Raw genomic sequence first — 57,304 nt, forward strand, 5'->3', positions numbered from 1 at the left:
GGGCATGGCCCGGCGCTACCGTGCCAATGTGGGTAGCGCAGGGCCATGCCCGGCGAACGCGGCGGCCGCGACGACGCGTATAAAAAAACGCGGCGCCAGGCGCCGCGTTCTTCGTTGACCCATCGGCCGGCCGATCAGGCCTTGGCGACGGCCTTCTTCGCCACGGCCTTCTTCGCCGGAGCCTTGGCCACGGTCTTCTTGGCGACCGGGGCAGCGGCGCCTACGGCGACCTTGCTCGCGGTGTGCGAACGGGCGTTGCCGTAGCTGGCGTTGTAGCGCTTGCCCTTGGCGGTCTTGCGGTCACCCTTACCCATGTCTTCAACTCCTCAAATGTGAAATCTGGTTACCCCGTGCTGACACGGGTTCGGCGGGGCCGCCTTGCTGGACGCCCCCGCGCACGATCGGAAAGCCTATCACGGAGCGCCTAGTGCGCGCAGCTGGCGTCGTGTACGTGGCTGTGGTTGAGCCGCAGATTGACCAGATGGGCAACGCCGACCAGCAGACCGCCAATGGTCATCACCACTGCGTGCGGCACGGCATTGTGATGCAGCGGGTCGTACAGCACCCCAGCCCACAGCGCGACCAGCCCGGGAATCAGGAACGCCAGCGCGCGCAGGGCGCCATGCCGGCGGTAGCCCCAGACAAGGCTGAACAGACCCAGCAGGGTCACAAACACGACCAGCGCCTGTTCAACGCCATCGCTGAGCCAGAACGACAGGCCCAGCGAAGGCGCTGCGGCCAGCAGCACCGGAATCACCGCACAGTGCACTGCGCACAGCATCGATCCGGTGGCACCGAAACGGTCGAGCAGATGGCGCAGGTGGGAGGAGAGGGACATGACTTCCAGCAGGGTCGGCGAATCGTTATGGAATAATATAACATCCCTTCCTGGTCCGCACGATCTCCTCTCCCCCTGTCCCGCGACGGGATATGTGCGCTTCACAATTGATACACAGTAACAAGGACTTCTCGATGCCCGCCCCTTCCACGCGCTTCAAGCCGCACACCCTCGCCCTGGCGCTCGCCGCGCTGCTGCCGTCCGCCGCATTCGCCGCAGGCGACGACGATGCGCACCGTGACCGCCACCTGACCGAGCTGTCGTCGGTGCAGGTCACCGCCTCGCCGCTGCAGGGCGATGCCGAGTCGCTGGCGCGGCCGGTCGAAGTGCTCGCCGGCGAGCGCCTGGACGAACAGAAGGCAGGCACCCTCGGCGATACGGTGGCCAAGCTGCCGGGCGTGCAGAGCACCTTCTTCGGCCCCGGTGTCGGTCGTCCAATCATCCGCGGCCAGGAAGGCCCGCGGGTGGCAGTGCTGTCCAACGGCATGGGCAACATGGATGCCTCCACCGTCAGCGCCGACCATGCCACCAGCATCGAACCGTTCCTGGCTGATCAGATCGAAGTGCTGAAGGGCCCGGCGACACTGCTGTTCGGCAGCGGTGCGATCGGCGGCGCGGTCAACGTCGTCGATGGCCGCATCGCCCGCGAGCTGCCCGACCGTCCGCTCAGCGGCCGCGCTGAACTGCGCGGCAACTCCGTCAATGACGAACGCAGCGGCATGTTCCGCCTCGACGGCGTCAGCGGCAACGTCGTGCTGCATGTCGACGGCCTGGTGCGCAACGGCGACGACTACCGCATTCCCGGCTACGCGGTGATCGACAGCCTGGAAGACCACCACGAAGACCATGACCACGACCACGCGGGCGAGGAAGGCGACGAGCCGCGCCGTGGCCGCCTGGACAACAGCTCCATCCGCACCCGGGCCGGTGGCGTGGGTGCCACCTGGCTGGGCGAGGGCGGCTACTTCGGCGTGTCGGCCAGCACCTATCGCACCAACTATGGCATCCCCAATGGCGCCCACGTCCACGCGGACGGCGACGATCATGACCACGATCATGATCATGATCACGGCGAGGAGGAGGAAGGCGGCGACGAGCATGACGTACGCATCGACATGGTGCAGAACCGCTTCGAGACCAAGGCCGGCATCTACAACCCGGTCTCGTTCCTGAAGAACATCAATGCCCGCGTGGCCTACACCGACTACGAGCATGTCGAGCTGGAGGCCGGCACACCCTCCACACGCTTCACCAACCGCGGCATCGAAACCCGCCTGGAAGCCGTACAGCAGCAGGTCGGTGGCTGGGACGGCGCCTTCGGCGTGCAGTTCGGCAACAGCGATTTCGGCGCCAAGGGCGAAGAAGCATTCGTGCCGGACACCGGAACGAAAAACATCGGCCTGTTCGTGCTGCAGGAGAAGCAGTTCGGCCCGTTCAAGCTCGAACTCGGCGGCCGCCACGACCAGGTCAAGCTGGACCCGACCGGCGATTACCGCCGCCGGCAGTTCGATGCCACCAATCTGTCCGCGGCCGGCATCTGGAAGCTCAACGACGCGGTCGACCTGCGCATCGGCGTGGACAGCTCCGAACGTGCCCCCACCAATGAAGAGCTCTATGCCGCTGGCGCGCACATCGCCACCCGCTCGCTGGAAATCGGCGATGCCAACCTGAAGACCGAGCGCGGCCAGCGTGTCGAGCTGGGCATCCACACCCACAGCGATCGCCTGGACTTCTCCGCCTCGATCTACCAGACGAAGTTCAAGGACTTCATCTACCTGGCCGACACCGGCGTCACCGAAGGCCTGCCGGTGCGTGCATGGACGCAGCAGGATGCGGTGTTCAAGGGTGCCGAGGCGGAGGCCCTGGTGCATCTGTTCGAAGGCGTCGCAGGCGACTGGGATCTGCGCCTGTTCGGCGATTACGTGCAGGCCAAGCTGGACGGCAACGGCAGCCGCAACCTCGACATCGCGGTACCGCACGGTGACCACAACCACAACTACACCGTGGAGCTGGCCAACACCGGCTACCTGCCGCGCATCGCCCCGGCCCGCGTCGGTGCCGACCTGCGCTGGGCGAAGGACGGCTGGCGCGCGTCGGTGGGCGCCGTGCGTTACAGCCGGCAGAAGGACGTGGCGCAGAACGAAGAGCCGAGCGACGGCTACACCCTGGTCGATGCGCACTTGGCCTACCGCTGGGATCGCAACGACAGCAACAGCTATGAGGTGTTCCTGGATGGCAGCAACCTGACCAACCGTGAAGTGCGCCCGCACACCTCGCTGCTGCGCGACTACTCGCCGCTGCCGGGCCGCGGTGTCGCATTCGGCATCCGTGCGTACTTCTGACCCCTCCAGCAGCAGGACGCCGTTCCACTGATCCCTGACGACGCTCGTTGTCGTTCTCTCCCGGGGGGCCTGCTGGCCCCCCGCTTTTTTTGGACCCGGTACGGCTTCGGACATTAGCCGCGCCGTGACGCTATCGATATGGCCTGGTGGCACATCCCACCTGCCATGGATACGAATTCACACACCGATCACAAAGATGTGCGTAGGACAACAACCGGACAATCCCGTCACTCAATGTCTCGCACATCGGACACTTCTGTCCGAAAATGAACCCATGACCGCTCAACGCGCTGATGCCGCTGCCCGCCGTGCCCTCATTCTCGACGCCGCCGACCATGTGTTCGGGCAACACGGCGTCACCGCTCCGCTGGACCTGGTGGTCGAACGCGCCCAGGTGGGCCGGGCCACGCTGTACCGCAATTTTCCCGACCGCACCGCGCTGATCCAGGCCCTGCTGCAGCGTGCGGTCGACCGTATCCGCCGCCAGGTGGAGCAGCTGGGCGACCGTGACGACGCCCTGTTCGAGGTGTTCGAGGGGATGGCCCAGCGCATCATCGATTCACCTGCGCTGGCCGATTACTGGCGCGCCGTTGATTCAGACGTGCCCTCCATGCGCGCCGCGCGCGAGACCGTACGCGACCTGCTGGAAGCACCGATCCAGCGGGCCATCGCCGCAGGCCTGTGCCGTCCCGATCTGGAAAAAACGGATATTTCACTGATCTCCGGCATGCTGGGAGCCGCCCTTCGCGGCAAGACCCGTGACGAGCGCGCCCGTCTGGCCGGGCGTGCCCTGCAACTGCTGCGCGGAGGACTCCAGGGAGCAGCCAGCGGAGCACGCTGATGGTGCAGCCGTATCTGAAGCCGGTGCCGGACTGGGAGGAACATGAGAAGCCGACCATGCCCGGATCGGCTTCGATGCCGTGGCACCCACCCTACCGGCGTGCAGCCTATGCCCTGGTGTCCCTGCTGGTGGCCATCACCGGCGGCCTCGGCAATGCGCTGGTCACCGCCAACCTGCCGTTCCTGCAGGGGCAACTGCAGCTCACCCCGACCCAGGGCAGCTGGCTGGTGGCCGCTTACGCGATGGTCAACGTCACCGCCAACCTGCTGGCCTTCAAGTTCCGCCAGCAGTACGGCATCCGCCTGTTCGCCGAGATCGGCCTGGGGCTGTATGCCGCGCTGGCCGTGCTGCACCTGTTCGTGGGCAGCTTCGAAACCACGATGCTGACGCGCGCGGCCAGCGGTTTCGCCGGTGCGGCGTGTTCGACGCTGGGTACGCTGTACATGCTGCAGGCGTTGCCGCGGCGCTTCACCGGCAACCTGCTGGTGATCGGCGTCGGTCTGTCGCAGCTGGCAGTTCCGCTGGCCTGGATCGTGTCGCCCGGCCTGGTCGATACCGGGCAATGGCACCAGCTGTATTCCTTCGAAGCAGGGCTGGCGCTGTGTGCGTTCGCGGCGGTGGTGGTGCTGAAGCTGCCGCCAGGCGTGCAGATCAAGGCCTTCGAGCCCATGGATTTCCTCACCTTCAGCCTGCTTGCCCCGGCGGTTGCGCTGCTGGTGGTGGTGCTGGCCCAGGGCTACACGCGCTGGTGGCTGGACACACCGTGGCTGGGCTGGGCGCTGGTCGCCTCGATCGCATTGTCGACCACCGCCTTCATCATCGAGCACTACCGGCGCAATCCACTGCTGCAGACGCGCTGGCTGGCCAGCCTGCCGGTACTGCACTTCATCGTGGGTGCGTTCCTCATCCGCTTCCTGACCACCGAGCAGTCCTACGGCGTGGTCAGCCTGATGCGCACGCTGGGCATGGGCCCGGACCAGCTGCGCCCCTTGTTCGTGGTGATTCTGGCAGGGGTTGTCACCGGCATCATCGGTACCGCCGTGACCTTCGGCCCGAAGCGGCTGATCCCGCAGCTGCTGATGGCGATCCTGCTGCTGGGTTCGGCGGCGTTCTTCGACCAGAACCGCACCAGCATGGACCGTCCCCACGATTTCTACCTCAGCCAGTTCCTGGCCTCGGTCGGTGCCGGGATGTTCATGGGCCCGCTGATCATGCTGGGCATCTCCGCCGCCCTGAAACAGGGTGTGGACCACATGATCACCTTCCTGGTAACGCTGTCGATCACCCAGACGCTGGGCGGGCTGGCCGGCTCGGCGCTGCTGGGAACCTTCCAGCTGCATCGCGAACAGCTGTATTCCAGCGCGCTGACCAGCCAGCTTGATCCCGCCGACCCGGTGGTGGCGCAGCGCCTGCGCATCCAGCAGCAGCTGTACGCCGCGCAGATCACCGATCCGGTGCTGCGCAGCGCGCAGGGCACCGCGCAGCTGGCACAGACGACGCGCCGCGAGGCCAATGTCCGTGGGTTCAATGATGTGTTCACCCTGAGCGGCTGGCTGGCGATCGGCTTCCTGTGCTGGTTGCTGCTGCTGTCGCTGCGTACCGCCGTGCTCAAGCAGTGGCGCAAGCGCCATCCGCCCTCCTCCGCTGCGGCCTCCCCCGCAGCGCCCCGCTGAGTCCTTCGCCATGCCTCCCGTCCCGCCCCGTCCCGACGATGCCGACAACGTGACTCCACCGCCGCCAACCGACGCGGCACCTGCGCCCACGCCGGTTGAGCCGGCGGTCGCGCCGAAGTACCTCAGACCCAGTGCGCGCAGCGTGGCAGTGATCGTGGTGGTGGCCCTGCTGGGCATCGCACTGATCCTGCGCGCGTGGCACCTGTGGCCGTTTGCCAGCAGCGTGATGGTCACCGACAACGCCTACGTGCGCGGGCAGATCACGGTGATGGCACCCCAGGTCAATGGCTATGTGACCGAGGTGCTGGTGAAGGACTTCCAGCACGTGAAGAAGGGCGAACCACTGCTGCGCATCGATGACCGCATCTATGCGCAGCGCGTGGCGCAGGCACAGGCCACGCTGGACAGCGCGCGCGCGGCGTTGGCCAACTCCGATCAGTCGCAGGCGCAGAACCGCGCGCAGATCGCTGCGGCCCAGGCCACCCTGTCCGCCGGCAAGGCCGAGCTTGAGCGCTCCCGCAACGAGCTGAAGCGATACGAGCAGCTCGCCGCACAACGCCTGGTATCGATCAATGACCGCGACCGCTTCCGCACGACCCAGGCGTCGGCGCAGGCCAGCGTGCAGCAGTCGCAGGCGCAGATCCGCATCGCCGAGGAAACGCTGATCTCCACCCAGGTGGCACGCAAGAGCCTGGAGGCACAGGTGGAAAGCGCACAGGCGCAACTGGAACTGGCACGCATCGACCTGGCCAATACCGTGATCCATGCGCCGCGCGACGGGCAGATCAGCGAGGCCAGCGTGCGGACCGGCCAGTACGTGGCCGCCGGCTCGCAGCTGCTGTTCCTGGTGCCCGACGCGCTGTGGGTGGTCGCCAACTACAAGGAGGGCCAGACTTGGCAGATGCGCATCGGCCAACCTGCGACGTTCGCCGTGGACGCGTTCCAGGGCCAGGTGCTGCGCGGCCATGTGGAGCAGATCGCCCCCGCCACCGGCTCGGAATTCAGCGTCCTGCGCCCGGACAATGCCAGCGGCAACTTCACCAAGGTGGTGCAGCGGCTGCCGATCCGGATCTCGATCGATCCGGGGCAGGAGCTGGCCGCGCGACTGCGTCCCGGCATGTCGGTGATCGCACGGGTGGATACGGCGGCCGAGCCTGCGCCGGCCCGGTAGGGTCGAGCTCGTGAAACGGGGTCAGATTCCTTTTACCAAGGCAAAAGGGATCTGACCCCAATCCCACCGGCCGCTCAGCCTGCGCAGCGGGCGCAGAGTCCGTGCACTTCCAGCGTCTGCGCCTGCGGCTGGAAGCCGAGCTCCTTGGCCCGCTTCTCCAGTTGGCCGACGATCTCGCGGTCTTCCAGCTCCACCGCGCTGTGGCAGCTGTTGCAGATCAGGAACGGCACCGAATGCGCCGCACTGCTGGGGTGGTGGCAGGCCACGAAGGCATTCACCGATTCCAGCTTGTGCACGAAGCCATTGGCCATCAGGAAGTCCAGCGCGCGGTACACGGTGGGCGGGGCATCGGCACCCACACCCTTGCCGTTGCGCACCCATTCCAGCAGCTCGTAGGCCTTGACCGGCTTGCCGGCTTCGGCGATCAGCTTCAGTACGTTGGCGCGGATGGGGGTCAGGCGCAGCCCGCGTTCGCGCGAGACACGCTCGACCACCGCCACGAAATCCGATGCGTCATGGACGTGGTGGTGGGGGGCGGTACAGGCAGTGGCAGTCTTGGCGGGCATGCGCGTTCTCCGGTTCGGCCTGGCAAGGATGCCTCAGACCGTTGCTACCTTGGTAATGGCCGCGTCGATGCGTTTCAAGGCCTGCTCACGGCCGGCCAGGTACACGGTGTGGGAAATGTCAGGGCTGACCTGGGTACCGGTGATGGCCACGCGCAGCGGCTGGGCGACCTTGCCCATGCCGATCTCCAGCGCGGCGGCCGTGTCGTGCAGGGCCGTGCCGACCGCTTCGGCCGTCCATTCCGGCAGCGCCGCCAGCAGTTCACGGGCCTTGCCCAGGGCGACCTCGGCCCCGGCCTTGAAGTGCTTGGCCACTGCGGCTTCGTCGTAGTCGTTCAGCGGCTGGTACCAGACCACGGCCTTCTCGGCCATTTCCTTCAGGGTCTGCACGCGTTCACGCAGGGCGATCACCACGTCTACCGGTGCCGGGCCCGCCGCCACGTCCAGGCCCAGCTTCTGCAGCTGGTAGACCAGGTGCGGCACGATGTCGGCCGGTTCCACGGTCTTCAGGAAGTGCTGGTTGACCCAGCCCAGCTTGGCCATGTCCAGGCGCGACGCCTTGGAGTTGCAGTCCTTCACATCGAACAGGTCGATCAGTTCCTGGCGGGTAAACAGTTCCTGGTCACCATGCGACCAGCCCAGGCGGGCCAGGTAGCTCAGCAGTGCGTCCGGCAGGTAGCCGGCATCCCGGTACTGCATCACGTCGGCGGCACCGGTGCGCTTGGACAGCTTGGCGCCCTGCTCGTCCAGGATCATCGGCATGTGGCCGAACTTCGGCACCGGTGCACCGATGCCTTCGTACAGGTTGATCTGGCGCGGCGTGTTGTTGATGTGGTCGTCACCGCGGATGACCTCGGTGATGCCCATGTCCCAGTCATCCACCACCACCGCGAAGTTGTAGGTGGGATAGCCGTCCGGACGGAAGATGACCATGTCATCCAGTTCGCTGTTGGCGATCTCGATCCGGCCCTTGATCAGGTCATCGAACACCACCGTACCCTGCAGCGGATTCTTGAAGCGGATGACGCGGTTCGGGTCGTCCCGGTACGGCAGGCCCAGCTCGCGCGCGGCACCGTTGTAGCGCGGCTTTTCCTGCCTGGCCATGGCGGCTTCGCGCATCGCGTCCAGCTCTTCCCGGGTTTCATAGGCGTAGTAGGCCTTGCCGTCGGCAATCAGCTGCTCGGCGACTTCCCGGTAACGGGCCACCCGGTCGGTCTGGTAGATCGGACCTTCGTCGTAGTCCAGGCCCAGCCACTCCATCGCCTCCAGGATGGCGTCGATCGCCCCCTGGGTGCTGCGTTCACGGTCGGTATCCTCGATGCGCAGCACGAACTCGCCGCCGCGGTGGCGGGCCTCCAGCCAGCAGTACAGCGCGGTGCGGGCGCCACCGATATGCAGATAACCGGTAGGACTGGGGGCGAAGCGGGTGCGGCAGGTCATGTGGGGCTCGAGGAACGGGAATTCCCCGATTTTACCACCAGCCCCGCGCCGGCACGGAGGGACGGACGGGGTCCGCCCCTCCGGCTCACGTCACGGCTGCGGCTCGGCCTTGCGCGGGAACGACTGCTCTCGCATCGCCGCGTTGTAGGCAAAGGAGGCCACGATGGCCGCTGCCTGCTTGAGATCTTCCGGCTCGGCGTGGTCCCAGGTGTCCAGATGGCTGTGGTGGACATTGGTGAAGTAATCCAGCCGGTCCTGGATGAACTGGAAGCCGGGCAGGCCGACGCGATCGAAGCTGATGTGGTCGGTGCTGCCGGTGTTGCGGGTCGCCACCGTGGTGGCGCCGACATCATGGAACGGGGCGAGCCAGGCCTCGAAGATCGGCATCGCCGCCAGGTTCTCCTGCGCGTAGATGCCACGGAAGCGGCCGGAGCCGTTGTCCATGTTGAAGTAGACCTGGAACTTGCTGTAGTCGCGGGTCTTGCGCAGCGGTCCGGTGGGGTCGCGCAGCGAGGCCGGCAACGCCTTCTGCGCAGCGTCCACTGGTTCCGGGAACTGGCCGAAGTGCTTGGCGACGTAGGCCTGCGAGCCGATCAGGCCCTGCTCCTCGCCGCTCCACAGCGCCACCCGGATGGTGCGCCGGGGCTTGGCACCGGTGGCCTTGAGGATGCGCATGGCTTCCATCATCACCGCCACGCCGGCCGCGTTGTCGGCCGCGCCGGTGCCGCTGTGCCAGGAATCGAGGTGCGCGCCGATCATCACCACCTCATCCGGCCTGCTGCTGCCCCGGATCTCCGCCAGCGTGTTGTAGCCGGGCTGATCGCTGTCGTCGGTGAAACGCGCGCTCACGTCCACCCGCAGGCGCACGGGCTGCTTGGCCTCCAGTGCACGCACCAGCGGATTGAAGTGCTCGGCGATCATCGCCAGCTCCGGAATGCCGACCGACTCCCCGGCCTTGCGCGAGCCACCACCGGCCACGCGGATGATGCCGTTGTCCCAGCTGCTGATGCTGATCGAGGCCAATGCGCCTTCCTCGACGAAGAAGGCGTTGACCTTGGCCGCCAGCGCCTGCCTCTCCTGGTACTCCTTCACCCGCTTGGCGCGCTCGGCGGTGGCGTCCTTGTCCTTGGGCAGGGTGAATTCCTGCAGTCCCTCCAGCGAGGTGGCGTCGTGACGATGCGAGTCCGGCTCGGTACCCCGCTTGTACTCGCGCGCCTCGCCGAGCAGCAGGATCTTCCCGCGCAGCTTGCCGCGGTACTTCTCGATGTCTTCCGGCTTCTTGATGTCCACCTGTACCAGCTCGCCCTCGACCGGTCCGCGGGTGCCCGGCGTCCAGGCCTTGGGCAGTGCGTGCAGCGGCATCACGCGGTCGCCGAGCATCTCCACGCTGGCCGAGGTGAACTCCCAGCCACGGCCGAAGTCATCGAACGCTTCGTCGTGGACATTGTCCAGCTTCCATTCGGTGAACTTGCTGCGGGTCCACGCGTTTGCGCGCCCCATCGCCGGGGAGTTGGTCAGGCGCGGCCCGATGCGCTCGGTGAGATAGCTGAAGGTGTCCATCACCTGCGAACGGTGGAACGCCTCCTGGCGGATGCGGCTGACCATGTCCAGGTCCACCGGCTCGCGCTGCTGCGCCATCGCATTGCCGCTCATCGCCAGCGCAACCGCCAGCACACCCCACTTCAGCACATCCCACCCCTGCCCTTCGGCTCGATCATCAACCCCTCGAGTCTAGCCAGCGGGGGCGCCCGGCCCCCGTCCCATCGGTCATGGGCGGTGCGGACGCCTCATCCGCTCCAGCCCAGCCACAGCTGGGCGCGCATGGGCAGCAGCAGCAACCAGTGCCGCCGGTCGATGCTGCTGCAGCCGAATACCGCAGCGTGCGTGGGCCAGTCGCCGGGCAGGCCGGCGATGCCGATCTCGGCCAACGCCCCCGGCCCGGCCTTCCAGGGCCGGTAGCGCGGCACCTTTCCACCCAGCACGCCACGTCCCTGCCGTGCACCGTCCAGCCACTCCAGCCCCTGCCCCAGCACTCCTTCGCAGGTGGCCGCCGCCAGCTGGAAGCGGACCAGGCCGGGGGCGATCCGTGCCCCCGGCAGGGCCGCCAGCACGCCATGCGCCTGCAGCAGTGCATCCACTTCGAGCAGAGCCGGAATGCCTTGCTGGGCTCTCAGCCGCAATCCCTGGCGCCATCCCATCGCGTTCTCCTCACTTTGCTTCCGCGCCCAGCGCATACCAGTCCACGCGGCGGGTCACCCACATCGCCAGCGCCAGAATCACGAACAGCAGCAGCGAGCCCATCAGCAGTGCGTTGTTCTCCGAGACCAGCAGCCCGTAAAGCGCGCCATACAGCACGGTCAGCAGCGCGGCGAAGCCCAGGCCGCGCTTCCAGTGACCGAGCACGTTGGCCAGATACACCGCCTGCAGGCCGATGCAGGCCGCCGCCGAGACCAGATAGGCCTTCCAGAAGGCGATGTGCTCGGACAGGCTGATCAGCAGCAGGAAGAAGATCGCCAGCGCCAGGCCCACCATCAGGTACTGCAGCGGGTGGATGCGCAGCGATTTGATCAGCTCGAACAGAATGAAGCCGACGAAGGTGAGCAGCACGAACAGCACGCCATACTTGGAGGCGCGATCCGCCTGCGTGTAGGCGTCGACCGGATCGACCAGCGACACGCTCACCGCCTGCGACGCCACCGCGCCATCGCTGCGCAGCTGGCGCTGGGCATCGGAGGCCAGCGAGGACACTGCCCAGCGTGCGTCGAAGCCCTGCGCATCGACGCGGCGTTCGTTCGGCAGGAAGGCGCCGGCGAAGGATGGATGCGGCCAGCGCGAACGCAGTGCGATGCGGTTGTCATCGCCTACCGGCACGACCGACAGCATGCGGCTGCCGTCCAGCCGCAGTTCCAGCTCCACCGTGCTCGCTGCCAGCAGCCCGCCCTGCACCGCGGCAAAACCCGCCACGGGCGCATGCAGGCCACGCCCCAGTTCCGCAGCGGCGCCGACGCCCGGCAGCAGGCGTACCTGGCGGCCATCCACGCGCAGGTTGGGCGTCCCGACCAGGCCACGCGCGTCAGACACGCCCAACGCCACATAGGGCTGGCCATAGGTCCGGCCTGGCTTGACCGGATAGTCGTCAGCCGCGAAAGAGGCCTTCAACTGGCCGTTCCAGCTGTACACCGGCACCTTGAACAGCCCGACCTCACGCTGGCTGGGCAGCATCTCGCCGCCAACGTCGAGCGAGGCCGGCATCTGCAGCCAGTGCCCTTCGCTGACCTGCACCTCGGTCTTCTTGTTGCCCTTGGCGTCGACGACTTCCACCTGCTGGCGCTCCACCCACGGCACCACCCGCACCGGCCCCACCAGCTGCTGCGCGCCGGCGCGGCTGTCAGCGACCCGCGCGAAGGCTTCGTCGCGGTATTGGCTGCGCTCGTTGATCACGCTGCGGATCATCATCAGCGGAATCAGCAGCAGCAGGATCAGTCCGCCGACAATGGCGAACCGCAGCAGCATCTTCAGGGATTTCATGGTCCATCCTCGTTGGAGAGGGCTGCAGCATGGACCGTCGCGGTGAGCGGGGTTTGTGGCGAATTTGAAGCGGATGTGAAGTCAGCGCCGCGTGCGCGGGCCGGGCATGCCCAGCGGCAACCACAGGCTGGCCACGGTCCCGCCGCCGTCGCGGGCCTGCAGCTGGACACGGCCATCGTGCAGGCGCGCTACTTCCTGCACGAACGGCAGCCCGAGGCCGGAGCTGCGGCGGCCACTGCCGGGACGGGCCAACGAGTAGAAGCGCTCGAACACGCGGTCACGGGCATAGTCGGGAATTCCGGCCCCCCGGTCGGCCACCTGCAGGCGCACGCCGCCGTCCTCAACCTGTGCCTGCAGCACCACCTCCGTCCCCGATGGAGAGAAGGCAACCGCGTTGTCGACCAGGTTGTTCAGCGCCTGCCGCAGCAGATAGGCATCACCCTGAATGCTCAGATCCGCCACGGCATCAGTGCGTACCTCGACGCCGGCCGCCTGCGCGCGCACCTGCGCGGCTGCGACGGTCTGCTGCAGCAGGTCCGGCAGTGCGATCGGAGCACGCGTCTGCAGCCAGCCATGCTGCTCCACTTCGGCCAGCGCCAGCAGCTTGTCGATGGTTTCGGTCAACCGCTCCTGCTGCTCGAGGATGCTGCGCGCGAAGTGCGCACGGTCGGCATCAGCCATCGGTTCCTGCAGCAGCTCGGCGGCACCGCGTATCGCGGCCAGTGGACTCTTCATTTCGTGCGTCAGCGACTGCACATACTGCTCGACGTAGGCCTTGCCTTCGAGTTTGCGCCGCATGGTCTCCAGCGCCTGGCCGAGATCACCGATCTCATCGCGGCGGCGGCGTGGCGGCGGCACCGGCTCACCGGCGGTGACCGCGCGCGCATAGCGACTGAGCTGGCCCAGGCCGGTGGTCAACCACATCGTCACCAGCACCCCGACCAGCGCCGAGAGTCCTATCAGCCATGCGCCGCGTTCGATGATGGCGCGCTGGCTGGCCGCAATGAACGGATCGATGCTGCGGTTGGGCTGGGCCAGGGTGAGCACGCCGATGAGGGTGCGGCCATCACCCGGGTCGTACACCGGCGCGGCCACATGCATCACGGTGTTGCCCTCCTCGCCCGGCGTCTCCGGGCTGGAGCGGGCGCCGTACTCGCCGCGCAGGGTGCGGTAGACATCGTTCCAGCGCGAGTTGTCACGACCGACGTCGCGGCCCAGCGAATCGTAGATCACGATGCCTTTCGCATCGGTGATCGTCACCCGGTAATCGAGGGCGCGCTTGGGAAAGCGCCACACCATCGCTTTCAGGTCACGCTGCCGCGCCTTGGCCAAATTGCGGGTGAAAGTCCCGCTGTTGATGGTGCCTGCCTTGACGTCCGCCGCCGCCATCTCGGCCAGCACGTTGGCTGCATCGACCAGGGTCGATTCCATCGCCTGGCGTACGCCCGGCTTCACTTCGTTGACGAACACGCGCATGACGAAGAACGCGGCGATGCCCACGATCAGGAAGAAGCCCAGGAACAGCTTCATCACCAGACGCATCGCTCACACCTCCAGGGCGTAGCCCAGGCCACGGTGGGTTCGGATCGGGTCGGTGCTGGCGCCGGCCGCGCGCAGCTTGGCACGCAGGGTCTTGACGTGCGTATCGACCGTGCGGTCGGCGCTGTCGGCACTGCTGTCCCAGCCGCGGTCCATCAGCTGGGCGCGGCTGAGGATGGCCCCGGGGCGTTGCAGCAGGGCTTCCAGCAGTGCGTACTCGTAGCGGGTCAGGTCCAGCGCCTGGCCGTGGAAGCGGACACGCCGGCCCTCCCGGTCGATGGCGAAGGCGCCATGCGTCTGCCAGCCCGCATCGGTGTCGCTGGCAGCAGGCGCCGCCCGCCGCAGCCGCGCGCGCACCCGCGCCACCAGCTCGCGCGGCGAGAACGGCTTGGCCATGTAGTCGTCGGCGCCCAGCTCCAGGCCCAGCACCCGGTCCAGTTCGTCGTTGCGGGCGGTCAGGAAGATCACCGGCAGCTGCGCCTGCGGACCGGGCAGCGCACGCAGCCGACGACAGACCTCGAAGCCGCTCAGGTCCGGCAGGCCCACGTCCAGCACCACCACATCGATGCCACCGTCCCGCAGCCGCTGCAGGGCATCGCTGCCGAGCAGGCAGTGACTGGCCAGGTAGCCCTCGCTGCGCAGCGCGTAGAGCACGGTTTCGGCGATGGCGGCTTCGTCCTCGACCACCAGGACATGGGCAACGGGAGCTGTCATGGCGCGCAGCATAGCCGCTGCGGCCGCCGCCCCGTACACTGCCCCCATGAATTACCGCCATGCCTTCCACGCCGGCAACCATGCCGATGTCCTCAAGCACATCGTGCAGCTGGCCCTGATCGACAGCTTCAAGCGCAAGGACAGCCCGTTCTTCGTGCTGGACACCCACGGCGGCGCTGGCCGCTATCTGCTGGCCAGCGAAGAGAGCCGCAAGACGCTGGAGGCCGAATCCGGGGTCATGCGCCTGATGGCGCAGCCGAAGCTGCCGGACGTGGTCGAGCGCTACCTGAAGGCCGTGCAGGCCGACAATCCGGTCGGCGCGCTGACCAACTACCCCGGCTCGCCCCTGCTCACCGCCCAGGCCATGCGTGCGCAGGACCGGATGGCGGTATGCGAGCTGCAGGAAGACGAAGCAGGCACGCTCAAGGCCCTGTTCGCCCATGACAGCCGGGTCGGCGTGCACCCGGGCGACGGCTATGCACTGCTGCGCTCGCTGCTGCCGCCGAAGGTCAACGGCAGCAAGATCGGCCGCGGCCTGGTGCTGATCGACCCGCCCTACGAGGCCCAGGACGCCGAGTACCAGCGCATCCTGGCAGCGCTGGCCGAGACGCTGGCGCGCTGGCCGCAGGCCACCTGCGCGGTGTGGTTCCCGATCAAGCAGCGCCGCACGATCCTGCATTTCCTGCGCAAGGCCACTGCCTTGCCGGTCAAGTCGGCAGTGACCATCGAGTTCCTGGTACGCCCCGACGACTCACCGCTGCGCCTCAACGGCAGCGGCATGCTGGTGCTCAACGCCCCCTGGCAGTTCGACCGGGCGGTCGGTCCTGCCCTGCCGGCGCTGCGCCAGCACCTGGGTGAGCCCGGCGCCAGCACCCGCCTGGATTGGCTCAAGGCACCTGAATAATGGCCTTCACGAGGCTGTACGCCCGTGAGCCTTTTGTTCACGGAAGACAGCCCCGGTGATGCCACAATCGATGGACCACCAAGGAATCACCCGGTATGGCCACTCGCAACCGCATGCCGCCCTGGCATGAGATCTTCAAGGCTCCCAGCGGCCACGAGCTGCTGATCCGCCCCATCCGCCCGGAAGACAGCGCGCCGCTGCAAGCGGCCTTCAGCCTGTTCGGGCCGGAAGAAATCCGCGACCGTTTCCTGCAGGCGGTGACCGAGCTGTCACCGGAAACCACCCAGCGCCTGACCCATCCGAATCCCAAGACCGAGATCACCCTGGTCGCGGCCGAGTCCCTGCCCGCCGGTGAGGCCGTGGTCGGTGCGGTCGCCCGGGCCTCGATCATCCCCGGTACCCGCGAAGCCGAGTACGCGATCCTGATCAGCCGCTTCCTCATCGGCCAGGGCCTGGGCCGGCAGCTGATGCGCAAGCTGGTGAAGTGGGGTCGGGGCAAGTACCTGGATCGCCTGTACGGCGATGTGGCGGCCGAGAACGAGCCGATGAAGCAGCTGGCCGCCTCGCTGGGCTTCAAGCCCGTTCCGCACCCGAACGGCACCGAAGGGCTGGTGCGCATGGTGCTGGAACTGGACAACTGACGGTGACGCCGGGCGCGGCCCGGCGATGCCGTTGCAGCCACTGCGCCCTCCGGGCATGGCCCGGCGCTGCCCGCTCACGCAGCAATCATGGGGCGGGTGGAGGCTTCTGCTAAAATCCGCGGTCCATGTCGCGTACTTCATACCCCGCCCCGCCGCTGCCGCGCGCCGGCCAGCTCCGCGCCTGGTGGCGCGCCCCCGCTTCACCGACCGCCCTGGCCTGGTACCTGGCCCAGGCGGCGCGCGCGCATGACGCGCCGTTGCTGGTGGTTGCCCGTGACAACCACGGCGCCAACCAGCTCGAAGCCGATCTGCAGACCCTGCTGGGCAACGATCCCGCGCTGCCGGTGATCGCCTTCCCGGACTGGGAAACCCTGCCCTACGACCGCTTCAGCCCGCATCCGGACATCATCTCGCAGCGCCTGGCGGCCCTGCACCGCCTGCCTTCGCTCAAGCGCGGCCTGGTGGTGGTGCCGGTCCAGACCCTGCTGCAGCAGCTGGCCCCGCGCAGCTACGTGATCGGCGGCAGCTTCGACCTGAAGGTCGGCCAGCGCCTGGACCTGGAGGCCGAGAAACGCCGCCTGGAAAGCGCGGGCTACCGCAACGTGCCGCAGGTGATGGACCCCGGTGACTTCGCCGTGCGCGGCGGCCTGCTCGATGTGTTCCCGATGGGCGCCGACGAGCCCTTGCGGGTGGAGCTGCTGGACGAGGACATCGACTCGATCCGCGCCTTCGACCCGGAAAGCCAGCGCTCGCTGGACAGGGTCGAGTCGGTGCACATGCTGCCCGGCCGCGAAGTACCGATGGATGAGGCCAGCATCGGCCGCGTGCTGGCCGCCCTGCGTGAACGCTTCGATGTCGACACGCGCCGCAGCGCGCTGTACCAGGACCTCAAGTCCGGGTTGGCCCCGGCCGGCATCGAGTACTACCTGCCGCTGTTCTTCGACCGCACCGCCAGCCTGTTCGACTACCTGCCTGCCGGCAGCCTGCCGGTGGTGTGTGCCGGCGCCGGCGAAGCCGCCGACGCGTTCTGGGCACAGACCGGCGAACGCTACGAGCAGCGCCGCCACGATGTCGAGCGCCCACTGCTGCCGCCCTCGGCGCTGTACCTTTCGCCTGAGCAGCTGCGCGAGCGGCTGAACGACGCGCCACGCATCGAAGTATGGGCCGCCGACCATGCGCGCATCGCCGATGCACATGCGCTGGGCGACCAGCCCCTGCCGGCGCTGCCGGTAGCGGCCCGCGAAGCACCCGCTGGCGACGCGCTGAAATCCTTCCTCGGCCACTACCCCGGCCGGGTACTGATCGCCGCAGATTCACCGGGCCGCCGCGAAGCCCTGCTGGAAGTGCTGCAGGCGGCCGAACTGAAGCCGCCGGTGGTTGCCGACCTGCCCGCCTTCCTCGCCAGCGATGTGCGCTTTGCCATCACCGTGGCGCCGCTGGAAGATGGCTTCGCCCTGGACGATCCGCGCCTGGCGGTCCTGACCGAACGCCAGCTGTTCCCCGAGCGCGCCGGCAGCACCCGCCGCACGCGCCGCGCCGGCCGCGAACCGGAAGCGATCATCCGTGACCTGGGCGAGCTGACCGAAGGCGCGCCGATCGTGCACGAGGATCATGGCGTGGGCCGTTATCGCGGCCTGATCGCGATGGACGTCGGTGGCATGCCGGGCGAGTTCCTGGAAATCGAGTATGCCAAGGGCGACCGCCTGTACGTTCCGGTCGCACAGCTGCATCTCATCAGCCGCTACTCCGGCGCATCCGCCGAGACCGCGCCCCTGCATTCGCTCGGGGGCGAGCAGTGGACCAAGGCCAAGCGCAAGGCCGCCGAGAAGGTGCGCGACGTCGCCGCCGAACTGCTGGAAATCCAGGCGCGCCGGCAGGCACGCGCCGGACTGGCCCTGCAGGTCGACCGCGCGATGTACGAACCATTCGCCGCCGGCTTCCCGTTCGAGGAGACACCCGACCAGCTGGCCGCCATCGACGCGACCCTGCGCGACCTCGCCAGCAGCCAGCCGATGGACCGCGTGGTCTGCGGCGATGTGGGCTTCGGCAAGACCGAGGTCGCCGTGCGCGCCGCGTTCGCCGCTGCCAGTGCCGGCAAGCAGGTGGCGGTGCTGGTGCCGACCACGCTGCTGGCCGAACAGCACTACCGCAACTTCCGCGACCGCTTCGCCGATTACCCGCTCAAGGTGGAAGTGCTGTCGCGCTTCAAGAGCACCAAGGAGATCAAGGCCGAACTGGAGAAGGTCGCTGCCGGCACCATCGATGTCATCGTGGGCACCCACCGCCTGCTGCAGCCGGACGTGAAGTTCAAGGATCTGGGCATGGTCATCGTCGACGAGGAACAACGGTTCGGCGTACGCCAGAAGGAGGCGCTGAAGGCGTTGCGTGCCAACGTGCACCTGCTGACCCTGACCGCCACGCCGATCCCGCGCACGCTGAACATGGCCATGGCCGGTCTTCGCGACCTGTCGATCATCGCCACGCCGCCGCCGAACCGGCTGGCGGTACAGACCTTCATCACGCAATGGGACAACGCGCTGCTGCGCGAGGCCTTCCAGCGCGAACTGGCGCGTGGTGGCCAGCTGTACTTCCTGCACAACGACGTGGAGAGCATCGGCCGCATGCAGCGCGAGCTGTCCGAACTCGTGCCGGAAGCGCGCATCGGCATCGCCCATGGCCAGATGCCGGAGCGCGAACTGGAAAAGGTGATGCTGGATTTCCAGAAGCAGCGCTTCAACGTGCTGCTGTCGACCACGATCATCGAGTCGGGCATCGACATCCCCAACGCCAACACCATCATCATCAACCGCGCTGACCGCTTCGGCCTGGCCCAGCTGCACCAACTGCGCGGCCGCGTGGGGCGTTCGCACCACCGCGCCTACGCCTACCTGATCACGCCTGACCGCCGTGCGATCACCCCGGATGCCGAGAAGCGCCTGGAAGCCATCGCCTCCATGGACGAGCTGGGCGCCGGCTTCACCCTGGCCACGCACGATCTGGAAATCCGCGGTGCCGGTGAACTGCTCGGCGAGGACCAGAGCGGGCAGATGGCCGAAGTCGGCTTCAGCCTGTATACCGAGCTCCTGGAGCGCGCGGTACGCAGCATCAAGCAGGGCAAGCTGCCGGACCTGGATGCCGGCGAGGAAGTGCGCGGTGCCGACGTCGAGCTGCATGTGCCGGCCCTGATTCCGGAAGACTACCTGCCGGACGTGCATACCCGCCTGACGCTGTACAAGCGCATTTCCAGCGCGCGCGACAACGATGCGCTGCGCGAGCTGCAGGTCGAGATGATCGATCGCTTCGGCCTGCTGCCGGACCCGGCCAAGCACCTGTTCGCGGTTGCCGAGCTGAAGCTGCGGGCCAACGCGCTGGGCATCCGCAAGCTGGACCTGGGCGAGAACGGTGGCCGCATCGTGTTCGAATCGAAGCCGGACATCGACCCGATGGCCGTGATCCAGCTGATCCAGAAGCAGCCGAACCTGTATGCGATGGAAGGCCCGGACAAGCTCCGCATCAAGCACCCGCTACCCTTGCCGGAAGACCGCTTCAATGCGGCCCGCGCCCTGCTGACGACCCTCGCCCCGGGTTGATTTCCCACCGCCACCACCCCGCACCGGCCCCACCCGGTGCGGGCGGACGACCATGCTGCCTGACGCCGTACCCGCCCCCGACCTGCTGCACGCACAGGCCTGCCTGATCGATGCCCTGGCCATGTCGCTGCAGATGCGCGATGCCTACACCCGCCATCACTGTGACCGGGTCGGCCGGCTGGCCCAGCGCCTGGCCGTGCACTGCGACCTGGACCAGGAGGCCGGCACGCGGGTCGCGCTGGCCGCGCGATTCCATGACATCGGCAAGATCGGCATTCCCGACGACGTGCTGCTGAGCCCTCGCCGGCACACCGAACAGGAGCGCGCGATCATGCGTGAGCATCCCGTGCGTGGCGAGCACATCTTCCTGACCACCGGCCGCAGCGATGCCGCCGCGGTGGCCAGGCTGATCCGGGCCCATCACGAGGCATTCGACGGCAGCGGCTATCCCGACGGCCTGCACGGCGAGCACATCCCGCTGGGCGCGCGCATTGTCACGCTCGCCGACGCCTACGATGCGATGACCAGTGATCGTCCGTACCGGGCGGCGATGGCGCACGGAACGGCACTGCGCATCCTCGATGACCAGGCCGGCGGCCTGATCGACCCCTACGTGCTGCAGCGCTTCCATCGCCTGCTGGCGCAGGAACCTGCGCTGGCCTGAGATCCGGCGCCACCGGGCGAACAGACAAAAGGCCCGGCTTGCGCCGGGCCTTTCGCATCACGCTTCACGTGTGATCGGTTACCAGATCACCACGCGCTTGTCGTCGGCACGCACCATCGCGTCACCGGCCTTGCACTGGAACGCAGCCGCGAACGACGGCATGTTCGAGGGCGCACCGTTGGCGCGGAAGTTGGCCGGCGCGTGCGGATCGGTGTTCAGGCGCACGCGCAGTTCGCCATCGGTGAAGTTGCGACGCCACACGGTGGCCCAGTTCATGAAGAAGCGCTGGTCCTGGCTGTAGCCATCGACCTCGACGTTCGCCTTCGGATCTTCCTTCAGCGCCATCTGCAGCGCGTCATAGGCAACGGTCAGGCCGCCCAGGTCGCCGATGTTCTCGCCCAGGGTCAGCTTGCCCTTCACATTCACGCCGGGCACCGCTTCGTAGCCATCGAACTGCGCGACCAGCTGGTCGGTACGTTCGGTGAACGCCTTGCGGTCGGCATCGGTCCACCAGTTGTCGAAGTTGCCGTTGGCGGCGAACTGGCTGCCCGAATCGTCGTAGCCGTGCATCATCTCGTGGCCGATCACCGCGCCGATGCCGCCGTAGTTCAGTGCCGGATCGGCCTTGGCGTCGAAGAACGGCGCCTGCAGGATCGCTGCCGGGAACACGATCTCGTTCTTGGTGGCGTTGTAGTAGGCGTTGACGGTCTGCGGCGTCATGCCCCACTCGGTCCTGTCCACCGGCTTGCCGATCTTGTCCAGCATGTAGCGGTAGTTGAACGCACGCGCCGCCTGCATGTTGCCGAGGTAGCTGTCGCCGTTGGTCTGCAGGCCTGCCCAGTCACGCCACTTGTCCGGGTAACCGATCTTCGGGGTGAAGCTGGCCCACTTCTCCAGTGCCTTCTTCTTGGTTTCCTCGCCCATCCACGGCAGCTGCTCCAGGCGCACCTTCAACGCCTGCGACAGGTTTTCCACCAGGTGCTGCATGGCCACCTTCGACTCGGCCGGGAATACGGCGTCGACGTACAGCTGGCCCAGCGCCTCGCCCATGCCGCCGTTGACCGACTCCAGCACGCGCTTCCAGCGCGGCTGCATTTCCTTCTGGCCACGCAGGGTGGTGCCATAGAAATCGAAGTTGGCCTTCTCGAACTGGCTGCTCAGGTACGGCGAGGCGTCGTCGATGGTGTGGAAGCGCAGGTAGGCCTGCCAGGTGCTGGCCGGCACATCGGCCAGCATCTTGTCCATCTCGGAGAAGAAGCCCGGCTGGGCCAGCGAGAACTTCTGCGCGGCCGGCACTTTCAGGGTGTCGAACAGCGCGGTCCAGCTGAAATTCGGGGTCAGCCTGTCGGCGTCGGCAGCACTGAGCGGGTTGTAGCGCTTGGCCGGGTCACGCATTTCGATGCGCGACATGGACGCCTTGGCCAAGCGGGTTTCGAAGGCCATCACGGCCTTGGCCTGCTCGGCGGCCTGCGCGGCGTCCACGCCGGACAGGGTCAGCACCTGCGCGATGTAGGCCACGTAGGCGTCGCGGATCCTGGCCTGCGCATCATCGAAGTAGTAGCCCTTCTCCGGCAGGCCGAGGCCTCCCTGGCCGACGTAGGCGATGACATTGGCCGAATCCTTGTAATCGGCATTGGCGAACAGCGAGAACAGCACGCCCTTGCCCTCGGCCTGGCTGTCGCGCAAGTACTGGGTGAGGGTGGCGGTGTCCTTCAGCGCGGCGATCTTGTCGAGCTGCGGCTGCAGCGGCGCCAGGCCCGCAGCCTCGATCTTCGCTTCGTCGTTGCCGGTCTTCCAGATGTCGCCGATCTTGGCTTCCACCGAACCGGCCTTGGCCTGGCTGGCGGCAGCCTGCTGTACCAGCGCATGCTGCACTTCCAGCGAGCGCTCGCGCAGGATTTCGAAGCTGCCCCAGGTGGTCTGGTCGCCCGGTACCGGATTGGCCTTCAGCCACTTGCTGTTGACGAAGCCATTGAGGTCGGTGCAGGCCGCGATGGCCGGATCGAGATCGGCGCTGTTGAGCGAGATCAGCGGCGTCTTGATCTGTGACAGGTCGAAGGCCGGCGTAGCGTCGGCACTGGTCGCCGGTGCAGTTTCGTTCTTGCCACACGCAGCCAGGGAGGCGGCGATGGCGATGGTCAGGCCCAGCGGGGCCAGGTTGCGGACGTTCATGAGGCTCTCCTGCGGGTAATTCCACAGGGTAGACGGGGACGCCCGCGGCAGGGACCGGCCAAAGGTCACGAGTAGTCCACGAGCGTCCAGTCAGATTTTCACAATGGTGGTTCTAAACGGTGGTTCTATACGCCATCAGACACGCCCTGCCTGACGCAATACAATAGTATCTATTTAATAGAAACGACCAAATCTTCCACCAGACAGAAGCACAAGAATTTTCTCCGATCCGGACAACAGCCCACCCTGAGCCCGCAAGTGGAATGCATGAACTCAAATTTTCCGTCAAATAGACATACTCAGTCTCGCGAAGAACTGGAGCAGCATCTACGTGAGCAAATCGAATTCCTCAGGAACTCCGCCAAATCCTTTGACGACGGCTATGAAGGAGAGTCAAAGAGGATCGCGGCGACGGCCCGAGTTCTATTACATGAGAACAGGCAATCTAAATCACTCCTTCTTCAGCTCGCAATGAAGGACTTGCCCTTCTGGGACACATCTGCCCCTCTGAATCAGGACAGCCTAGTCTCGCATAGCGGGCTGGTGGTAACCGTCATGAATAAGGCGGGCGCCAAGTACCAAGCCTTCCTCGATGGCGGCTTTGCACCACCAAGACAAATCAAATTCGAGGACTGGTGGAATCAAGTAATTTTTGTTGACTCAGACAAGCGAACCTTTACGAGAAGAGAGCTGGTACTAGCGGTAGCCAACAAAGACGGCGGTGCGCACATCGATCCAGCTCTCGACATCGCCTACGCAGAACTTACTCGAAAAAACTCTCTTGGCTGGGTTTTTCAGCAGGATAATGGACCTACCGTAAACATGGTGGGGCCAGAAAAATCAGCCCTAAGGCAAATTTGCCATGAGATCCTGAAAACCCTGATCCCTGGCTACGTGCTTCAGCCAAAATACCCAGAAGATTCAGTGATTGTTGGAGGCATGACGATGGTGGCGGAAGAGAATTCGCCCCCCTCTCTTCGTTGCCCTCATGACAGTGGGGTAAGCACCCTGCATCGCTGCAGCTACTGCAGCTAACAAATCCGTCGAGCATATGGAGATGTCGGCAGAGAAAGACTGTCGGCAGATTGAAATTCCATCAAGTCTTTCCAAATGGTTCACACAAACAGAAGGCCGGCGTGCGCCGGCCTTCCGATGGTTACCTGGCCTTGCCCTGGTTGGCCACGGCCTCAGCGGCCTTGCGCGCCGCTTCCGGGTCGCCCAGGTAGCGGAACGACTGCACGGTCAGGTCATCGTTCAGTTCGAACAGCAGCGGAATGCCGGTCGGAATGTTCAGCTCGAGGATTTCCTCGCGCGAAACATTGTTGAGGTACTTGTACAGCGCGCGCAGCGAGTTGCCGTGGGCGGTCACCAGCACCGTCTTGCCGTCCTTCAGCTGCGGCGCGATGGCGTCGTGCCAGTACGGCAGCACGCGGTCGAGGGTGGTGGCCAGCGATTCGGTACCCGGCAGCGCGTTGCGGTCCAGCCCGGCGTAGCGACGGTCGTGGATCGGATGGCCCGGGTCTTCCAGATCCATCGGCGGCGGCGGGATGTCATAGGAGCGACGCCACACCTTGACCTGCTCCTCGCCGTGCTTTGCAGCGGTCTCGGCCTTGTCCAGGCCCTGCAGGCCGCCGTAATGGCGCTCGTTGAGACGCCAGGATTTGTTCACCGGCAGCCAGTCCTGCTCCAGCTCGGCCAGGGCGCCCTGCAGGGTGTGGATGGCGCGCTTCAACACCGAGGTGTGGGCGACGTCGAACTGCAGGCCTTCCTCGCGCATCAGGCGGCCAGCGGCGGCCGCTTCCCGGCGCCCCTGCTCCGTCAGGTCGACATCGACCCAGCCGGTGAAGCGGTTGTCCAGGTTCCACTGGCTCTGGCCATGGCGCAACAGTACGAGTTTACGGGTCACTGCAGGATCTCCAACGCGAGGAAAGGCAGGACGCCATTGTAGCCCCGGGGCCGCTCACCGTGCCGTGGCGCGGCCCATGCGATGCTGTGATCGATGAATACCGTGATCGATCCCGGGCGCTGGCAGGGCAGCGTCGCCGCCGCACGCGAGCAACAGCTGCGACTTGCGGCGCGGGTGGAGCGCAGCGACCGGCTGCCGGGTACCGTACGCTGGCTGGCCGGGCTGGACGTCGGCTTCGAGGACGACGGCCGCACCGCCCGCGCCGCAGCCGTGCTGCTGGATGCCGCCACCCTGCAACCGGTGGCCCGGGAGATCGCCCGCATTCCCACGGTGATGCCTTACATCCCTGGCCTGCTCAGCTTCCGCGAGCTGCCCGCCCTGCTCGCTGCACTGGCCCTGCTGCCGCGTTCGCCGGACCTGGTCTTCGTCGACGGGCACGGCATCAGCCATCCGCGACGGCTGGGCGTGGCGGCGCACCTGGGCGTCGTCACCGATCTGCCGAGCATCGGCGTGGCCAAGTCGAGACTGGTCGGTCGCTTCGTCGAGCCCGCAGACGAGGCTGGCGCGCATACGCCCCTGCTCGATGGCGATGAACAGCTCGGCTGGGTGCTGCGCAACAAGGTCCGCTGCAGGCCGCTGTTCGTCGCTGGCGGGCACCGCATCAGCGCCGATACCGCACTGCAGTGGGTGCAGCGCACGCTGCGTGGCTATCGCCTGCCGGAGCCGACCCGCCTGGCGGATCGGCTGGCGTCGCGACGGGACGCGTAGCGGCAGATCAGTGGTGCACGTGGCCGCGATGGCCCTGCGCGTCCTCGCCGTGGTCGTGATCGTGCCGCGCATCCGGTGCGGCCGCACTGGGCGGCGCGGGATCTCCGCATGCCTCTCCGCAGTGATCCGCTTCAATCTGCAGGGTCACATGCTCGATGCCGAAGTCATCGTGCAGGCGACCTCCCAGCTCACGGCGCAGCACGTCGGCGTCGGTACCGTCGCGCATCACGACATGCGCGGTCAGCGCCGGCGTGCTCGAGGCCAGTGCCCACACATGCAGGTCATGCACGTCCAGCACCGCGGCATGACCGGACAGGCTGTCGCGGACCTTCGCCACATCCATGCCCTTGGGCACGCCTTCCAGCAGCACGTTGATCGCCTCGCGCATCAGCACATAGGTGCGTGGCAGCACCCACAGGCCGATCAGCACCGCCAGGATCGGGTCGATCGGCTGCCAGCCGGTCCAGCGGATCAGCAGCGCGCCGACGATCACCGCCACCGAGCCGAGCATGTCGGCCCACACTTCCAGGTAGGCACCTTTGACGTTGAGGCTTTCACCGCTGCCGGCCTGCAGCAGGCGCATCGAGATCAGATTGATGACCAGGCCGGCGGCGGCGATCACCAGCATGCCGGTGGAGGCAATCTCCTGCGGTTCGCGGAAGCGGCCGACCGCTTCCCACAGGATGTAGCCGGCCACCACGAACAGCATCGCGCCATTGATCATCGCGCCAAGGGCTTCCAGCCGCGCATAGCCATAGGTGCGGCGCGCGTCCGGCGGACGCCGGCTCAAGCGCACCGCGACCAGCGCGATCATCAGTGCCAGCGCGTCGGTGGCCATGTGGGCCGCATCGGACAGCAGCGCCAGGCTGTTGGTCCAGAACGCGCCGACGACTTCGACGACAAGGAAGGTGGAAGTCAGCCCCAACGCCCACCACAACGGCTTCTCGTGGCGGATCTGGGACGGCAGGTGATCGTGGTCGTGGCCCATGCAACAGCTCCTGTGCGATGCGGTCAGGCTACGGCGTGGCTGCGGGGGAGACTATTACGATGTTTATAACATTGCAGCTGTGCGGCGCCGGTCGCACCGGGCCATGCCTGTCAGGCACCGCGCGCGCTCAGAAGCCGAAACGCAGGCTGGCCCAGTAGGCGCGGCCCGGCTCGTTGTAGGTCGCCGCGCCAGCGTCGCTGCTGTTGGCTTCGCGGAACAGGCGCTTGTCGGCCAGGTTGTTCACGCCGAAACCGAAGCTGACCGTCCCGGTAACCCTGTAGCGCGCGCTCACGCCCCAGATGTTGTATGCCCCCCGATCCTGCAGCACCACCGACGGATCGCAGCTTCCGGTGCAGCGAGGATCGTTGTTGATGTTGGTGGTGGCCGGCTCCTGCCTGCCGTAGAAGGTGCCGGTGAGCAGCAGCGACAGCTTTTCGGTGGCCTGCCAGTCCAGCATCGTGTTGACCGTGTACCGCGGTATCACCGACAGCGGCTGGCCGGTGCTCTTGTTCTCGTTCTCCACCATGTAGGTGAAGTTGCTGCTCCACTTCAGCCGGTCGCCCTGCTCGCCCAGCAGCGGCACCACCAGGTTGCCCTCCAGGCCCTGCACGATGGCCTTCGGTGCATTTTCCCAGCGGAAGATCCGGCCACGGGTATCGGCGGTGAGGCCGACCTGGGTATACCCGGCCTCGATCTTGTCCTTGTAGTCGTTGTGGAAGTAGGTCAACGAGGCCTGCCAGCCACTCTGCGGAGCCCATTCCACGCCCAGTTCCTTGTTCAGGCTGGTCTCGGCGTCCAGCTCCGCGTTGCCCTGCAGGTAGCAGCCCGCGCCCAGGCTCGGCAGTGCGTTGGGACAGCCGTTGCCACGGGTGTAGTACAGGTAGTCCGGATTGGACTGGTAGAGGTTGGGAGCCTTGAACGCGCGTGCGATGCCGCCCTTCACCACCCAGTCGCCATTGATGCGGAACTGCGCATTGAGGCTGGGGCTGGCGTTGTTGCCGAACTGGCTGTGGTGGTCGAAGCGCAGGCCCGGCGTCACGATCCAGCGTTCACCCAGGTAGATGTTGTCTTCGACGAAGACCGCCGTGGTCTGCGCATCGGACTTGCCGCGCGCGCGATCGGCCGACAGGCCCGGCAGTCCGCCGCCACTGCTGCCGGACTGGCTCATCGAATACGGATCGGTCAGGCGGCTGTCGAGATGCTCGAAGCCCAGCGTCCAGACATTCTCCGCCGCGCCGATCGTGGTCGGGAAACTGACCTCGCCGTCGAGCTGGTAATTGCGCAGGCGGGAGGTGGACCAGTCGGTGCCGTTGAAGCTGCCCTCGGGGCCACCGGCCAGGCCTTCGTTGATGCGCGAATTGTTGACCGCTTCCACCGCAGCAGTAACGCGCGAGGTCACATCACCCCAGCGGCCACGATGGGTGATCGCCCCGGTGGTGCGGTACATGCGGTTGGTCTCTGCCTCGCTCTCGGCCAGCGCCGCCAGATCGACCGGCGTGGAGGTACCGGTGTTGCTCACGGCACGGTCGCCCGCATAGATGTTGCCCTGGCGGCTGGTACCGGCTTCGAATTCCACCACCTGGCCGGCGTTGATGTCCCAGCGCAGCAGCGCGTTGACATCGCGGTTCTTGACGCCCTCGCGGCCTGCGGGAGGTACGGTGCCCGGCGCGGTGGCGAACGCGCGATTGAGTTCGAGCGAATCGGCGTCGGTCCTGTTGAGGTTGCCATACAGGCGGAAGGACAACGCATCGGTCATCGGGCCGCTCAGCTGCAGGCCCACGCGCTCACTGCCACCTTCGGCGCTGTGCTCGGGTACCAGTCCGTACAGATCGACCGCTCCGGTCAGATCGCCCGTCGGGCGCTTGGTGATGATGTTGACCACGCCGCCGGAGGCGCCGGATCCATAACGCGCCGCTGCCGGACCGCGCAGCACTTCGATGCGCTCGATCATCTCCGCCGGCACCCAGTTGGTGTCGCCACGGGTATTGCGCTCACCGCTGCGGCCCATGCGCACGGCGTCGCGGGCGCCGACGCGTTTGCCGTCCACCAGGATCAGCGTGTTCTCCGGCCCCATGCCGCGCAGGTCGATCTGGCGGTTGTTGCCATACTGGCCAGACGCACTGTTGCCGGTGAGATTGACACCGGGCATGGTCCGCAGCAGCTCGGCGATGTCGTTGGCAGGAGGACGGCGCGCGATGTCCTCCGCGGTGATGGTCGATGTACCCAGGGCCTGACGCGCGATCTGCGAGGCGGTGACGTGTACCGTATCGATATCGGTCGCGTCGGTCTGCGCATGGGCACCCAGGGCACTGCCCGCAAGCAGGGCAGCAACGGCAAGCGCCAACGGGCGCGGCGGCGGAACAAGGACGGCAGACATCTTCAACACCTTCTGGCAGGGCAACGGGACCTCTGGCAAAGGGCTTGAGGCGACGACGGGGGGAGTGGGAGCGGCGCCGCACATCTTCCGCAGGCCGGTCCATGCGCGCATTCTCCCATCAATGCGATTGATTCTCAAATGCGTCAACTCAGTGCAAGCGCTTCGCAAATGTGCATGGGGCCAAGTACGCTCATTCGCCGTACCCCTGCTGATGGGTACTACGCAGGGGGCCGGTGGCCGCCGGGGTGACGCGCTGCCGGTGCAGCGGCATGCAACGCCCACCATGCCAGCGCCGTCACCGCGATGCCTGCACCGAGTGCACAGACCATGGTCCAGCCGTGGTGCGCCTGCATCCACGTACCGGCCGCAGCACCGGCGCCGCTGCCGACCGCGTAGAACAGCATGTACAGCGCCACCAGGCGACCGTGCTGTTCGGCAGGCGCGCGCAGCAGCAACGCCTGGTTGGACACATGCAGTGCCTGTCCTCCCAGATCGAGCACCACCACGCCCAGCAGCAGCCATGCCAGGGCGTGCGGCAGACCCAGCAGGGGCCACCACGCAAGCAGCATCAGCAGCAGCGCCCCCAGGCTCACCCGCAGGCTGAAACCCCGATCCATCCAGTGCCCCACCCGTGCAGCCAGCAGCGCACCGACCATGCCGGCCAGACCGAGCGCGCCGATGGCCGCGGTCGACCAGTTCATCGGTGATGCCGACAGGGGCAGCGGTACGGCCGCCCAGAACACGTTGAGGCCGGCGAACAGCAGCAGCGCCAGAGGGCCACGCTCGCGCAGCGTGCGATCACTGCGCAGCATCGTCATCATCGAGCCGAGCAGCGCGCGCCAGGCCGGCGGCTGCGAGGGAACAGGCACGGCAGGCAGGCGTCGCCACAGCAGCATCGCCAACGCCGCCATCATCACTGCTGACAGCAGGTACACCGCGCGCCAGCCGGCCAGGGCCGCCACCGCGCCGGATACCACACGCGCAGCCAGCAGGCCGATGAACACCCCGCCCTGCACCATGCCAACCACGCGCCCCCGCTGCCCCGACGGTGCCAGCGTGGCTGCATAGGCGATGAGTCCCTGGGTGAGCGCCGTCCCGAGCAGGCCCGCCAGCAGCATGCCCCCCAGCAGCCAGGCGGTACTGCGTGCTGCCGCCAGTCCCAGCAGCACCATCACCAGTGCCAGCAGCTGCACGCGCAGCAGGCGGCGACGATCGCCGCGGTCGGCCAGCGGCAGCAGGCCGAGCAGGGCCAGCACGCTGCCGGCCTGGGTGGCGGCAACCACAGCGCCGGCCGTCGCGCGCTCCATGGCGAAGGCCTGCGCCAGGCGCTCCAGCAGCGGCTGTGCGTAATAGACATTGGCCACACTGGCACCCGCCGCGATGGCCAGCAGGGCCAGCAGAGCGCGCGGAAGGACGGAAGCGGGCATGAACGTGGTTGCATATTGAAACTGGATGCACCCTATCGACAATGGTTTTAAAATGCAACCACATCGTCACGAGCCTTGCCCATGCATGCCGACAGCCCCTGCCCCGTTGCCCGCAGCGCCGATCTGCTCGGTGATCGCTGGGCCCTGCTGATCATCCGCGATGCCTTTGATGGCGTTACCCGCTTCAGTGACTTCCAGCGCAGCCTCGGCGCAGCGCGCAACATCCTAAGCGACCGCCTACGGCGTCTGGTCGAGGCCGGGCTGCTGCTGCTGCAACCTGCCAGCGATGGCAGCGCCTACCAGCAGTACGTGCTGACCGCGGCAGGGCGCGATCTGTTCCCACTGCTGGTGGCCCTGCGCCAATGGGGCGAACGCCATCGTTTCGCTCCCGACGAGGTGCATTCCACGCTGGTTGAGCGTGGTAGCGGCCGCGTCCTGCCCTACATGCAGCCCCAGGACGCGGCCGGCCACACCATCGCGCCCGCGCAGACGGTGGTCCGCAAGCGCTGAAAAATGGGACGCCCCCCCCGAATGGGGGACTCGACAGCGCTACCGGTGTCAAATAGCATTCGCTCGCAATTGCACTCGATTCCTATTGACATCGGCGATGGCCGCTCCCTCTTCTCCTCCCACCGCCGGCCCTCCGGTCGCCAAGCGCATGCCGCGCGGTAATGGCCATGCCCTGTTGTGGGCACGTGGCCTGCTTGGCCTGCTCGGTGGCTATGCCGTGGCCGCGTGCTGGGCCGCCGCCCTGGCGCGCCTGCTGCCCGGTGCCAAAGCCGACGCCACCCTGGTGGCCACCATGTCCGCCTTCGTGGTGTATGTGCTGGCCACGATCTGGGCGTACGCCGCACGCAGCACCCTGCGCGCCACGCTGGGCCTGCTGATTGCTGGCGGCCTGGGGGCATGGCTGGCCTGGCTGCTGCGCGGGGGCGTCGCATGAGCAACCTCGGGGGCATCCGCCAATCGCAATCGGTGCTGCACACCTGGTCCGGCCTGGTGGTCGGCTGGGTCCTGTTCCTGATCTTCATCGCCGGTACCGCCGCGTACTGGAAGGAAGAACTGACCCGCTGGATGCAGCCGGAAATCGGCCTGCCTGCCGACAGCGCTGCAGCGGTCACCCAGGCACAAGCCTTCCTCGCCCGCACCGCACCCGATGCACAGCGTTGGAGCATCGAACTTCCCGATGCGCGCAGCAGCGCCACGGCCGTCAGCTGGCAGCCACAGGGCGAGAAGGAACGCCGCCGCGGCCAGCGCAATCCGAACCAGGCGACGCTGGATGCAGATGGCAACCCGGTACAGGTGCGTGAGACGCGTGGCGGCAACTTCTTCTACCGCCTGCACTTCGATCTGCACTACGTGCCGGTCCTGTGGGCGCGCTGGTTCATCAGTGCATGTTCGATGCTGATGCTGATCGCGCTCATCAGCGGGGTCATTACCCACAAGAAGATCTTTACCGACTTCTTCACCTTCCGCCGTGGCAAAGGCCAGCGCAGCTGGCTGGACGGTCACAACGCGCTGGCCGTTCTGTCACTGCCGTTCCACCTGATGATCACCTACACCGGGCTGATCACACTGATGACGCTGTACATGCCGTGGGCGGTGGATGCCAACTACCCCGGCGGCCGCGACGCGTTCTTTGCCGAACTGTTCCCGCGCGCGGAGAAGGCCGAGGCCAGCGGTGTGGCCGCAACGACGCCCGTGCTGGCGGGAATACTGCGCCGCGCTGAACTGCAATGGGGCGGCGGCCATGCGGCATCACTGCAGATCGAACACCCTGGTGATGCGGCCATGCGCATCAGCGTGCGCCGCCAACAGGGCGACCAGATTGCTGGTACCGCCGATACGCTCAGCTTCGATGCCCACGGCAATCTTCTGCACGCCGCCGCGCCGCGCTCGGCCGCCGTCATCACCCGCGACGGCATGATCGGCCTGCACGCGGCGCGCTTCGCCCCCATCACGATGCGCTGGCTGTTCTTCCTCTCCGGTGTGGCCGGCACGCTGATGGTAGCCACCGGGCTGGTGCTGTGGACAGTGAAGCGGCGCGCACAGCTGCCCGATCCTGAGCGGCCACACCTGGGCTTCCGCATCGTCGAGCGGCTGAACATCGGCTTCGTCACCGGCCTGCCCGTGGCCATGCTCGCCTTCCTGTGGGGCAACCGACTGCTGCCGCTGGACGTGGCCAACCGCAGCGATGCCGAAGTGAAGGTGTTTTTCTACGCCTGGGCTGCCTGCGTGGCGCACGCGATGCTGCGCGCGCCACGTCGTGGCTGGGTCGAGCAGCTGGCGCTGGCCGGCGTGCTGGCACTGGGGCTGCCGCTCTACAACCTGGTGGCCTGGCACGGTGGCGCGGTATCCGCGCTTGCTGGCGGCGATGGCGCCAAGGCAGGCGTCGATATCGGCCTGCTGCTGATCGGCACTGGCCTGCTGTGGGCCGCGCGCAAGGTGCATCGCTTCGTGCCGGCACAGCGCCGGCCACGCCCCGCGCGCACCGCCGAGGCCGGCGCATGAGCGTGCTCGCACTGCTGCTGGCTGCTGCCGCCTTCGCCTGCCTGGCCATGGCGATGGAACGCCACCACCGCGATGTCGCCGGCCATGCGCCCCCCGCGCCGCGCCGGCGCCTGCTGCAGGTCCTGGGCGTGCTCGGGCTGACAGCCAGCCTGCTGACCAGCATCGCGGCGTGGGGCGTGGCACAAGGTTTCGTTGGTTGGTGCGGCGTGCTCGCCGCCGGTGCCGGTGCGATGGTGCTCTGGCTCAGTTTCCGTAGCCCGGCCAAGCCGGCACCACGCCCGTCTTCCCGTTCCTGATACAGCAGCAGAGGTTTCCACCATGTACATGACGTCCTCTGGCGCGCTGCGCCGGAATGCCTTGGCTTTGTCGATCGCCTGCGCCGCCGCGCCGGCCTTCGCCCAGGACAGCGCGCCGACCACCACCGAACTGGACCGGGTGATGGTCACCCAGCGCACCGAGGGCTACCAGGTCTACGGCACCAATACCGCCACCAAGCTGCCGCTGACCCTGCGCGAAACCCCGCAGTCGCTCACCGTGTTCACTCGCCAGCGCATCGAGGATTTCAACCTCATCACCATTTCCGAGGTGCTGCAGCAGACCCCGGGCGTGACCATCCAGTCCTATGACAGCAACCGCACGCTGTTCAACGCACGCGGCTTTGCCATCAACAACTTCATGTTCGATGGCATCCCCACCAACTACACCACCGGTGCGGGCGGCAACTCGATCCTCAGTGACACCTCCATCTACGAGCGCATCGAAGTGGTGCGCGGCGCCAGTGGCCTGGTCACCGGCTCGGGCAACCCATCGGCCACGGTGAACATGGTGCGCAAGCGCCCGACCGAAACCTTCCAGGCCAGCACCAGCGTCAGCGCCGGTTCGTGGGACTACAAGCGCGCCGAAGTGGATGTATCCGGCCCGCTCAGCAAGGGCGGCCGCGTGCGTGGACGCTTCGTCGGCGCCTACACCGACAAGGAAAGCTGGGTGCGCTTCCAGCACGATACGTCGCCCAGCCTGTATGGCGTGATCGAAGCCGACCTGACCGACAGCACCCGTCTGCGCGCCGGTATCGATTACCTGGAGACCGGCTCCGATGGTGGCGCCTGGAGCGCCTCGCCGCTGTACTTCCGCGATGGCACGCGCGCGCACATGCCGCGTTCCTACAGCGCTGCCGCACGCTGGAACGAATGGAACCGCGAGAGCACCAACTACTTCGCCACCCTGGAACAGCAGTTCGGTGCCGGCTGGAGCGGCCGCCTGGCCTACAACCACCGCGCCACCGACACCGACTCGCTGCTGCTGGCCGGTTCCAACACCGGCAACTGGGCCGACGCGACCACCGGCCTGGGCCTGCGCATTGCCGATACCTATTCGGTGTCCGAAACCCGCGAGGATGCGTTCGACCTGTACGCCTCCGGCCCGTTCCAGCTGTTCGGCCGTTCGCATGAACTGGTGGTGGGCATCAACCACTACGACCGCGACCTGGACACCATCCGCGCCGGCATCACCTCGCGCCCGTACAACGTGGCCGCCTTCCCCAGCATCTTCAGCTGGGATGGCAACATCGGCAAGCCGACCACCTACGACTACGGCATTCCGTCCAGCACGGTGAACACCACCGAGACCGGCTACTACACCGCGGTGCGCCTGAGCCCGATCGATCCGCTGAAGATCATCGCGGGCGCGCGCTACTCCGATTACCGCACCACCACCGACAACTACAACACCGACGGGGGGTTCACCAGCCGCAGCGCGCGCACCACCGCGCACGAGCTGACCCCCTACGTGGGCGTGCTGTATGACCTGAGCAGCAGCATCACCGCCTTCGCCAGCTACTCGGACGTGTTCCAGGCCACCGCGCGCCGCGACATCAACAACCAGCTACTCGACCCGACCACCGGCGGCAACTACGAGTACGGCCTGAAGAGTGAATTTTTCGACGGCCGCCTCTACGCCTCGTTGAACGGCTTCTACATGAAACAGGACAACGTGGCCGAGCTGGACCCCAACGGCGGCGAGATCAAGCTGCCCGATGGCAGCTCGCCCTACATCGCCAGCAAGGGCATCACCACCCAGGGTGGCGAGTTCGAGGTGTCCGGCTCGATCACCGACCACTGGAGCATGACCGGCGGCTACACCTACAGTTACAGCAGCAACCCCGATGGAAGCCGCTTCGCCAGCACCAGCCCGATGCATCTGGCGCGCTTCAACACCACTTACAGCCACGGCCAGTGGACGGTCGGCGGTGGGTTCAGCGTGCAAAGCGATATCTACCAGATGCAGCCGATCCCCACCGGCCGGTTCAATGCCAACGGGACCCCGGTCGCCGCCACCGGCAAGATGAGCCAGGGCGGGTATGTGCTGTTCGACCTGATGGGACGCTTTCGCATCAACGACAACCTGAGCGTGGGCGTGACGGTCACCAACCTGTTCGACAAGGTGTATTACCGCAATGTCGGCTTCTTCAACTCGGGCTACTGGGGCGAGCCGCGCCGCGTGCTGTTCAACCTGCGCGCGAAGTTCTGATGCCACCGCGCGGCGTCGGCCACCCGATCCCGCACAGTGACCCCCACCTTCGGCGCATGTTGCCAGGATAGGCAACGGGATAGCATCACAGGCGGGCCTGCGGGCCCGCCTTATCGTTGCCTGCCGAGGAACCGCCCATGCTGCGCCACCCCTTGCCCCGATCTGCCCTGCTGCTGATGGCGCTGGCCCTGCTGCTGGCTGCATCCTCGCTGCAGGCACGTGAGGTGGCCGCACCGGCCGAGCACGTGGACGCCGATGGTCCCTACGTGTTCCGTGTGGGCGACCGGCTGCGCGCCACGTGGATCTGCGGCGACCAGGTGCAGCGGCGCACCCTGCCCTCCAATGCCAGCGGCACGGAGTTCGTTCCGCAGTGCGGCTACGGCCACAGCGTGCACGTGCTGCCACCGGTCGCGCCTTCGGTGTCGGAGCTGCCTGCGGTACCGCGCATCGTCGCCCTGTCCGACATCCACGGCCAGTACGACCTGCTGGTACGACTGCTGCGCGCCCACCATGTGATCGATGCGCAGGACCGCTGGGCCCTCGGCCAGGACACCCTGGTGGTCGCTGGCGACGTGTTCGATCGCGGCCCGCAGGTCACCGAAGCGTTCTGGCTGTTGTATGGCCTGCAGCAGCAGGCGGTGGCCGCCGGCGGTGCGGTGCACTTCGTGCTCGGCAACCACGAGACCATGGTTCTGTACGACGACCTGCGCTATGTCAATCCGAAGTACCTGCGCAGTGCGCAGTTGCTCGGCCGCAGCTATCCGCAGCTGTACGGCGCCGATTCGGTGATCGGGCAATGGCTGCGGACGCGGCCGGTGCTGCTGAAGATCGGCGACACCCTGTTCCTGCATGGCGGCATCTCGCCCGAAGCGGTGGAACTGGCACTGCACCCGGCACGCACCAATGCCGCCTACCAGGCCTCGCTGGGATTGCCCAAGGCCGAAGTGAAGGCCGACCCCGCAACTGCACCGCTGTACGACGGCAAGACCAGCCCCATCTGGTACCGCGGCTACTTCGATGGCCGTCTCGATGCACGGGGCGTGCAGGACGTGCTCGACACGCTGCAGCTCAAGCGCATCGTGGTCGGCCACACGTCGATGCCGCATGTCAGCACGTTCCATGGTGATCGCGTGATCGCCATCGACAGCAGCATCAAGAACGGCGAGAACGGCGAGCTGCTGTTCATCGAGGATGGCCGGCTCAGCCGCGGTCTGCTGGACGGCTCACGGGTGCCGCTGGTCCAGGGGCAACCCGGCCTGCAGGACTGACCACGAAGGTGGCGGCACCCTGCCGGGGATACACTGCCGGCTCACCCCTGCGAGCCACCATGATGCGCCAGACCGTCATCCCGCAGCTGCGCATGCGCCACGCCGATGCCAGCCTGCCCTTTTACGTGCAGGGCCTGGGCTTCGTCGTCGACTGGGAGCATCGATTCGAGCCGGGGTTTCCGTTGTTCGCCCAGCTCACCCGCGACGGCCAGACGCTGTTCCTCACCGAGCACAGCGGCGACTGCGAAGTGGGCGGCGCGGTCTACTTCATCGTCGAGGATGTCGACGCCCTGCACCGCGCCTTCAGTGCCGCTGGGGTACCGATCGAACAGCCGCCGCATGACACCGAGTGGGGCAGCCGCGAAATGCTGCTGCTCGATCCGGACCACAACCGCCTGCGCTTCGCCACCGAAACGGACTGAGCCCTCGCAGGCTTGAGAGGGATATACGAAACATATACGATACGTATATTCCTCTTACCTGGATCCGCCCATGGGCATCGTCAATATCGATGACACCCTGCACGACCAGCTGCGCCGTGCCTGCACCGTCTCCAGCCGCTCGATCAACGCCCAGGCCAGTTTCTGGATCCGCGTGGGCATGCTGTGCGAAATGAATCCGACGCTGAGCTTCCAGGACATCGTGGCCAGCGAACTGCGCGCCGCCGGCGTGCAGCCACAGCCGCTGACACCCGCACGGGCCTGACGTGAGCATCATCAAGCGGCCCAACGAGATCGCGCTGATGGCCGAATCCGGCCGCCTGCTGGCACAGGTGTTCGCCGCGCTCGACAGATGGCCGCTGCAGGGTCGCAGCACGATGGAGATCAACGACTTCGTCGAACGGATGATCGTCGACGAGCTGCAGGCGCGGCCTGCCAGCAAGGGCCAGTATGGCTTTCCGTACGTGCTCAACACCTCCATCGACAACGTGGTCTGCCACGGGGTGCCCAGTACCGCAGACGTGCTGCGTGAGGGCCAGATCGTGAATCTCGACATCACCCTGGAAAAGAACGGCTACATCGCCGATTCCAGCACCACCTACCCGGTCGGCGCGGTCACCCCTTCCGCACGGCGGCTGGTGCGGACCGCCTACGAAGCGATGTGGAAAGGCATCGCCGTGGTACGGCCCGGCGCGCGCCTGGGCGACATCGGCCACGCCATCGCCCGCTACGCACGCCGCCACGGCTACAGCGTAGTCAAGGAATACTGCGGCCATGGCATCGGCCGGGAGATGCACGAAGAACCGCAGATCCTGCATTACGGCCATCCCAACACCGGCAGGGTGCTGGAAGAAGGCATGGTGTTCACCATCGAACCGATGCTCAACCAGGGCAGGCCGGCGATCCGCCAGCGCGCGGGCGAATGGCCGGTCTATACCCGCGACGGCACGCTGTCGGCACAGTTCGAGCACACCGTGGCCGTGACCCGCAAGGGCGTGCGGGTGCTGACGCTGCGCCCCGACGAGACGCCGTTGTGCGCGGTGGACGCGGCCTAGAGCGGACGCAACAGCAACAGGGTGGCGAGGCAGAACATGAAGATCGCCACGCCGGCATCCAGCACCCTCCACGCGCTCGACCTGCGGAACACCGGCTGCAGCAGGCGCGCGCCATAGCCCAGCGTGCAGAACCAGGCCACGCTGGCCACGCAGGCACCGGTGGCGAACGCCCAGCGCAGATCGCCCGGATAGCGCGTGGACAGGCTGCCCAGCAGCACCACGGTATCCAGGTAGACGTGCGGGTTGAGCAGGGTGAAGGCCAGGCAGGTCAGCAGTACCTCGCGCCCGCTGCCGCCCTGCGCCTCGGCGGCGGCCAGCGCGCTGCCACCACGCCACGCGCGTAGTCCCGCCTGCAGGCCATACCACAGCAGGAACGCCGCACCACCAAAGCGCAGCACCTGCAGCAGCAGCGGCCACCGCAGCACCAGCGCGCCCATGCCACCGACACCGGCCAGTATCAGCACGATGTCCGCACCGGCGCAGGCCAGCACCACCTTTCCCACATGACGCTGCTGCAGGCCCTGCCGCAGTACGAAGGCGTTCTGTGCACCGATGGCGATGATCAGGCCGGCACCTGCGAACAGGCCGGCGGCGGCAGCGGCGATCCACATGGGGACAGGCCTGGCAGCGAGGGGACGCGCAGAGTGCGGCCGCCGTCCCTGTTTAGACAATCTGATTTTTCTTTATCCTGTGCAGAGAAACTGAAGAGGCACCGGCATGGATCTGCTACATCCACAACTGGCTGCGTTTGCTGCGGTGCTGGAGGAGGGCAGCTTCGACGCTGCCGCCCGACGCCTGTCGATCAGCCCGTCGGCGCTGTCGCAACGGATCAAGGCACTGGAGGACCGGCTCGGCCAGGTACTGGTGGTACGCCAGGCACCGTGCCGACCCACCGCCACAGGTGAAGCGCTGCTGCGCAGGGTGCGACCGATGCAGACGCTGGAGGCCGAGGCGCTGGCCGAACTGCTGCCCGAACGCGGCAGCGATGCCCCGCGCACACCAATCCCGTTGGCGGTCAACGACGACTCGCTCGATACCTGGTTCGTGCCGGCCATCGCCGAGCTGCACCAGCGCCATGGCTATCTGTTCGACCTGCGCATGGATGATCAGGACCACACCCTGCAGTTGCTGCGAGATGGCAGCGTGCTCGGCGCGGTCACCGCCGAAAGCCAGCCGGTGAAGGGCTGCAACGTGCATCCGCTCGGCGCCATGCGTTACCACGCCATCGCCTCGCCCGGCTTCGCCCGCCGGCACTTCAGCGAGGGCATGCAGGCTGCGGCGCTGGCACGTGCGCCGATGCTGGTGTTCAACCGCAAAGATGAACTGCAGTGGCGCTTCGTGCGGCGGCTGACCCGTGCGCGGCTGCAGCCACCGCTGCATTATCTGCCCTCCTCGACCGGCTTCGTCGAAGCCGCCGCGTGCGGACTGGGCTGGGGCATGGCCCCGGAAACCCTGGTGGGGCCTGCCGTGCATGCCGGCCGCGTGGTGGTACTGGAACCCCGCCGCTGGCTCGACGTGCCCTTGTACTGGCAGCACGCGGCCGTGCGCTCAAGCACGCTGCAGCACATCACCCAGGCATTGCGCACTGCGGCCAGCGGCGCCCTGCGCTGAGGTCCATACGATGACCGCAGACCCGGGCTTCACGCGCAGACCACTAACGTTTGCTCACTTCTTAACTACAGGAACGGCATGCGTGTGAGCCGCCCACGGACAAGGATGCGCAGCGCGATGGGCGTCGCCGGCATGGCCTTTGCGGCCTGCTTGCCCTTTGCCACGTCAGCGCAGGCCATCACCGATACACCGGCATTGGACTGGGAACAGGCGCGGCAGCGGTTGGAACAGGTTTCCGACGCGCTGGCCGCGGCCGACGCCGCCGTCCGCAACAAGCAGGATCTGCAGGAGGCCACGCGCCTTCTGCGCCTGCCGGAGATCACCGGCGAGGTCCGCCGCCTGCAGTTCCAGAAGACCCTGACCCTGCCACTGGGCTCGCTGGCACCGGTGGCCGAGGCCTTTGGCATCGATTCCCCCCTGTCGTTCACCGAACGCGACTGGCGCACCCGCCCGGTCGTCACCGCTGTGCTGCCGCTGTACACCGGTGGCGTCATTCCTGCCGCACAGCGTGCCGCCAGCGCAGCCCACGAGCAGGCCAGCGCGGAACGCGAAGCACAGCGGCAGTCGTTGACCGTGCAGCTGGCCCAGGCCTACTTCGGCCAGCGCCTGGCCGAGCAGGCGGTGGACGTGCGTCGTGACGTCCGTGATGGCCTGGAACGCCACCTGGCCGATGCGCTGAAGCTGGAGCGCGAAGGCTTCGCCACCCGCGCGCAGCGACTGCAGGCCACCGTCGCGCGCGACAAGGCAGAGCGCGAGTACCAGAAGACCGTCAACGACCTGGCCACGTTGAAGGCCGCGCTGGCCACCCTGCTGCGCAGTGGCGGCGAGGTGCAGCCGGTATCCCCCCTGTTCGTGCAGCGCGTGCCGCTGGAGCCGGCCGCCAGCTTCGAGCGCATCGCGCAGGCACGGCAACCCCAGATCGCACGGCTGCGGGCCATGGTGGCGCAGGCCGAACAGGGCGTGCGCGTACAACAGGCCAAGCTCAAGCCGCAGATATTCGCCTTTGGCCAGTACGACTTCCGTCGCCGCGACGAGATGCTGACCGATCCGGACTGGGCGTTCGGCATCGGCCTGAAGTACACCTTCCTGTCGCCGAACTCGCGACCGGCGCAGATCAGCGCGGCACGTGCGCAGCAGGAGCAGGCGGAAGCCGGACTGCGCGAAGCCGAGAACCAGGTCGCGCTCGGCGTGCGCAAGGCGTGGAACGAGCTGGAAACGGCACGCCAGCAGTTCGTGCTGCTCGACAGCAGCATCGCCCAGGCACAGGAGAACCTGCGCCTGCAGGAGCTGGCATTCCGCGAGGGGCAGTCCACGTCGCTGGACGTCATCGATGCGCGGCTGGGTCTGGGAGGCGCTCGCGTGGAGCGTGCACAGGCCGCCTACCAGTACGATGTCGCGCTGGCACAGCTGCTGGAGATCAGTGGGCAGATGGACCGCTTCGAGGAATTCCGGCGTCGCGCAGATGAGGTGATCGACCATGAGTGACGTATTGCAGGATGAAGCGACACCACCAGGCAAGCGCCGGCTTGGCCGGATCCTGCTCGTGGTGCTGCTGGTAGTGGTGGCGCTGGGCCTGTGGCTCGCCTGGCGCAGCCCGGCCGACCAGATCCAGGGCATGGCCGACGCGGACACGATCAACGTCGCAGCGAAGATCACCGCCCGTGTCGCCGAGCTGAAGGTTCGCGAAGGCGACCGCGTGCAGGCCGGTCAGGTCGTGTTCCTGCTCGACAGCCCCGAAGTGACGGCGAAGGAACAGCAGGCACGCGGCGCTCTGGCCGCTGCGCAGGCGGTGGCCGACAAGGCTGCCGAAGGTGCGCGCAGTGAGGACATCCGTGCTGCCGAAGCCAATTGGAAGCGTGCTGAAGCCGGAGCAACGCTGGCCGAAGCCACCTACCGCCGCGTGCAGAACCTGTTCAACGAAGGGGTGATGACCCGGCAGAAGCGCGACGAAGCACTCGCCCAGTCCACCAGTTCGCGCGAGCTGGCCCGTGCCGCCCGTGCCCAGTACGACATGGCACTGGCCGGTGCGCGGGAACAGGACAAGCGTGCCGCGCAGGGCCAGGTACAGCAGGCGCAGGGCGCCGTGGCCGAAGTGGATGCGGCCCGCGTCGAAGTGGAGGGCCGTGCACCGGTGGCCGGCGAGATCAACAAGCGCATGGCCGATCCCGGCGAGCTGGTACCCGCCGGCTATCCGGTATTCACCCTGGTCGACATCGATCGCATGTGGGTATCGATGAACCTGCGCGAATCACAGATGCAGGGCCTGAAGGTCGGCAGCACGCTGCGTGGCAGCGTGCCGGCCCTCGGTGAGGACAGCGAGTTCAAGGTCTACTTCATCAACCCGGCCGGCGACTATGCCACCTGGCGTACCACCCGGCAGTCGTCCGGCTACGATGTCCGCAGCTTCGAGGTGCGGGTGCGCCCGGTACGCCGCATCGAGGGCTTCCGCCCCGGCATGAGCGTGCTGTTCGCATGGCCCCAGCACTGAGCCCTGGCGGCAACGGCTTTGCTGCTGCCTGGCAGCGCGAGCTGCGGGGCCTTGGTGGCAACCGTGCCGACCTGGCGCTGATCACGGTGCTGCCGCTGCTGATGCTGCTACTGATGGCCTGGATGTTCACGCCATCGGTCATGCGCGATGTCCCCATCGCCGTGGTCGACCTCGATCACAGCAGCGACAGCCGGCAATTGCTGCGCATGCTCGATGCCAGCCCGGGGGTCCGCGTCGCCCGCCAGCCCGCCGACATGGACACCGCGCGCTCGCAGCTGCGCAGCCTGGAGGTGTTCGCAGTGGTGCTGGTGCCGCGCGACGTGACCCGTCAGGCCCTGCGCGGCCGCCAGGGCACGGTGTTCGCCTATTACAACGCCACCTACATGACCACCGGACAATCGGCCGCGCGCGATATCGCCGATGCGGTGTCGGCCTGGAATGCACGCATGCTGCGCGAGCGCATCGGCCTGCAGGTGGGGCCCGCAAAGCTGCGCGCCGCCCCGATCGCCGTGCAGTCCGACATCCTCTACAACCCTGCACGCAGTTATGAGCTGTTCCTGCTGCCGCTGATCTTCCCGGCCGTCCTGTCGCTGGTGCTGGCACTGGCCGTGGCCGGAAGCGTGGGCCGGGAAATCCGCGATGGCACGCTGCCGGCCTGGCTCGGTGACACCCCGTGGGCCTCGATCGCCGGCAAGCTCGCGCCCTACGTACTGTTGTTCGCGTTGTACGGCGCGCTGGGCGTCGGCTACCTCGCATGGCTGCGCGGGGACGGCATCGCCGGCAGTCTGCTCCTGCTGCTGGCTGCGCAGCCGGCGTTCTACCTGGCCACGGCCGCGTATGCGTTGTTCTTCGTCGGCCTTGCCCGTGACATGGGTACCGCGCTGTCGGTGGTCGGCCTGACCATCGGCACCGCGCTGGCCTTCTCCAGTGCCACCTTCCCGGTACTGGATGGCCCGCTGTTCACCCGCATCTGGCACCAGCTGCTGCCACTCAGTGCGTACATCAAGGTGCAGACCGAGCAGCAGTTCGTCGGCGCACCGCTGTCCGTCTCGCTGTGGCCATTGGCCACGCTGGTGTTGATGTCGGTGGTGGCCGGCGGCATCGGCAGCCTGCGGTTGATCGCTTTCGGCCGCACCCCGGAGGCCGCGCGACCGGCCGGAGCCGACGCATGAGCACGGTCTGGCGCAGCCTGCGGCAGACCCTGCTGGCGGTGCTCGGCGACCGCTATGCCATCGTGGTGATGGTCGGTGCGGTCATCCTGTACTCGTTCTTCTATCCCGCCGCGTACCGCCACCAGGTGGCCGGCAATCTGCCGGTGCTGGTGGTCGATCAGGATCACAGTGCCACCAGCCGCGAACTGCTGCGCATCCTCGATGGCCTGCGCGTAGCGCGCGTGGTTGGCCAGCCGGCGGATCTGGACAGCGCGCGCCGGCAGCTGGAAGCGGGGCATGCCGAAGGCATCGTGCTCATCCCCGCAAACCTGGAGCGCGACATCCTGCGTGGCCAGCCAGCCAAGCTGGTCCTGCTGGGCAATGGCGCCTACCTGGGACGCGCCAGCTGGGTGCTGGGCAGCATCGCCGATGCGCTGGGCACATTCGGCCGCGACGCCGCCGTGACCCAGGCCGCATTCATGGGCGCGCCGCAGGCAGCGCCGGTCACTCTCGTGCAGCGGCCCCTGTACAACACGCAGGAAGGCTATGGCAGCGCCATCGTACCCGGCGTGGCCGAACTGATCGTGCACCAGACACTGCTGATGGGCATCGGCGTACTGCTGGGAGGGCGGCGCCTGGTACTGGGCCGCCGGCTGCACTTCGATCTGCCGACCCTGGCAGGCATGGCGATGGGCTTCGGCCTGATCGGGCTGTTCGGCCTGTTCTACTACGCCGGCTTCACCGCCTGGGTACAGGACTACCCGCGCGGCGGAAATCCGCTGGGCCAGCTGCTGGGCGGCACGCTGTTCATTGCCGCCACCGTGGCCTTCGGGCTGTTCATCGGCAGCTTCTTCCGCACCCGCGAACGCGCCTTCCAGTACATCATCGCCACCTCCATTCCTCTGTTCTTCCTCGCCAACCTCTCCTGGCCGGCGGTGATGACGCCCCGCCCGCTGGTGTGGCTGGCGCAGCTGCTGCCGACCACCTCCGGCATCAATCTGATGGTGCGGTTGAACCAGATGGACGCACGCCTGGACGAAGTCAGCCGTGAACTTGCCACGCTCGCGGCGCTGCTGGTGATCTACGGCGGTCTTGCCATCTGGCGGCTGCATGGCAGGCCGTCGGGCGGGGTGCGCCCCTGAGCACAGACAAACGCCGGCACGGAGCCGGCGTTCGTTGCATCACTACGTCGAAGGGGAAAACGGCGATCAGCGGTAGACGCGCTCGCAGCGACGTTCCACCACCCGATCGCCGGTCTTCTGCTGGTGGTTGCCCTGGATCTGTCGTCCGGTGGCGCCGCCGGCGACTGCACCGGCGACGGTGGCGAGCTTCTTGCCATTGCCGCCGCCCACCTGGTTGCCCAGCAGGCCGCCCACCACCGCACCTGTGGCAGTACCGGCAATGCGGTTCGGATCGCGCGAGTTGCGCTGGACTTCAACGTTCCTGCATTCCACACGGCTGCCGTCGTTGAACTTGCGGCCTTCATCGCGGGGCCCGTAGGTCTGCGCACCCGCCATCGACGATGCCGCCATCAGGGTGCCCAGCACGAGCAGTCGGGTCGAGGTCTTCATGGCCAGCTCCTGTCTTCCGGGATGGGTCCAGTCTCCGCCTGCCGCTGGCAACTACGAGTGAAATCGGTGTCATCAGGACTTCATCGGCCATGCGTCGTTCATGAAGAGAACCGCGGCCATGGAACGATCCAGCGCCTGGCAGAGGCTTCCGTTCGGTCGCCGCGAAGGGAATCGGCCCCCTGCATCGGTGCGCCGACCCGCGCGGCCCCTCCCGGGGGCAGCGCGCATGCGGCTATGATCAACCGACAAAGGGCGCAGGCATCTGGACGTGGATGTGCAGGAATCAGAAAGCTTGAGGGTAGCGGTACTGGAGGACGAGCCTGCCCTGCGCGAGCGCATCATCCTGCCAGGCCTGGCGCGCTATGGATTCCTGGCGACCGGCTACGCCAGCGTCGCCGCCTTCCGCGCCGGAATGGAGAGACAGCCCGCCGACCTGCTCGTGCTCGACGTGAGCCTGCCTGACGGCGATGGCTTCAGCCTGGCGCGCGAAATGCGCCAACGACAACCGGGCCTCGGCGTCATCATGCTGACCAGCCTTGCCGATGTGAGTGATCGTATCCGCGGCCTGACCGAAGGTGCCGACGTGTATTTTTCCAAGCCGATCGAGATCGATCTGCTGGCGGCGGCACTGCACAGCCTGGCACGACGGATCGCCACGCCGGCAACAGCGAACCGGTCACTGCCCGGCTGGAGGATGAGTGAGGACCAATGGGGCCTGATCGCGCCCGACGGCACCTCGGCCGCGCTCACCCGCAGCGAGCGCAGCCTGTGCGCGGAACTGTTCCAGCACGCCGGAGCGCTGGTGTCACGCGAGCAGCTGATCCTGGCCATTGCAGATGATTCAGACGATTTCGATGCGCACCGGCTCGACGCCATGGTCTACCGGCTGCGCGTGAAGGCACGCAAGCGCTGTGGCATGGAACTGCCTCTTACGGTGGTTCATGGCCGGGGATACATGCTGAATCCTGCCGGGCGCACGGCAGGCTGATCAGGAACGTCGTTCCTTCGCCACAGATGCTCTCGACGCCGATGCCACCGCCGGCCTCTGTCACCAGCTCGTTCACGACCGCCAGCCCCAGTCCCGTGCCCGAATCCGCCGGCTTGGTGCTGAAGAAAGGTTCGAAGATCCGGGCCGCCACCTCGGCGCGCATGCCGCTGCCATTGTCACGCAGGTGGATGCGGACGCGATCTCCATCGCGGTCGATGTCGATCTCGAACCGCCCGTGATCGCTGAGCGCATCGCGGGCATTGGACGCGATGTTCAACAGCATCAGCTCGAACTGGCTGCGGTCCATCCGCACCGGCGCCGCTTCACCATCGCTGCGCACGGACAGTACGATCCCCGGCCCGAGCAACTGGCGCAGCATCGACTCAAGTTCCCGGACCGCCTGCGCGGCATCAAACACGACGGCCTGCTCGCCATCACGACGGCTGAAACGGAGCAGCCGCCGGCTGATGGCCATGCCACGCCGCGCGGTCTCCTCCACGTCTGACAGGTGGCCTTCAAGCTGCACCAGACGCTGCCGGCTGCCTTCGCCGTCGTCTTCATGCCGCTGGTTGGCGAAGCCGACGATCACCGCAAAGATGTTGTTGAAATCATGCGCCATGCCGCTGGCCATGCGTTCGGTGATCTCCTTCTTCTGCGCATGGATCAGCTGGGCATGGGTGCGCTCGCGTTCGCGCATCTCTTCGGCAAGTTGCCGCCCGCGCTCGTTCGACTCGCGCAGGCTTTCGCGCAGAGCCTGGGTCGTCCGGTCGATCAGCAGGGTGACCAGCAGGTAGGTGAACAGCAGTGGGGGCAGGTTGTAGAACGCACGCGCGGGAGCGTCCGCGAAGACGCTCATCGCATCGCGTCCTGCACCCAGCACTACGCTGCCCACCAGGACCGCCAGCGTGGTCCACAGCGCGCCACGACCAAGCACCAGACCACTCAGCACGAGCACCAGCATCTGGGCGAGCTGGTCGGGCATCTGCCGTTGCAGGCCGTTCACGCCCAGATTGATCGTCGTGACCAGCAGCATGGCACCGATCAACAGCTTGACCGCCGCAGCGAACGCACCACGCCGCGTCAGTGCCAGTCCGATCCATGCGGCGGCGCCGATGGACAGGCTCATCGCCAACGAGGCATGCGTCGACCAGTGCACCTCGCTCGAGACCAGTTGGGACCAGGCCACGATCACCGCGAAGGCCAGGGTCGCCGGGATGGTCACCCCCAGGAACAGGAGCAGCAGCTGGATGACGCGCGCGTTGCGGCGGTCCACCGGGTCTTCGATCGGCGCCCGGTCCAGCCAGCGCAGGAATGAACGGAGCATGGGCGGCGTGAAGAGATGGCGAGAAACCGATCATATTTCTGTCAGGAGTTGCAGTCGACATGCCCCCTCGGTGGGCCTACGTTCATGTTGTCGGCGGGCGCCTACGCCACTGCCGTGACACGACGACTACACCGCCCCACTCGTCGACCCCCTGCGGGCAGCCACGACGAAGGGCCTGCACTCCAGATCGAGGATCAGAGCAATGAACCGGATTTACCGTATCGTGTGGAACGCCGCGCTGGGCCGGCAGGTGGTTGTGTCCGAAATCGCGTGCAGCCGGACGCGGTCCGGGCGCCGCCGTCAGGTCGCGGCGCTGCTGGCCACCGGCTCGCTGCTGGTGTCCTGCTCCGCCCTGGCCAGCGGGATCGTTACGGCGCTGGGCGTCGAGCAGGTGTCCGCGCCGGAGCAGATCGTGTACGCCGCCGATGTCGAGGCTGATCCAGTGCCCTACCTCGCCGCCACCGGCAGCGAGGACAGCAATGCCGGCGCCTACGCCGACGGCGACAACGCGCTGGCCGCAGGCGAGGCGAGCGCCGCGGTCGGGGAAGGCACGACCGCGCTTGGCGCCGGCAGCGTGGCCTACGCCAACCGCGCCACCGCGGTGGGCAATGAAGCGCTGGCCATCGCCGACTCGAGCACCGCGATCGGCGGCATGCTGGACATCGACTACCAGTCGCAGAACCCGTATGGCGTAGTGCTGTTCCAGCAGACCGCCGCCACTGGCGTGGCGTCCACGGCGCTGGGCGCCGGCGCGCAGGCCGAAGGTGACTTTGCCACTGCCGGGGGCGCCGGCGCCCTGGGCAGCGGCAAATCCAGCGTGGCGATCGGCGGCATTGCCGACGATCTGGAGGACCAGATCGGGGAAGGTTTTGCCGGCCAGCTGCTGCAGAACACGCAGGCCACCGGTCGCCTTTCCGTGGCCGTCGGCGGCGGCGCGCAGTCCACCGCCTATGCAGCAATCTCCCTGGGCGGGCTGGCCAGTGCCAGCGCTATCCGCTCCACCGCGATCGGCTACCGCGCGGTGGCCAGCGCATATGACGCCATGGCCGTCGGTGACCGGGCCCAGGCTCTGGGCGAGTTCTCCAATGCGTTCGGTTCGGGCGCACTGGCCCTGTACGACCTGACCGTGGCCGTGGGCAGCAATGCCCGGGCGGGCGCGCTCAACACCACGGCCCTGGGCGCCAACGCGCTGGCCCTGATCGAGGGCGCCACCGCAGTCGGTTATGGCGCCTGGGCCGCCGGCAAAGGCAGCGTGGTGGTCGGTGACGGCATGACCTGGAATGGCGATTTCTGGGGGGATACACCGCGGCTGTTCACCAACAGCGTGGCGATCGGCACGGATTCGGATGTGTGGGGCAGCGAGTCGGTGGCGATCGGCGGCGGTGCAACCGTGGGCGACCCGTCGTTCGTCGACGGCGTGACCCACCCCGTCGACCGCGCGGTGGCGCTCGGTGCAGGCTCTTACGCCGATCGTGACAACACCATCTCGGTGGGACGCGCAGGCAGCGAACGCCAGATCGTCAACGTGGCGGCCGGTACGGCGGCAACCGACGCGGTCAACAAGGCACAGCTGGATGCGGTCTCGGGTGCGCTCGGCAATTTCGCCGACAGTTTCGCAGCCATCGATGTGCAGATCGGCAGGCTGACCACCCGACTGGATGACATCGAGGCGGACGTCGGTGCAAGTCATGGCCGCAACGATCAGGTCGCCGTGGGAGGCGATTCCGCAGCCCAGGCGGGCGAAGGGACCAACGCCGTGGCAGTGGGATCCGGGGCGACCGCCAACGCGGACAACAGCGTGGCGCTGGGCGCCGGCGCCTACGCCCATGGACCCAACGACACGGCGTTGGGCGGCAACGCGCGGGTCAATGCCGACGGCAGCACGGCCGTCGGTGCCAACAGCCGCATCAGTGCCCAGGCCAGCAACGCCGTGGCCCTGGGTGAGTCGGCCTCCGTCAGCAGCGCTTCCGGCACCGCACTCGGCCAAGGTGCCAGCGTCACCGCCGACAACGCCGTCGCATTGGGGCGCGGTTCGGTCGCCGATCGCGCCGACACGGTGTCGGTCGGTGCCAGCGGTGCGGAGCGCCAGATCACCCATGTGGCCGCCGGTACCCAGGCGACCGATGCGGCGAACGTGGGCCAGGTCAATGCCGGTGTCAACGCGGCGAAATCCTATACCGATGCACGGTTCACCGCATTGAACGATTCCTTCGAAACCTATCGTACGGACGTGGACCGCCGCCTCAGCTCGGTTGATCGCCGCCTGGACCGCCAGGGCGCGATGAGCGCGGCGATGCTGAACATGGCGACCAACGCCGCAGGCACCCGCAGCGAACGCGGGCGCATCGCGGTCGGTGCGGGCTTCCAGAGCGGCGAGCAGGCGCTGTCGGTGGGCTATGCACGGAAGATCGGGGAACGCGGCTCCTTCAGTCTGGGCGGGGCCTTCAGTGGTGGCGAATCCTCCGCAGGCGTGGGCTTCGGCATCGACCTGTGACAGAGCGACACCGACCACTCCCGCTCCGACGCGCTTCACCCTTTTCCTGGAGACCCACCATGTCCATCCACACCTCACTGGCCGCTGCAATCGCTTCGGTGTTGATCACCACCAGCGCCGCCCATGCCGCACCACGCCTGGATACCAGCAAGGTGATCAAGCGCAACGTGGCTGCCGCCACATCGACCGCCCAGCCGTCGGTCGGCCAGCGCTTCATCGTCAAGACCACCGGCACCACCACCCAGTCACGCATCCTGTTGACGCAGTCGCTCGCCAGCTCGGCGCAGCGTTCAGGCATCACCACGGCGGCTGCGGCAACGGCACGCGCAGCCGCCCGTCCGGCCGCCCGGGCCAGTGTCCTGCGCAACATGGCCGTACCTGGCTGGTACGTGGTGCAGACCTCACGCCGGCTCAACTCCGCCGAGACGGCAGCCTTCGTCCGCGAGCTGGCGGCCGAACCCGGCGTGACGTCGGTCGAAGTGGACCGGCTCTACCAGGCGCTCGACACCGGGCGCGGCATGGTGCAGCCGAAACTGATCCCGAATGATCCTCAATATGCCCAGCTGCAGTGGAACTTCCACGATCAGACAGGTGGAGTACGCGCCGACCAGGCGTGGGACATCTCCACCGGCGCAGGCGTCGTGGTGGCGGTGATCGACACCGGCGTCGTGGAAAACACGCCCGACCTGAAGGACAACGTGCTGCCGGGCTATGACATGATCTCCGACCGCTTGATCTCCCGTCGCGACACCGACGCCCGCGTCGCCGGTGGCTGGGACCAGGGCGACTGGATGGAAGCCAATTACTGCACCGCGCTGGGCGCGCCTCCGCACGCCGCCCGCGACAGCTCCTGGCACGGCACCCACGTCTCCGGTACCGTCGCGCAGCAGACCAACAACGGTGTCGGCCTGGCCGGTCTTGCCCACAACGCCAGGATTCTGCCGGTGCGTGTGCTGGGTTCGTGTGGCGGGTACGGCAGCGACATTGCCGATGGCATGTTGTGGGCGGTCGGTGCGACCGTTGCCGGCCTGCCGGTCAATGCCAATCCGGCAGAAGTGCTCAACATGAGCCTGGGCAGCAATGGGCCCGACGCCTGCCCGCAGATCTACCAGGACGCCATCGACGAAGTGAACCGACGCGGCGCGATGGTGGTGGTGGCAGCCGGCAACTCCAACGCCGATGCCGGCACCTACACGATGTCCTCCTGCAAGGATGTGATCAGCGTCGGCGCCACGCGTGTCACCGGCGGCAAGGCCAGCTACTCCAGCTGGGGCAACCGGGTGGATCTGTCCGCGCCGGGTGGCGGTGGAGGTGTTGATGGAGACCCGAACGGCTACATCTTCCAGATCGTCAACACGGGCACCACCCGCCCCACGACCGAGTTCGGCATCGGGGGCTATACCGGCACCTCGATGGCATCGCCCCATGTGGCCGCGGCGGCAGCGCTGGTCCAGAGCGTGGCCACCACGCCGCTGCGCTGGGATCAGATGCGGGACCTGCTGAAATCCACTGCGCGTCCTTTCCCGGCCAGCATTCCCACCAGCACACCGATGGGCGCGGGAATCCTCGACGCCAATGCACTGGTAACCGCCGCGACCACCGAACCCTGCGATCCCACCGTCGAGAGCTGCACCCCGCCGAATGTGGAACTGAGCAATGCAGTCGAACTGCGCGGGCTGTCAAGCACCTCCGCAGAGCGGACCTACAGTTTCACCGCCCGGGCCGGCACACCGTTGACCATCATGACGCTGGGCGGCAAAGGCGACGTATCGCTGTATGTAGCGGCGCAGCGCGTCCCCAGTGCCTCCGATTACGATGCGAAATCAACCCGACCGACCAATTCGGAGTCGGTGCGGATCGGCTCGCCCTCGGCGGTCACCTACATGATCCGCCTCACGGGAACATATTCCGGGTTGACCCTGGTAGCCCGGCAGTAAGCCTCAAGGGCGGCGCCACTCCGCGCCGCCCTCGATGCCCGGGGTCCTTCGATGGAAAGCCTGCCCAGCAAACTCTCCTTGACTGATCGGCGCACGTTGCCGTCCCTCATCGGGGCGGTGACACGCCCCCTGCGGCCGCATGCGTTGTCCAGCCGCCACGGGACCTCCAGCGGGCTACTGGACAGACATACCTTCACGATCGACTACACCACACGATCACCCCGGTTGCCTGGCCGATCGCCCGTCGCCGTCCTCGTCGATGTCCTTGACCTGCCGAATGCCGAGCCCTGTCAGGCCTTCGGCATGGCCTCGCTGGAGACGCGGGTCAGACAGGACGCAGCACGCATCGAGGCCGCCCTGGACGGCCAGGCGGACGTCCACCATATGGGCGGAAGCCGTTTCGCCTTCATCGTGGAGCTGCCCACCCGTGACGCCGTCGAGCGCCTGGTGGAAGCGCTGCACCTGCGCCTGACGCAGCCCAGGGAGGGTGCAGCGCAGCCCCTCCGGCCTCTCGTCCACGTCGGCCTCTGCCAGGCCGAAACCGGCAAGGACAGCGCCGACGACATCATCCGCGGGATGTTCGTGGGACTTCACTGGGCAGTGTCCAGCCAGGTCACCTACTGCTGGTACTCCGCCCCGCGCGATGAAAGTCTGCGGCGCGAGTATCACCTGCTTGCTGGCGCCCGCGACGGCCTGCGCCACGACGAATTCCATCTGCTCTACCAGCCTCGTTTCCGCGGGTCTGATCTCAGTGCGGTGTCAGCGGAGGCGCTGATCCGCTGGGATCATCCTCGGCTTGGCCCGGTCAGCCCTGCCGAATTCATCCCGGTATTCGAACGTAACGCACTGATGGAGAAGGTCACGGAGTGGGTCGTCGACCGAGCGCTGGAGCAGCTGTCATGCTGGAGACGCGACGGCATCACGCTGGGCCTGTCGATCAATCTGTCTGCACGGAATGTGGCCCGTGCCGGCATGGCCGATGCGCTGGTCGCCAGGATCCATGCCGAGGGGCTGCGCTGCAGCGACCTCGAGATCGAGATCACCGAAGGAGAATGGTTGAGGGTGAACTCCGTGCCCGGCGAGCAGCTCAGGCGGATGGCATCGGCGGGAATCCGCCTGGCATTGGACGACTTCGGCAGCGGCTACAGCAACTTCGCATACCTGACCGAACTGCCGATCCACACGCTGAAGCTGGACAAATCGCTGATTGATGGAATCTCGACCGACACGCGGGCCCGCCTGAAAGTCCGTGCCATCATCGGCCTGGCCCATGATCTGGGCTACACCGCCGTCGCTGAGGGGGCTGAAACCGCCGACCAGGTCACCACGCTGCGGGAGCTCGGATGCGACCAGATCCAGGGCTTTGCATTGTGCAGGCCCATCAGTGCGACCGAACTGACCGATAGACTCACTGTTGCACCCCACCTGCTCGAATGAGCCAGGCCTGCACCCGCGGATGGACTGCGCGGCGTGCGTTTGATCCCTTCATGGAAGCCGCCGAGAATCCCGGGGCAGTTGCCTGCTCCTGATCCATCCGAGAAGTCTGCCAGTGGCCAACACAGGTTCCTTTCTGCTTCGCCTTGTTCAGGGAGACCTGACCACTGAAGGAGCGCTGACACGCCTGCACGCAGTGCAAGCAACATGCCGTGCATGCAACCACACCTCGATGCTGAAGGCGGGCGCAGGCCTGACCGATCTGCGCGGCGCAGGGATCCTGGTCTGCCCCTGCTGCCACAACCGGCAGGCGGTCAGCCGCATGCGCTTCGAGGAGTTCGTCAAGCGGTTGCCCCGCGCGGATGCCATCGACCACAGTGCCCTCGCGCTTGCCGCCGCTCCCGCGCACCACGCGTCACCGCAGCCGTTCCTGGAACTGGTGGTTGTTCGTGCCGGTGCGGCGCTGTTCGGGATCGATGTTGAATCGGCGGTGGAAATACGTGGTCCGGAGGCTCTGACCCGGGGTACGGACGGCCTGTCCAGCGTGTCCGTACGCGGGCAGACGGTGCCCGTCGTGGATCTTGGCCTTGTCACGGGCGGCACCCGCTGCGGTGCCCGCTGCCCGGCGATGCTGCTGGTGCAGGCTGGCGTCCAGCTTGTCGCCCTGGCGCTTGACGAGGTGCTCACCATCGAGAGTGTCCCGCTCGGCCACGTCCACCCCATCAGCAACGATGGGCAGGGATTGCCGCTCTGCAGCCACCGGGTCTGCCTGGCATCCAACCAGGAGGTTGCCCTCATTGATCCGAGCGTCGCTCTCACTCTCCAGCGGCGGCTCGCAGGTTCGCGGACCGATGCAGCGATCTTCCCCGGGAGGTCCGATGAACACTGAGACGCGGGATGCCTTGCTGCGCCTCCAGGGGGCCATGAACCGGATGCATGTCCGTGTGGCGGCACTGGAAGCGGCCACCGTTCTTCTGCTCCGCACAAACGCAGGCAATCTGGACGCGGCCGATGAATTCGAACGCAGCATCCGCCACTACCTCAGCGGCATGGACCTACACCGGGAACACGTTTTTGCATTCGAGCAGATCGTCGAGCCTTGGCTCGGCATCCTGCGGGATCCGCTGGCCGGCATTCGCTCCCCTCCACCATCGGCCTGAACCGAGGGAGTGTGCGACTCAGCGCGTCTCGTCGGGCCGCCCGCCGATACGACGTCCTTGTGAGTTAACCACTGTTGCCTCCCCGAAGCCCATGGCGCGCACGGGTGCCTCGACACGGGACAGGTCACCCACCACGACCCACGTCAACCTGTCGGCATCCAGCGCGGCAGCAGCGGCCCGGACCTCGTTGAGATCGAGTTGTCGGAGAGCGCTGCTGCGCTGTGTGGTCCAATCGTCTGCCCGGTCGAACCGCACGATGTCTGCGATCTCCGAGGCGACGGCCTCCCGCGTCTCGAAACTGCCCGCCAGACGCCGCACCTGGCTGTCCCGGAAGCGTGCAACCTCGTCCTGTCTGGCAGGCGCCGGTCCGGACGCGTACTCCGCAATCTCACGCTGAATCTCCGCCATGGCCTCCGCCACGCGGTCGGACTGCACCGGCGCCACCACGCGCCAGGGTCGCGCTATCGGGGCATTGGCGGCACTGGAGATCACGCCGTAGGACCAGCCCTTGGCCTCTCGCAGATTCATGTTGAGGCGCGCGCTTGGCGATCCCCCCAGGACGGAATTGGCGACCTCGAAGGCCAACGTCCGGGGGTCTGAACTCGGCGCGACCAGTTGCCCGGCCACCAGGGTGGCCTGCAGAGCGCCAGGGCTGTCTACCAGATACACCCGTGGCCTCGTCTGCGCCGGCAGGTGGTCGTCGATGCGCACCTCAGGGATTCCACCCGACCCGCGCCACTCACCCAGATGCCTCTCAAGGACCGGGATCAGCTCCTGGAGCGTCGTATCCCCGACCACGACAAGCGTGCCCCGCTCCGGTCGGATCCAGGCGCGGTGGAACTCCACGAGGTCATCGCGGCGCAAAGCCTCCACGGAGGCCACGGTGCCGCGTCCGAAGGCTTGCGCGTAAGGGTGATCCAGCCCGAACAGCAATGCAGGGAGAAGGCTCGTGGCCAAGCGCTGCGGGTTGGCCGCGTCCTCTCGAAGGGCGCCCTGCCTGCCCACACGCATGCGCTCCATTGCTGCCGGCTCAAAACGCGGTCGGCGCAACATGTCCGCGTACAGCGCAACCGAATCGTCAAGCGTGTCTCTGAGACCGACCAGGGTCACCGCGCCGCTGCCCACGTCGACACTGGAACCCAGCTCCGCCCCCAGCGATTCAGCGCGCGCCGCGAACGCCAGGGCATCGTAATCCCCTGCCCCCTCCGCCAGCATGCTGAACGCCATGTCTGCCAGACCCGCAGTTGCCGCGGGATCCACCGGGAACTGATACGACATGCGAACAAGCGGGACGTCCTCCCGTCGAGCCAGTATCACGTGGGTGCCGTTCGACAGCGCCGCCCGCTCGATCGCAGGGAATCTCAACTCCGGATAGCTTTCAGGAAACGGCGGCCCTGCGCTGCGATCCACGCCCGGTGCTGCAGCGCGATGGCTTTTGCCTGGGCTTTGCGCGTGGGATACCGCGTCAGCCGGCTCGGCCTCCTCAGCGAACGCAGCGCGGGCACCTGGAATGACCGTTAGGATGTGATCCCCCTGCCCCAGCCAACGGCGAGCGACGCGAACCAGCTGGTCGGGCGCGGCTGCTGCCACCACGTCAGCGGACCGCCGATAACAGCCTGCATCGCCTTCAAATACCTCACAGGCGGCGAGCACTTCTGCCTTGCCGTCCATCCCACCGTTACGCTCGATGCTCTTCACGAACTCGGCCCGCATCGCGGTCCGCGCACGTTGCACCTCATCGAGGGTGGGGCCTTCCTTCAGCAGACGCTGAAGCTCCACCTCGATGGCGGTTTCCACGGCCGACGGGTCGACACCGTCGCGCACGTTGGCGACGATCATGAAGCGCGATCCGAGCTGCCCCCCTGCCTCTGCCGTGACGTCAGTGGCAAGTTGATCGGAGTGCACCAGGCGCTTGCCCAGCCGGGAGGCATTGCCTCCTCCCAGAATGTGAGCCAACACCCGCAGTTGATCAAAGTCCGGCGTCCCACGAGCTGCGATGTTCCATGTGCGGTGAACGCGCGCTTGAGGGACCTGATCGGACAACGTTTCCCGGGTGGTGGAAGCCCGCTTGGCGACGTCCACGGGATCCCTTGTTACGTCGGGCGCCGCTGGGATATGCCCGAAACAGGACTCGACCTTCTTCCTGGCCTCTTCAACGCCGACATCGCCTGACAGCACCAGCACCGCGTTGTTTGGGCCGTACCAGGTCCGGAACCAATCCTGGACGTCGGCAAGTGTGGCCGCCTGCAGATCGCGTGCGGATCCGAAGGTCGAATGATGGTACGGGTGCCCCGGCGGGTAGCTTGAACGGGAAAGCTGCTCCCATACGAGTCCGTAAGGCACGCCACGCCGCTGCAGCTTCTCGTTCTCGACAATGCCCCGTTCGGTATCCAGCGCTTTCTGATCGATGGCACCCAGCAGATGACCCATGCGATCGGACTCCATCCAGAGCGCCAGGTCCAGCGCCGTCGATGGAACCACCTGCATGTAGTTGGTGCGCTCAGGCGTAACCGTGGCATTGACGTCGGTGGCGCCCACGCGTTGCAGCGGGCCGTAGTAGGCGTCGCGGTAATGCTCGGTGCCGCGGAACATCAAATGCTCGAAGAGGTGCGCAAAACCCGTGCGACCGGCAGGCTCATCGCCGGATCCGACCTGATACCACACGTGGACAGCCACGATGGGGGCCTTCCGGTCGGTGTGCACGATGACACGCAGCCCATTGGGGAGCGTGAAGCGCTCGAAGGGGATGTCCATCGCGTGCGGGGCTGCAGCCGGAGCGTGCGACCCCGCTTCCATGTCGCGCGCAGCCACTGGCACCGTGAAAGTGCCCACTGCCAGCACCGTCCAAAGCAGCCTCTTCGCACCACCTACGAAAGCGCTCATGCGTCCATCCCCCGCCCAGTCGTTGCCCACCCGCAAGCCCTGCAACACCACGTTGGCCCACCGGAGTTGTCTGGGGCTGCCAAGGTCCATTCCAGAAAAGCAGGCCTCACCCCTGCCTCGCCGCGCGCAGTGCCCCAACTGCTGATCCGATCTTAACGCCCAAACTGCCCGCAATGCCTGGAGACCATCGCTTGATACTCCGCCATGGGCGCCAGGCCCATTCGAGCGCGACGCTCGTCAAGCGTCTCAGGTGCTTCAACCGCACGTGGCTCCCAACGCCCCGGGTCTGCACAACGCCCCTGCGTTCCATAGCGCTGGGGGTCGTGGGTGCGGTCCCAGAGGTAGGCGTAATTGGACGCTTTGACCTGCCCCGTCGC

49 protein-coding genes (1 of these 49 cut by a window edge) are annotated in these 57,304 nt (G+C 66.9%); 30 read left to right on the plus strand and 19 right to left on the minus strand.

Going from position 1 to position 57,304, the window contains the following annotated elements; genetic code table 11:
• Window positions 1–134 precede the first annotated feature (134 nt).
• Window positions 135–314 (minus strand): 30S ribosomal protein THX, encoded by a 180-nt coding sequence (locus tag ACVOMM_RS03410; RefSeq protein ID WP_004150462.1) that lies wholly within the window; start codon window positions 312–314, stop codon window positions 135–137.
• A gap of 110 nt (window positions 315–424) precedes the next feature.
• Window positions 425–838 carry a MerC domain-containing protein gene (locus ACVOMM_RS03415; protein WP_053518754.1) on the minus strand — a complete coding sequence of 138 codons (414 nt, stop codon included), beginning with the start codon at window positions 836–838 and terminating at the stop codon, window positions 425–427.
• A gap of 134 nt (window positions 839–972) precedes the next feature.
• Here ACVOMM_RS03415 and ACVOMM_RS03420 point away from each other — a divergent pair, with 134 nt between their 5' ends.
• From ACVOMM_RS03420 to ACVOMM_RS03435, 4 genes are all read left to right on the plus strand, one after another.
• A complete protein-coding gene (locus ACVOMM_RS03420; protein WP_481525886.1) occupies window positions 973–3,180 on the plus strand; it encodes a TonB-dependent receptor in 2,208 nt (735 codons plus the stop codon).
• Window positions 3,181–3,454: 274 nt separating this feature from the next.
• On the plus strand, window positions 3,455–4,021 hold the full coding sequence (locus tag ACVOMM_RS03425; RefSeq protein WP_053518751.1) for a TetR/AcrR family transcriptional regulator: 567 nt from the start codon (window positions 3,455–3,457) through the stop codon (window positions 4,019–4,021).
• Window positions 4,021–5,694, plus strand: a complete 1,674-nt coding sequence (locus ACVOMM_RS03430) for an MFS transporter (RefSeq protein WP_065174667.1) — start codon at window positions 4,021–4,023, stop codon at window positions 5,692–5,694. The genes ACVOMM_RS03425 and ACVOMM_RS03430 overlap by 1 nt, the downstream gene beginning before the upstream one ends.
• A 10-nt stretch (window positions 5,695–5,704) precedes the next feature.
• The gene (locus tag ACVOMM_RS03435; RefSeq protein ID WP_481525887.1) at window positions 5,705–6,865 is read left to right on the plus strand and encodes an HlyD family secretion protein; all 1,161 of its coding nucleotides are present in this window, start codon (window positions 5,705–5,707) and stop codon (window positions 6,863–6,865) included.
• Window positions 6,866–6,939: 74 nt separating this feature from the next.
• Here ACVOMM_RS03435 and ACVOMM_RS03440 read toward each other — a convergent pair whose 3' ends face one another.
• The 7 genes from ACVOMM_RS03440 to creB all read right to left on the minus strand — a co-directional run bounded on the left by ACVOMM_RS03440 (window position 6,940) and on the right by creB (window position 14,661).
• Window positions 6,940–7,431, minus strand: coding sequence for a Fur family transcriptional regulator (locus ACVOMM_RS03440; RefSeq protein ID WP_053517393.1), 492 nt, complete (start codon window positions 7,429–7,431; stop codon window positions 6,940–6,942).
• 33 nt (window positions 7,432–7,464) lie between these two features.
• Entirely contained in the window at window positions 7,465–8,868 is a 1,404-nt protein-coding gene (gene gltX / locus ACVOMM_RS03445) for a glutamate--tRNA ligase (protein WP_053517391.1), read from the minus strand.
• A 90-nt stretch (window positions 8,869–8,958) separates the two neighbouring features.
• Entirely contained in the window at window positions 8,959–10,557 is a 1,599-nt protein-coding gene (locus ACVOMM_RS03450; RefSeq protein ID WP_193395621.1) for a M28 family metallopeptidase, read from the minus strand.
• A 98-nt stretch (window positions 10,558–10,655) separates the two neighbouring features.
• A complete protein-coding gene (locus tag ACVOMM_RS03455) occupies window positions 10,656–11,066 on the minus strand; it encodes a hypothetical protein (RefSeq protein WP_279941801.1) in 411 nt (136 codons plus the stop codon).
• 10 nt (window positions 11,067–11,076) lie between these two features.
• On the minus strand, window positions 11,077–12,396 hold the full coding sequence (creD, locus tag ACVOMM_RS03460) for a cell envelope integrity protein CreD (protein WP_481525888.1): 1,320 nt from the start codon (window positions 12,394–12,396) through the stop codon (window positions 11,077–11,079).
• An 81-nt stretch (window positions 12,397–12,477) separates the two neighbouring features.
• Window positions 12,478–13,938 (minus strand): two-component system sensor histidine kinase CreC, encoded by a 1,461-nt coding sequence (gene creC / locus ACVOMM_RS03465; protein ID WP_065174661.1) that lies wholly within the window; start codon window positions 13,936–13,938, stop codon window positions 12,478–12,480.
• 3 nt (window positions 13,939–13,941) lie between these two features.
• A complete protein-coding gene (creB, locus tag ACVOMM_RS03470; protein ID WP_111185841.1) occupies window positions 13,942–14,661 on the minus strand; it encodes a two-component system response regulator CreB in 720 nt (239 codons plus the stop codon).
• Window positions 14,662–14,695: 34 nt separating this feature from the next.
• Between creB and ACVOMM_RS03475 the strand changes: the two genes are divergently transcribed.
• From ACVOMM_RS03475 to ACVOMM_RS03490, 4 genes are all read left to right on the plus strand, one after another.
• Window positions 14,696–15,553: a 23S rRNA (adenine(2030)-N(6))-methyltransferase RlmJ gene (locus ACVOMM_RS03475; protein WP_053517399.1), complete on the plus strand. Its 858-nt coding sequence runs from the start codon at window positions 14,696–14,698 to the stop codon at window positions 15,551–15,553.
• 95 nt (window positions 15,554–15,648) lie between these two features.
• The gene (locus ACVOMM_RS03480) at window positions 15,649–16,194 is read left to right on the plus strand and encodes a GNAT family N-acetyltransferase (protein WP_053517384.1); all 546 of its coding nucleotides are present in this window, start codon (window positions 15,649–15,651) and stop codon (window positions 16,192–16,194) included.
• A gap of 125 nt (window positions 16,195–16,319) precedes the next feature.
• On the plus strand, window positions 16,320–19,784 hold the full coding sequence (gene mfd, locus ACVOMM_RS03485; RefSeq protein ID WP_065181149.1) for a transcription-repair coupling factor: 3,465 nt from the start codon (window positions 16,320–16,322) through the stop codon (window positions 19,782–19,784).
• 52 nt (window positions 19,785–19,836) lie between these two features.
• The gene (locus ACVOMM_RS03490) at window positions 19,837–20,448 is read left to right on the plus strand and encodes an HD-GYP domain-containing protein (RefSeq protein ID WP_065181148.1); all 612 of its coding nucleotides are present in this window, start codon (window positions 19,837–19,839) and stop codon (window positions 20,446–20,448) included.
• A gap of 78 nt (window positions 20,449–20,526) precedes the next feature.
• Here ACVOMM_RS03490 and ACVOMM_RS03495 read toward each other — a convergent pair whose 3' ends face one another.
• Window positions 20,527–22,620 (minus strand): M13 family metallopeptidase, encoded by a 2,094-nt coding sequence (locus tag ACVOMM_RS03495; RefSeq protein WP_065181147.1) that lies wholly within the window; start codon window positions 22,618–22,620, stop codon window positions 20,527–20,529.
• A 267-nt stretch (window positions 22,621–22,887) separates the two neighbouring features.
• Here ACVOMM_RS03495 and ACVOMM_RS03500 point away from each other — a divergent pair, with 267 nt between their 5' ends.
• Complete coding sequence (locus tag ACVOMM_RS03500) at window positions 22,888–23,655, plus strand: hypothetical protein (RefSeq protein WP_481525915.1); 768 nt, start codon at window positions 22,888–22,890, stop codon at window positions 23,653–23,655.
• A 121-nt stretch (window positions 23,656–23,776) separates the two neighbouring features.
• On the opposite strand, the gene gpmA is transcribed toward ACVOMM_RS03500, so the two are convergent.
• On the minus strand, window positions 23,777–24,526 hold the full coding sequence (gpmA, locus tag ACVOMM_RS03505; protein ID WP_053517379.1) for a 2,3-diphosphoglycerate-dependent phosphoglycerate mutase: 750 nt from the start codon (window positions 24,524–24,526) through the stop codon (window positions 23,777–23,779).
• 93 nt (window positions 24,527–24,619) lie between these two features.
• Here gpmA and nfi point away from each other — a divergent pair, with 93 nt between their 5' ends.
• The gene (gene nfi, locus ACVOMM_RS03510; RefSeq protein ID WP_481525889.1) at window positions 24,620–25,294 is read left to right on the plus strand and encodes a deoxyribonuclease V; all 675 of its coding nucleotides are present in this window, start codon (window positions 24,620–24,622) and stop codon (window positions 25,292–25,294) included.
• Window positions 25,295–25,301: 7 nt separating this feature from the next.
• Here the strand turns inward: nfi and ACVOMM_RS03515 are convergent, their stop codons facing one another.
• From ACVOMM_RS03515 to ACVOMM_RS03525, 3 genes are all read right to left on the minus strand, one after another.
• Complete coding sequence (locus ACVOMM_RS03515; protein ID WP_053517376.1) at window positions 25,302–26,282, minus strand: cation diffusion facilitator family transporter; 981 nt, start codon at window positions 26,280–26,282, stop codon at window positions 25,302–25,304.
• Window positions 26,283–26,409: 127 nt separating this feature from the next.
• On the minus strand, window positions 26,410–28,659 hold the full coding sequence (locus tag ACVOMM_RS03520; protein WP_065174656.1) for a TonB-dependent siderophore receptor: 2,250 nt from the start codon (window positions 28,657–28,659) through the stop codon (window positions 26,410–26,412).
• A gap of 218 nt (window positions 28,660–28,877) precedes the next feature.
• Window positions 28,878–30,086: an MFS transporter gene (locus ACVOMM_RS03525; RefSeq protein ID WP_481525890.1), complete on the minus strand. Its 1,209-nt coding sequence runs from the start codon at window positions 30,084–30,086 to the stop codon at window positions 28,878–28,880.
• An 81-nt stretch (window positions 30,087–30,167) separates the two neighbouring features.
• Here ACVOMM_RS03525 and ACVOMM_RS03530 point away from each other — a divergent pair, with 81 nt between their 5' ends.
• From ACVOMM_RS03530 to map, 9 genes are all read left to right on the plus strand, one after another.
• Complete coding sequence (locus ACVOMM_RS03530) at window positions 30,168–30,596, plus strand: winged helix-turn-helix transcriptional regulator (protein ID WP_481525891.1); 429 nt, start codon at window positions 30,168–30,170, stop codon at window positions 30,594–30,596.
• A gap of 97 nt (window positions 30,597–30,693) precedes the next feature.
• Window positions 30,694–31,029: a hypothetical protein gene (locus ACVOMM_RS03535; protein WP_283219464.1), complete on the plus strand. Its 336-nt coding sequence runs from the start codon at window positions 30,694–30,696 to the stop codon at window positions 31,027–31,029.
• The gene (locus ACVOMM_RS03540) at window positions 31,026–32,597 is read left to right on the plus strand and encodes a PepSY-associated TM helix domain-containing protein (RefSeq protein WP_283219465.1); all 1,572 of its coding nucleotides are present in this window, start codon (window positions 31,026–31,028) and stop codon (window positions 32,595–32,597) included. The genes ACVOMM_RS03535 and ACVOMM_RS03540 overlap by 4 nt, the downstream gene beginning before the upstream one ends.
• Entirely contained in the window at window positions 32,594–32,893 is a 300-nt protein-coding gene (locus tag ACVOMM_RS03545; RefSeq protein ID WP_128990085.1) for a DUF3325 domain-containing protein, read from the plus strand. The genes ACVOMM_RS03540 and ACVOMM_RS03545 overlap by 4 nt, the downstream gene beginning before the upstream one ends.
• Window positions 32,894–32,921: 28 nt before the next feature.
• Window positions 32,922–35,123 carry a TonB-dependent siderophore receptor gene (locus ACVOMM_RS03550; RefSeq protein WP_481525892.1) on the plus strand — a complete coding sequence of 734 codons (2,202 nt, stop codon included), beginning with the start codon at window positions 32,922–32,924 and terminating at the stop codon, window positions 35,121–35,123.
• Between the two features lie 137 nt (window positions 35,124–35,260).
• Window positions 35,261–36,391 (plus strand): metallophosphoesterase, encoded by a 1,131-nt coding sequence (locus tag ACVOMM_RS03555; RefSeq protein ID WP_481525893.1) that lies wholly within the window; start codon window positions 35,261–35,263, stop codon window positions 36,389–36,391.
• 62 nt (window positions 36,392–36,453) lie between these two features.
• Window positions 36,454–36,813, plus strand: coding sequence for a bleomycin resistance protein (locus tag ACVOMM_RS03560; protein WP_340044069.1), 360 nt, complete (start codon window positions 36,454–36,456; stop codon window positions 36,811–36,813).
• Window positions 36,814–36,883: 70 nt separating this feature from the next.
• Window positions 36,884–37,096, plus strand: coding sequence for a ParD-like family protein (locus ACVOMM_RS03565; RefSeq protein WP_180875697.1), 213 nt, complete (start codon window positions 36,884–36,886; stop codon window positions 37,094–37,096).
• Between the two features lie 7 nt (window positions 37,097–37,103).
• Window positions 37,104–37,886, plus strand: coding sequence for a type I methionyl aminopeptidase (gene map, locus ACVOMM_RS03570; protein ID WP_476343010.1), 783 nt, complete (start codon window positions 37,104–37,106; stop codon window positions 37,884–37,886).
• On the opposite strand, the gene ACVOMM_RS03575 is transcribed toward map, so the two are convergent.
• The gene (locus ACVOMM_RS03575; protein WP_481525894.1) at window positions 37,883–38,497 is read right to left on the minus strand and encodes a LysE/ArgO family amino acid transporter; all 615 of its coding nucleotides are present in this window, start codon (window positions 38,495–38,497) and stop codon (window positions 37,883–37,885) included. The genes map and ACVOMM_RS03575 overlap by 4 nt on opposite strands.
• Before the next feature lie 106 nt (window positions 38,498–38,603).
• Between ACVOMM_RS03575 and ACVOMM_RS03580 the strand changes: the two genes are divergently transcribed.
• The 5 genes from ACVOMM_RS03580 (at window position 38,604) to ACVOMM_RS03600 (ending at window position 44,278) form a co-directional block, all read left to right on the plus strand.
• Complete coding sequence (locus ACVOMM_RS03580; RefSeq protein ID WP_065181141.1) at window positions 38,604–39,497, plus strand: LysR family transcriptional regulator ArgP; 894 nt, start codon at window positions 38,604–38,606, stop codon at window positions 39,495–39,497.
• A gap of 78 nt (window positions 39,498–39,575) precedes the next feature.
• A complete protein-coding gene (locus ACVOMM_RS03585) occupies window positions 39,576–40,982 on the plus strand; it encodes a TolC family protein (protein WP_053517367.1) in 1,407 nt (468 codons plus the stop codon).
• Entirely contained in the window at window positions 40,975–41,985 is a 1,011-nt protein-coding gene (locus tag ACVOMM_RS03590) for an HlyD family secretion protein (RefSeq protein ID WP_053517366.1), read from the plus strand. The genes ACVOMM_RS03585 and ACVOMM_RS03590 overlap by 8 nt, the downstream gene beginning before the upstream one ends.
• Window positions 41,970–43,157, plus strand: coding sequence for an ABC transporter permease (locus ACVOMM_RS03595; RefSeq protein WP_481525895.1), 1,188 nt, complete (start codon window positions 41,970–41,972; stop codon window positions 43,155–43,157). Before ACVOMM_RS03590 ends, ACVOMM_RS03595 begins: the two co-directional genes overlap by 16 nt.
• A complete protein-coding gene (locus tag ACVOMM_RS03600; protein ID WP_111185859.1) occupies window positions 43,154–44,278 on the plus strand; it encodes an ABC transporter permease in 1,125 nt (374 codons plus the stop codon). The genes ACVOMM_RS03595 and ACVOMM_RS03600 overlap by 4 nt, the downstream gene beginning before the upstream one ends.
• A 66-nt stretch (window positions 44,279–44,344) precedes the next feature.
• On the opposite strand, the gene ACVOMM_RS03605 is transcribed toward ACVOMM_RS03600, so the two are convergent.
• Window positions 44,345–44,707 carry a glycine zipper 2TM domain-containing protein gene (locus tag ACVOMM_RS03605; RefSeq protein ID WP_481525896.1) on the minus strand — a complete coding sequence of 121 codons (363 nt, stop codon included), beginning with the start codon at window positions 44,705–44,707 and terminating at the stop codon, window positions 44,345–44,347.
• A 292-nt stretch (window positions 44,708–44,999) separates the two neighbouring features.
• Here ACVOMM_RS03605 and ACVOMM_RS03610 point away from each other — a divergent pair, with 292 nt between their 5' ends.
• Entirely contained in the window at window positions 45,000–45,695 is a 696-nt protein-coding gene (locus tag ACVOMM_RS03610) for a response regulator transcription factor (protein ID WP_227255210.1), read from the plus strand.
• On the opposite strand, the gene ACVOMM_RS03615 is transcribed toward ACVOMM_RS03610, so the two are convergent.
• Window positions 45,637–47,019 carry a sensor histidine kinase gene (locus ACVOMM_RS03615; protein ID WP_197571951.1) on the minus strand — a complete coding sequence of 461 codons (1,383 nt, stop codon included), beginning with the start codon at window positions 47,017–47,019 and terminating at the stop codon, window positions 45,637–45,639. The two genes, ACVOMM_RS03610 and ACVOMM_RS03615, sit on opposite strands and share 59 nt — an antisense overlap.
• A 202-nt stretch (window positions 47,020–47,221) precedes the next feature.
• On the opposite strand from ACVOMM_RS03615, the gene ACVOMM_RS03620 reads away from it, so the two are divergent.
• The 5 genes from ACVOMM_RS03620 (at window position 47,222) to ACVOMM_RS03640 (ending at window position 54,044) form a co-directional block, all read left to right on the plus strand.
• Entirely contained in the window at window positions 47,222–49,513 is a 2,292-nt protein-coding gene (locus ACVOMM_RS03620; RefSeq protein ID WP_481525897.1) for an ESPR-type extended signal peptide-containing protein, read from the plus strand.
• A gap of 59 nt (window positions 49,514–49,572) precedes the next feature.
• Window positions 49,573–51,450 carry a S8 family peptidase gene (locus ACVOMM_RS03625; RefSeq protein WP_481525898.1) on the plus strand — a complete coding sequence of 626 codons (1,878 nt, stop codon included), beginning with the start codon at window positions 49,573–49,575 and terminating at the stop codon, window positions 51,448–51,450.
• Between the two features lie 51 nt (window positions 51,451–51,501).
• A complete protein-coding gene (locus tag ACVOMM_RS03630) occupies window positions 51,502–52,887 on the plus strand; it encodes an EAL domain-containing protein (RefSeq protein WP_414487794.1) in 1,386 nt (461 codons plus the stop codon).
• A 229-nt stretch (window positions 52,888–53,116) separates the two neighbouring features.
• The gene (locus ACVOMM_RS03635) at window positions 53,117–53,773 is read left to right on the plus strand and encodes a chemotaxis protein CheW (protein ID WP_414487795.1); all 657 of its coding nucleotides are present in this window, start codon (window positions 53,117–53,119) and stop codon (window positions 53,771–53,773) included.
• The gene (locus ACVOMM_RS03640) at window positions 53,763–54,044 is read left to right on the plus strand and encodes a hypothetical protein (protein WP_146256219.1); all 282 of its coding nucleotides are present in this window, start codon (window positions 53,763–53,765) and stop codon (window positions 54,042–54,044) included. The genes ACVOMM_RS03635 and ACVOMM_RS03640 overlap by 11 nt, the downstream gene beginning before the upstream one ends.
• 18 nt (window positions 54,045–54,062) lie before the next feature.
• Here ACVOMM_RS03640 and ACVOMM_RS03645 read toward each other — a convergent pair whose 3' ends face one another.
• Window positions 54,063–56,927: a M16 family metallopeptidase gene (locus ACVOMM_RS03645; protein ID WP_481525899.1), complete on the minus strand. Its 2,865-nt coding sequence runs from the start codon at window positions 56,925–56,927 to the stop codon at window positions 54,063–54,065.
• A 152-nt stretch (window positions 56,928–57,079) separates the two neighbouring features.
• Window positions 57,080–57,304: the final stretch of a DUF6624 domain-containing protein gene (locus ACVOMM_RS03650; RefSeq protein ID WP_283219449.1), read on the minus strand. 351 nt of this gene lie beyond the right edge of the window; only the last 225 of its 576 coding nucleotides appear in the window; the start codon falls outside the window, past its right edge — the gene reads right to left on this strand; it ends in the stop codon at window positions 57,080–57,082.

The sequence above is a fragment of the Stenotrophomonas sp. STEN009 genome (assembly GCF_056760395.1).

Bases quoted from the DNA above. Each gene is read 5' to 3' on its own strand.
- ACVOMM_RS03410 (WP_004150462.1), bottom strand. From the start codon at position 314: ATGGGTAAGGGTGACCGCAAGACCGCCAAGGGCAAGCGCTACAACGCC.
- ACVOMM_RS03415 (WP_053518754.1), bottom strand. From the start codon at position 838: ATGTCCCTCTCCTCCCACCTGCGCCATCTGCTCGACCGTTTCGGTGCC.
- ACVOMM_RS03420 (WP_481525886.1), top strand. From the start codon at position 973: ATGCCCGCCCCTTCCACGCGCTTCAAGCCGCACACCCTCGCCCTGGCG.
- ACVOMM_RS03425 (WP_053518751.1), top strand. From the start codon at position 3,455: ATGACCGCTCAACGCGCTGATGCCGCTGCCCGCCGTGCCCTCATTCTC.
- ACVOMM_RS03430 (WP_065174667.1), top strand. From the start codon at position 4,021: ATGGTGCAGCCGTATCTGAAGCCGGTGCCGGACTGGGAGGAACATGAG.
- ACVOMM_RS03435 (WP_481525887.1), top strand. From the start codon at position 5,705: ATGCCTCCCGTCCCGCCCCGTCCCGACGATGCCGACAACGTGACTCCA.
- ACVOMM_RS03440 (WP_053517393.1), bottom strand. From the start codon at position 7,431: ATGCCCGCCAAGACTGCCACTGCCTGTACCGCCCCCCACCACCACGTC.
- gltX (WP_053517391.1), bottom strand. From the start codon at position 8,868: ATGACCTGCCGCACCCGCTTCGCCCCCAGTCCTACCGGTTATCTGCAT.
- ACVOMM_RS03455 (WP_279941801.1), bottom strand. From the start codon at position 11,066: ATGGGATGGCGCCAGGGATTGCGGCTGAGAGCCCAGCAAGGCATTCCG.
- creD (WP_481525888.1), bottom strand. From the start codon at position 12,396: ATGAAATCCCTGAAGATGCTGCTGCGGTTCGCCATTGTCGGCGGACTG.
- creC (WP_065174661.1), bottom strand. From the start codon at position 13,938: ATGCGTCTGGTGATGAAGCTGTTCCTGGGCTTCTTCCTGATCGTGGGC.
- creB (WP_111185841.1), bottom strand. From the start codon at position 14,661: ATGCTGCGCGCCATGACAGCTCCCGTTGCCCATGTCCTGGTGGTCGAG.
- ACVOMM_RS03475 (WP_053517399.1), top strand. From the start codon at position 14,696: ATGAATTACCGCCATGCCTTCCACGCCGGCAACCATGCCGATGTCCTC.
- ACVOMM_RS03480 (WP_053517384.1), top strand. From the start codon at position 15,649: ATGGCCACTCGCAACCGCATGCCGCCCTGGCATGAGATCTTCAAGGCT.
- mfd (WP_065181149.1), top strand. From the start codon at position 16,320: ATGTCGCGTACTTCATACCCCGCCCCGCCGCTGCCGCGCGCCGGCCAG.
- ACVOMM_RS03490 (WP_065181148.1), top strand. From the start codon at position 19,837: ATGCTGCCTGACGCCGTACCCGCCCCCGACCTGCTGCACGCACAGGCC.
- ACVOMM_RS03495 (WP_065181147.1), bottom strand. From the start codon at position 22,620: ATGAACGTCCGCAACCTGGCCCCGCTGGGCCTGACCATCGCCATCGCC.
- ACVOMM_RS03500 (WP_481525915.1), top strand. From the start codon at position 22,888: ATGAACTCAAATTTTCCGTCAAATAGACATACTCAGTCTCGCGAAGAA.
- nfi (WP_481525889.1), top strand. From the start codon at position 24,620: ATGAATACCGTGATCGATCCCGGGCGCTGGCAGGGCAGCGTCGCCGCC.
- ACVOMM_RS03515 (WP_053517376.1), bottom strand. From the start codon at position 26,282: ATGGGCCACGACCACGATCACCTGCCGTCCCAGATCCGCCACGAGAAG.
- ACVOMM_RS03520 (WP_065174656.1), bottom strand. From the start codon at position 28,659: ATGTCTGCCGTCCTTGTTCCGCCGCCGCGCCCGTTGGCGCTTGCCGTT.
- ACVOMM_RS03525 (WP_481525890.1), bottom strand. From the start codon at position 30,086: ATGCCCGCTTCCGTCCTTCCGCGCGCTCTGCTGGCCCTGCTGGCCATC.
- ACVOMM_RS03530 (WP_481525891.1), top strand. From the start codon at position 30,168: ATGCATGCCGACAGCCCCTGCCCCGTTGCCCGCAGCGCCGATCTGCTC.
- ACVOMM_RS03535 (WP_283219464.1), top strand. From the start codon at position 30,694: ATGGCCGCTCCCTCTTCTCCTCCCACCGCCGGCCCTCCGGTCGCCAAG.
- ACVOMM_RS03540 (WP_283219465.1), top strand. From the start codon at position 31,026: ATGAGCAACCTCGGGGGCATCCGCCAATCGCAATCGGTGCTGCACACC.
- ACVOMM_RS03545 (WP_128990085.1), top strand. From the start codon at position 32,594: ATGAGCGTGCTCGCACTGCTGCTGGCTGCTGCCGCCTTCGCCTGCCTG.
- ACVOMM_RS03550 (WP_481525892.1), top strand. From the start codon at position 32,922: ATGACGTCCTCTGGCGCGCTGCGCCGGAATGCCTTGGCTTTGTCGATC.
- ACVOMM_RS03555 (WP_481525893.1), top strand. From the start codon at position 35,261: ATGCTGCGCCACCCCTTGCCCCGATCTGCCCTGCTGCTGATGGCGCTG.
- ACVOMM_RS03560 (WP_340044069.1), top strand. From the start codon at position 36,454: ATGCGCCAGACCGTCATCCCGCAGCTGCGCATGCGCCACGCCGATGCC.
- ACVOMM_RS03565 (WP_180875697.1), top strand. From the start codon at position 36,884: ATGGGCATCGTCAATATCGATGACACCCTGCACGACCAGCTGCGCCGT.
- ACVOMM_RS03575 (WP_481525894.1), bottom strand. From the start codon at position 38,497: ATGTGGATCGCCGCTGCCGCCGCCGGCCTGTTCGCAGGTGCCGGCCTG.
- ACVOMM_RS03580 (WP_065181141.1), top strand. From the start codon at position 38,604: ATGGATCTGCTACATCCACAACTGGCTGCGTTTGCTGCGGTGCTGGAG.
- ACVOMM_RS03585 (WP_053517367.1), top strand. From the start codon at position 39,576: ATGCGTGTGAGCCGCCCACGGACAAGGATGCGCAGCGCGATGGGCGTC.
- ACVOMM_RS03590 (WP_053517366.1), top strand. From the start codon at position 40,975: ATGAGTGACGTATTGCAGGATGAAGCGACACCACCAGGCAAGCGCCGG.
- ACVOMM_RS03595 (WP_481525895.1), top strand. From the start codon at position 41,970: ATGGCCCCAGCACTGAGCCCTGGCGGCAACGGCTTTGCTGCTGCCTGG.
- ACVOMM_RS03600 (WP_111185859.1), top strand. From the start codon at position 43,154: ATGAGCACGGTCTGGCGCAGCCTGCGGCAGACCCTGCTGGCGGTGCTC.
- ACVOMM_RS03605 (WP_481525896.1), bottom strand. From the start codon at position 44,707: ATGAAGACCTCGACCCGACTGCTCGTGCTGGGCACCCTGATGGCGGCA.
- ACVOMM_RS03615 (WP_197571951.1), bottom strand. From the start codon at position 47,019: ATGCTCCGTTCATTCCTGCGCTGGCTGGACCGGGCGCCGATCGAAGAC.
- ACVOMM_RS03620 (WP_481525897.1), top strand. From the start codon at position 47,222: ATGAACCGGATTTACCGTATCGTGTGGAACGCCGCGCTGGGCCGGCAG.
- ACVOMM_RS03625 (WP_481525898.1), top strand. From the start codon at position 49,573: ATGTCCATCCACACCTCACTGGCCGCTGCAATCGCTTCGGTGTTGATC.
- ACVOMM_RS03630 (WP_414487794.1), top strand. From the start codon at position 51,502: ATGGAAAGCCTGCCCAGCAAACTCTCCTTGACTGATCGGCGCACGTTG.
- ACVOMM_RS03635 (WP_414487795.1), top strand. From the start codon at position 53,117: ATGCTGAAGGCGGGCGCAGGCCTGACCGATCTGCGCGGCGCAGGGATC.
- ACVOMM_RS03640 (WP_146256219.1), top strand. From the start codon at position 53,763: ATGAACACTGAGACGCGGGATGCCTTGCTGCGCCTCCAGGGGGCCATG.
- ACVOMM_RS03645 (WP_481525899.1), bottom strand. From the start codon at position 56,927: ATGAGCGCTTTCGTAGGTGGTGCGAAGAGGCTGCTTTGGACGGTGCTG.